The sequence below is a fragment of the Luedemannella helvata genome (assembly GCF_039528415.1).
Classification (GTDB): domain Bacteria; phylum Actinomycetota; class Actinomycetes; order Mycobacteriales; family Micromonosporaceae; genus Luedemannella; species Luedemannella helvata.
Window position 1 is genome coordinate 57,672 of sequence record NZ_BAAALS010000023.1, and the last position, 52,595, is coordinate 110,266.

The following is a 52,595-nucleotide window of genomic DNA, read 5'->3' on the forward strand; positions in this document are numbered from 1 at the left end:
GGTGAACCGGCCCGGTGCGGTCGGCGTGACCCGTGCGCGTACCTCGTCGTCGATCTCCAGGACTGCCGGCAACAGCACCGAGCTGTCGACGATCTCCACGCCCAGGCCATGCTCGAGGTAGAGCGCCCGGGCACCGGGCGTGTGCTCACGCAACCAGTCGAGGACGGCCTCCTCGACGAGGTACATGAAGTGTTTGAAGCCGATCCAGGTGCGGATGTTGGCGCCCTCGAACCGGGGCCGGCGCACCGACTCGGTGACCGGCAGGACGAGCGTAGTCATCGCAGGCTCCCCTTCACGCCGGGTTGCCGCGCCCCGACGAACTCGTGCAGGTGTCTGACCACGGCGTCCGGCCGGCGGATGTGGCAGAAGTGGTCGAAGGCGGGGTCCACGTGCAGGTCGGCATGTGGGATCCGGGCCACGAGCAGGCGGGCGGCGGCCTCCACCAGCGTCGGGTCGTTGCCGGCGCAGACCACCAGGACCCGCTGGGCGATGGCCTCCAGCTCCAGGTCGGCGCTGGCCACGAAGCTGTCGAAGACGGTGAGCAGCCCCGTCGGACCGACCCGGTCGACCGCCTTCGCCATCATTCCTTCGAGGACGTCGGCGGCGATGGTTGTCGCGCGTCCGCCCAGCCGGGCAAGCACACCGTCGCGGATGTGCGCCTCGAAGTTACGCCGGGACCGGTCGAGCATGTGCCAGGTCACGGGGGCCTTCGGTGGGCGGTAGAGCGGGCAGATGAGCACTGCCGCGTCGGCCGGCGCGAGTCTGCCCTCGGCCATCAGCTCCATCGTGGTTGTCGCTCCGAACGAGTGGCCCACCACGGCGTCGACCGGGTGATCCAGACCGGCCAGCCCGGCGGCCAGCCAGCCCGCCGCGCTGTCCCGCCGCCGCCAGCGGTAGTCGTTGCCGGCCCGCCACGGCAGGTCCAGGGCCACCGCCCGCCACCGCGGATCCAGCCGCTCCGCGATGGGACGCCAACTGGCCCAGCCGTCCTCTAGCCCGTGCACCAGCACCACCTGCGGGCCACCGGGCACACCCTCGCGCAGGATCTTCCCTGCTACCGGGGCCGTCATGATGCCCAGACCCGCGCGGTGCGGTAGCCGTCGTGCTCGTCGCCGCAGGACACCTCGACCCGGCCCGCCCGGCCGGCGGCGACCGCCCCGCTCGCCAGGGCCAGGGACACCACGCCCTGCGCGCCGTACGTATCGCCCCAGATCACGCCGGGGTCGAAGCCGTCCGCTCCCAGGACGAGGTCGGCCGGGCCCGGGACCGGCGTGGGCGCGACCGCGCGCTCCAGCACCACACACGCCCCGCCGGCACGCAGCGGCCGGTCGCCCGGACCGGCGTGCAGCGCCCTGGCGACCTCATCCCCCGGCTCGGCGCCGGCGAGCACCACCCGGCCCGCCCGGCCCGTGCGCAGCAGTCGCACCGCGATGTCCAGTCCGTCCAGACCGGCCAGCGCGCCGGAGCAGACCATGACGTTCGGTCCGGCCAGCCCGAACCACAGCGCGATGGTGCTGGCGAGCACGTTGCTCGACGCGTTGGGCGCGGCCAACGGGCTGACCTCCCGCACGCCGCCCGCACGCACCGCCCGGGCGACCGTCACCACGGTCTCGACGTTGCCGAAGTTGCCGCAGGCCACCACCGCCGTGTCGGGTTGCACCGGTCCGGGAGCGCGGGCGGGCGGCGCGACCGGGTCGTAGGTCGGCGTAGCGGCGCCGGGTGGCGGAGACGCGGCCAGTGCGGCGTGCACGGCGAGCAGTGCCAGGCGGGTGGCGGGCTCCTTGTAGAGCAGTCCTTTGCGGCCGAGCACGGAGCCGGCCTGCTCAGGCGGACACGCCGACCCGATCAGTCCCGCCAGCACCGACGGCACGTCCGCCGGTCGGGGGTCCGCGTCGGGCAGGTGCACCGCCCAGCCCACGACGCGGGCGGGCGCACCGGACCCGGGGCCGTGGACCAGCACAACCGTCACGGGGCGCCCACCAGGGTCACCGCGTTGACGCCGCCGAAGCCGAAAGCGTCGATCTGCACCAGCCCCGGCGGCAATGGGGCGGGCTCCTCGCGGACGAGGCGCAGCCCGGCCGCCTCCGCCAGCGGCACCCGCAGCCCGACCGTCGGCGGCACGCTGCCGGTGGCCAGACAGCGGAGCGCGACGTCGAGGTTGGCCAGCGCCGCAGTGCCCGACATGTGGCCGACCGCGCCCTTGACGCCGGTAACCAGCGGATCGGCGCCACCGGCCAGCAGGACCTCGCACAGCGCGGCGCACTCGGCCGGTTCGTTCAGCGCCGTACCCGTGCCGTGGGCGAGGACCAGGCCGACGTCGGCTGGTCGCGCGCCGGCACGGGTCAGGGCGTCGCGCATGGCCCGGACGATGCCCTCCGGGGAAGGTGCGGTCTCGTGGTGCGCGTCGCAGGACAACCCGGTGGCGAGCAGGCGGCCGAGAGCGGGCCGACCGTGGTCGGGCACCACCACCACCGCGGCGGCGCCCTCACCGAGCAGCACGCCGTGCCGGTCACGATCGAACGGGCGGACCCGCTCGGTCGGCTCGTCAACCACGCGGCCGATCATCGCGAGCATGGAGGTGGTCATGGCGTCCGTGCCGCACACCAGCACGGCGTCGGCGTCGCCCAGCTCCACCATGTCCTGGGCGAGGGCGAGCGCGTGCCCACTGGCGCTGCACGCGTTGGCGATCGTGACGACGTCGCCGACGCCGGGCACCGCCGCGCGTACCGCGTCGGCGAAGTGCAGCCGGTGCGCCGGTACCCCGGCCAGGTCCTCCCCTGCCGTGGCCTCGACCGTCGACAGCTCACGCAGTCCGGTGCCGACCAGGCAGGCGAGCCTGACGTTGCGCGTGTCGACACCGGCGGCCGCGACCGCGCGACGGGCACAGTCGGCGAGCCACCGGCTGGCCGCGTACGGTCCGGCCGGCCCGTCGACCTGGTACCCGTACGCCACCCGCAACTGCTGCGGGTAGCCCGGGCGCAGCGGGGATCGCCCGTCGCGTCCGGCGAGCAACGCCGCGAAGGTCTGTGGCCCGTCGCCGAGGCAGGTGCGCAGCACACTGCTGGCGATGAGCACGCTCACGGGACTCCTCGCAGCACGGCCGCGGCGGCCCCGCCGTCCGGTGTGCGCGCCGTGAGCACCGCCACCGCGGTCGGCTCGGCCCGCAACCGGTGCAGCAGCGCGGCCAAGCCGAGCGCACCCGTCGCCGCGTCGCATTCACCCAGCAGCTGCCCGACGGCCAGATGTTCCGGCGACCGGCCCAGCACGTCGACCGCCACGGCGTACTCGCTGTCCGGGCCGGAGCCCGCCGCGCTCGTGGCCACCAGGTCGACCATGGACGGTTCGACCTCGGCCGCCGCCAACGCCCGGCGCACGCAACCGGCCAGCGCCGCCGGGGCGGCCTCCCGCCACCCGAAACCCGAGGCGACGCCGAGCAGCGCCGCGACCGGGGGGCTCGCGTGCCGGGGCGCGTCGGCCCGTTCGACGACGAAGATCGCGGCGCCTTCGCCCACGTCGGTACCCGACCGGTACCCGTTCCAGGCGCGGTGCGGGCTGAATTCCTCGGCCGCGCCCACGAGCAGCACCTCGGTCGTGGACCGGGACAGCGCGTTGACCGCGTACCGCAGGGTCTGGTGCATCGCCAGTCGGCCGCCCGCGATGGTCGCGTTGACGCCGCGCAGACCGAGGCGGATCGCCGCCTGGCCGGCCGCGCAGTTCATCACGGTGTTCGGGAACAGCACCGGGTTGACCAGGTACGGCTTGTCCTGCACGAGGGTCTCGCGGCTGAAGTCACTGGTGGACTTGAAGCTGCCCACAGTGGTGCCGAGGACGACGCCCACGCGCGCGCTGCCGACCTCGTCGACCACGATCCCGCTGTCCCGGAGCGCGGCGGCGCACGCGACCACCGCGAGGGCGGTGGCGCGGTCGTAGAAGCTGGTGCCCTTGCGGCCCAGGTGGGCCCGGACGTCGAAGTCGACGAGCGCGGCCGCCCGGGCGGCGGGCAGCGGCTCGTCGAACAGCCCGGCCGCGTCAGCGGCCGGGTCCACCGGCGGGATCAGCTCGCTCCACCCCGTGATGACCAGACCGGTCATGCGGCGGCGCCGAACAACGTGATGGCGTTATTGCCACCGAAGGCGAACCCGTTGTTCTGCGCCACCCGCACCGTGGCCGGCCGGGCGACGTTGGGCACCGGATCGAGGCCGGGGAAGGCGGGATCGGCGTTGGCCCAGTTGATGGTCGGCGGCAGGAAGCCCTGATGGATCGCGAGGCTCGTCGCGATGGCGCCGAATCCGCTGGCCGCGCCCATGGTGTGCCCGATCATCGACTTGATCGAACTGACCGGTGGCGGCACGGCGCCGAAGACCTCCGCAATGGCCGCCGCCTCCATCGCGTCGTTGGCCGGGGTGCCCGTGCCGTGCGCACAGATGTAGTCCACATCGGACGGCTTGATGTCGGCGCTACGGTGGGCGATACGCATGCACTCCGCGATGCTGGGGCCGTCCGGTGCCACCGGATGCTTGGCGTCGCAGTTCAGGCCGTAGCCCAGCACCTCTGCGTAGATCAGGGCACCACGGGCCTGCGCCCGGCCCAGTTCCTCCAGCATCAGCACGGCCCCGCCCTCGCCGGTGAGAATGCCCGAGCGGTCCCGGTCGAACGGCGTGCACGCGCTGGCCGTGAGCGCACCGAGCCGGAAGAAGCCGGCGTGCGCCCACCGGCACACCGAGTCGGCGCCGCCGGCGAACATCACCTCCGCCTGACCGGTCGCGATCAGGTCGTAGGCGTACCCGAGGGCGTAGTTGCTGGCCGAGCAGGCGGTGGCCATGGTGACCGACTCACCGGCCAGCCCGAGCTCCGCGCTGACCGCGTGGGCGAGCCGGTGCGCCGGCAGCATCGCCAGCAGTGCCGGGTCCATGGTCGCGAAGCCGGCGTCGGTGATCTGGGCGGTCAACTGCTCCATGACGACGGACTCGCCGCTGGTAGTGCCGATCACGGCGCCCACGCGGTCCGGGTCGGGGGCGTCGGCGTCGAAGCCGCCGTCGGTCGCCGCCAGCCGCGCGGCCGCGGCGGCGAGCTGGCTGGACCTGCCCCACTCCGCCGGATCGAGGCGACGCAGCAGCGCCGCGGCGTCGAAGTCAGGCACCTCGCCGGCGTTGCGGTACGGAAAGCGGCTCGCGTCGAAGCTCGTGATCTCCGAGATGCCGCTGCGGCCTTCGCGCAACCCGGCGGAGAAGGCGGCCACGCCCGTGCCGATGCTCGACACCGGTCCGAGGCCGGTGACGGCCACCCGGCGCATCAGCGTCAGTCCTGCCAGCCTGCGTGGCGGGCAACCGCATCGTAAACAGCTTTGAGGTTACGCAGCTCGGGCAGCTCAGACTGGGGAATCTCGACCTGGTACTTCTTGTCCAGGCGGGCCAGGATCTCGATCGCCCGCAGCGAGTCCGCGTCGTACTCCTCCATGAAGTCGCCGGTGTCGGTGACCTCCTCGGGCTCCAACTCCAGCACCTCTGCGACGATCTCCCGCAGCTCTTCCAACCGCTGTTCCGCCACGGTCATCGGGTCACTCACACTGGCCTCCGGACCATAGGAGCCATGAGGGCAGCAGTGCGTCGCCCCGCGTCACACGGATAGTTTTACTCACATACGCGAATATCAGCAAGGCCCTCATCGAGGTTCCTCAGTGTGTGCCGAAATACCCAGCTCCCGCAATACATCGTCGGTATCCGCGCCAGCCAGCGGCGCCGCGTGGCGCACCCGCGTCGGGGTGCGGGAGAACTTCGCGGCTGGTCCGGCTAGCGGCGCGACCGTGCCGTCAGGCAGGGTGACCGGCTGCAGCATCTCCCGGGCGGCGAGGTGCTGATCGGCCGCCACCTCCGTCAGGTCGCGCACCGGCGCGGCGGGCACCTCGCACGCGTCGAGCACCTCCATTGCCCCGGCCACGGTGCGCCCGGCGCACCAGTCCGCGACCACCGCGTCGACCTCGACCCGGTTGGTCAGCCGGGCACCCGCCGTGGCGAACCCGTCGGCGCGGGCCAGCTCGGCGCGCCCCATCCCGGCCGCCAGAGCGCGCCACTGCCGGTTGAGCGCCACGGCCAGGTAGATGCTGCCGTCGCGGCACCGGTACGCGTTCGAGGGCACCACGAAGTCGGTCGCGTTGCCGTGCCGGCGCGGCGGCGCGCCGGCCGCGGCGAGCGTGAGCATGCCGCCCACACTGCCCGCGAGGAGGCTGTCGAGCATCGCCACGTCCACGTGCTGGCCCTCGCCCGTCACGTCGCGGTGGCGCAACGCGGCCAAGGCCCCGATGGCGCCATGCAGGCCGGCGAGCTCGTCGGCGAGAAAGACGGGGGCGCGGATGGGCGCCCCGTCGGGTTCGCCGTTGAGCGCCATGAATCCGCTGTAGGCCTGCAGCACCGGGTCATAGCCGGGGCGGTCGGCGCGCGGTCCGTACTGGCCGTACCCCGAGATCGACACGAGCACGATGTCGGACCGCGTCGCGCGGCAGTCCGGGTAGCCGACACCCCAGCGCTCCAACGTGCCCGGCCGGTAGTTCTCCACCACCACGTCGGACCGGCCAACCAGCGCCAGGAACGTCGCCCGGCCCGGCCCGGTCCGTAGGTCGAGCGCCACACTGCGCTTGTTGCGGTTGACCGTCTGACGGAACCACGAGTGACCGGTGCCGGGGATCCGCGGTGGCACCTCGCCGTCGACGCCGCCGGGAAGTTCTACCCTGATCACGTCGGCGCCCAGGTCCGCCAGGACCGCGCTGGCGAGCGGGCCGGACCACACCTTCGTCACGTCCAGCACCCGCACCCCGGCCAGCGGGCCCGCCAGGTCCGTGCGCGCGTCGCGGTAAAACCGCTCCCGGTCCACCGGCGCTCACATCCGCTGCAGCAGCGACGCTGTCCCCAGCGCCCCGCCGCAACACATGGTGATCAGGGCGAACTCGGCGTCGGCGCGCTCCAGTTCGTGCAACGCGCTCACGATCAGCCGGGCACCCGACGCGCCCAACGGGTGGCCGAGTGAGATCGCGCCACCGTTGACGTTGAGCCGGCTCTCGTCCGCGTCGAACGCGCGCTGCCAGGCGAGCACCACCGCGGCGAAGGCCTCGTTCACCTCGTACCGGTCGATGTCCGCGACACTCATCCCCGCACGGCGCAGCAGCTTGCGGGTTGCCACCAGCGGGCCGTCGAGCAGATAGTACGGATCGGAGCCGGTGACGACCTGGTGCGCGAGCCGCGCCCGTGGCCGCAGCCCGAGCTCCCGGACCCGCCGCGCCGACATCCACAGCACCGCCGCCGCCCCGTCCGAGATCTGCGACGTGGTCGCGGCGGTGTGCCGTCCGTCCTCGATGACCGGCCGTAGCTCGGCGAGGGTGGCCAGCGTCGTCGGCCGCAGGCCCTCATCGCGGCTCACCGGAGCCGTCCCGGCCGGCCCGACCGGCGTGATCTCCGCGGCGTAGGCGGCACGCTCCCAGGCCGCCGCCGCCCGCTGCTGCGAGCGCACGCCGTACGCGTCAAGGTCGGGCCGGGAGAACCCCTCCCGGGCCGCGATCCTTTCGGCGCCGCCGAACTGCGCGTGCGGGGGATCGTCCCACGGGTACTCCCGGGTCTTGTAGTGACCCGGGCCGTTGGTGAGGTTGACCCCGATCGGGACCCGGCTCATCGACTCGACGCCGCAGGCCAGCACGCATTCGGCCGCACCCGCGGCGATCAACGCGGCGGCGAGGTGGTTGGCCTGCTGCGACGAGCCGCACGAGACGTCCACCGTGGTGGCCGGCACCTCCACGGCCATGCCACTGTTGAGCCACGCGTTGCGGGTGACGTTGAGGCTCTGCTCGCCGGCCTGCGTGACACACCCGCCGATCACCTGATCCACTACGTCGGGCTCGATACCGGCGCGGGCGATCACCTCCCGCTGCACGTGGCGCAGCAGGGCGACGGCCTTGAGCCCAGCCAGGCCGCCACCGCGGCGGCCGATGGGGGTCCGGACCGCGGACACGATCACGGGCTGGTCCGCGTCATCGGGCACGGGGCGTCACCCGTCCACGACGTCGATAGCCAGTTTGGGACAGCGCTGCGCGGCGGCCGTTACCACCGGCCGCAGCCGGTCGGGAGGGTGTTCGTCGAGCACCCGGACCAGGTCGTCGTCACCCACCGCGAAGATCTCCGGTGCGGCGAGAGCGCACTGACCGTGGCTGTCACAGCGGTCAAGGTCCACCACAATTCGCACGTCGCCTCTCCCGCGTCGCCGACACGTCCACCATATCCAGCAATCGCTATGTCTCGCTAGACTCCGCCGCGACGGCGGTCGCCCACAGGACCCGGAGGCCGTCGGCGACGTCAGCCATCCGGGTCCGGTGGGGGCGCCGCTCGTGGACCTGAAAGACGACGCCGACGAGGCGACCTTCCGCTCCGCGTTACGCGACTGGCTCGTGGCCAACGCCGCCACCGACGACCGGCGGGCCTGGAGCCGCGCCCTGTACGACGCCGGCTACGCGGGCCTCACCTGGCCCACTGAGCACGGGGGAGCCGGGCTGCCCGCCCGCTACCAGGCCATCCTCGCCGAAGAATGCGCCAGGGCGGGCGCGTCCGACCATCACAACGTCATCGGGCTCAACATGGTGGGTCCGTCGCTCATCCGGTTCGGCACGCCCGCGCAGCAGGCCACCCACCTCCGCCGCATCCTCACCGGCGAGGATCTGTTCTGCCAGGGCTTCTCCGAGCCGGACGCCGGCTCCGACCTGGCTGCGGTGCGCACCCGCGCCGTGCCCGTGCCCGGCGGGTACATGATCACCGGCGAGAAGGTCTGGTCCTCCTACGCGCACCTGGCCGACTTCTGCCTGTTGCTGGCACGCACCGGCCCGGAGGCGTCCCGCCACGCGGGACTGACGTGCTTCCTACTGAACCTGCGCACCGCCGGGGTGACCGTGCGACCGCTGCGGATGATCACGGGGGACGCCGACTTCGGTCAGATCGTCCTCGACGACGTGCGGGTCGGCGATGACGCGGTGCTGGGCGAGCCGGGAGGCGGCTGGCGGGTCGCGATGACCACCCTCGCGCACGAACGTGGCACGTTCGGCATCACACTCACCGCGCGCCTGGTCCGCGCCTTCGACCGCCTGCTCACCACGGTGCGCGACGTCGGCGCAGAGCACGACCCCCTCGTCCGCCGCACCGTCGCCGAGTTGTACGTCGACGTACTGGCGCTGCGCCACACCGGCTACCGCGCGTTGTCCACTATGGAGCGCTCTGGCATGCCGGGGCCGGAGAGTTCGGTTCTCAAGCTGCACTGGTCACATACCCACCAGCGACTCGTCGCGTTCGCCGCGCGGCTGGCAGCCGCCTCCGGCGAGCCCACCTGGACGGCGTACTGGCAGCACGAACAGCTGCGCAGCCGCGGCAACACCCTGGAGGGCGGCACGTCAGAGGTCCTGCGCGGCGTCATCGCCGAGCATGTCGCGGGCCTGCCCCGATCGCGCTGAGGAGGCGACGATGGACTTCTCCCTCACCACCGAGCAGGAGAGCCTGCGCGAGGTGGCGCGCCGGTTCCTCGCCTCGGAGTACCCGACGCGTCGGATCATCGCCGGCGACGCCGGGCCGGCCGCGTTCGCCGACGCCGCGCGGCTCGGCTGGTTCGACCCCGAGGTGGGGATGGTCGAACGCGCGTTGCTGGCCGAGGAGGCCGGGTACGCGTTGCTGCCCGGCGCCTGGTGGATCACCCTCGCCCTGCCCGAGTCACTGCCCGCCCGGCCGGTCGCGTGGGCACGCGGCGACTTCACGGCGCGCGCCGCTGCCGGCGACTGGCTGCTCGACGGCCACGGGTACGTCGACCGGGTCAACGGCGGGGTTCTCGTGAGCACCGACGACGGGCTGTTCACGGTCGATGCCGACCAGCCCGGCGTGACGCGCACGGACATGGCCGGCATCGACACGCTGCGGCCAGGGGCCGAGCTGAGGTGTGCCGGCGCGGCCGCCGTCCGACTACTGGAGCCGGCCGCCGCCCGGTCCGTCGTGGCGGCTGCCCGGCTGCGCGAACGAGCACTGCTGGCCGCGGAGGCGGTGGGGGTGGCCCGGCACGCGTACGACGTGGCGGTCGCCCACGCGCGGACGCGCCAACAGTTCGGGCGTCCGATCGGCGCGTTCCAGGCGGTCGCCTTCGCCATCGCGGACAGCTATGTGCGCCTCGAACTGGCACGGTCACTGGCCTACCGGGCGGCATGGCTCGTCGGCGCCGCCGACCCCGGGGCCGATCTGGCCGTGGTGAGTGCGCTGATCTGCGCCCGCCAGGCCGCAGTCGCGGCGACCGAACAAGCCCTCCAATGCCTCGGCGGACTCGGCATGACGTGGGAACATCCCCTGCACCACTGGTACCGCCGGGCCCTGTGGCTGGACAACCGCGACAGGTCCACAGATGCGCATCTCGAAGCCATCGCGGCAGCGCTCTTTTGTCCGATAGATTTCGATTCCACGATGGAACCCGTACGAGAAACCTGACGCGGGAGATATCTCATGCGCAAGATCATTATGGGTGTCGCGGCCACGGTCGCCGCCGTACGCACCGGTGTCCTCACCACCGCCACGCCCGCACCAGCTACCTGCATCGTCAAGCCGTCCGCCGGTCAGTTCGGCTCCGGCTTCGTGTGCAGCGCCGCCATCCAGACCCAGTGACGGCACGGTCCACCGGCACCCCTCTGATGTCGTCCCTGCTCCCGGCACCTGTCACGGTGGTCGAGTGCTTCGACGACAGCATCCCGGCACCGCTGTTCCCCGCGGAGGAGCAGCGGGTGGCCGGCGCCGTCGCCAAGCGTCGACAGGAGTACGCCACCGCCCGGCGCTGTGCCCGCGCGGCACTCGCCGCGTACGGGTTCCCGTCCGGACCGCTGCTGGCGGGCGAACGGGGACAGCCGCTGTGGCCGGCCGGCATGGTCGGCAGCATCACGCACTGCCCGGGCTACCGGGCCGCCGCCGTGGGCCGCGCCACCGAGGTGGCGGGGATCGGGATAGACGCGGAGCCACACCTGCCCCTACGGGACGGGGTGCTCCGGCTGGTCGCGCTGGCCCCGGAGACGGCCCGGCTGACCGCGCTGGCGCACGACCATCCCTCGGTGTGCTGGGACCGGGTGCTGTTCAGCGCCAAGGAGTCGATCTACAAGGCCTGGTATCCGCTGACCCGGCGGTGGCTCGGCTGCCACGACGCGGACGTCGTGTTCGCACCGGCGACCGGCACGTTCAGCGCCACCATCCGCGCCGACGCGCCCGCCGGGCTCACGACGTTCACGGGTCGGTTCGCAACCTCCGACACCCTCGTGGTCACCGCCGCCACCGTGCCGTCGCGTCGCTGACCCATTCGGCCCGGGTCGTCAGGGAACGTCCGCTCCCAACGACGCCGCGGCCACGGCGAGACGTTCGAGGGTGTCCACCCGCGCCGCAGTGCCCCGATCGAACAGGCACGCCGCGAGCGTCGTGACGCCCGCTCGCGCGTAAGCGTCGAGGCCACGGGTGATCCGGGCCTGCGGGCCCAGCAGGGACGTCGCGTCGATCAGGTCGACGGGCACCGCGGCGGCGGCCTCCGTCCGCCGCCCAGCCAGGTAGAGGTCCTGCACCCGGTCGACCGCGGTACCGAAGCCCATCCGCGTCGCATGCCGGTGGTAGAAGTTGGTGGTGCGGCTGCCCATCCCGCCGAGGTACAGAGCGGCATAGCCGCGCACGGCGCGGGCGCACGCCTCCACATCGTCACCGATCACCACGGGTACGGTCGGGACGACGTCGAACCCCGCCAGGTCCCGTCCTGCGGTGCTACGTCCCGCCGCGACGTGCAACAGCGAGTCGCGCGTGTGCTCCGGCGAGCAGAAGGCGGCCAACCAGCCGTCGGCCAGCTCACCAGCGAGTTCGAGGCTGCGCGGCCCCACCGCGGCCAGATAGACGGGGACGTCAGCGCGGGGCGGATGCAACGACATGCGCAGCGGCTTGCCCTCGCCGCCCGGGCGCGGGAGCGGATAGTGCGGCCCGGGGTGGGCGAGCTTCTCCCGGCGCAGGGCCTGCCGGACGATGCCGACGTAGTCGCGTGTGCGGGCCATCGGCTGCCCGAATGCGGCACCGTGCCAGCCTTCCGACACCTGCGGGCCGGAAACACCCAGGCCGAGGTGGAACCGCCCGCCGGAGAGCAGATCGAGGGTCGCCGCGGTCATCGCGGTCATCGCGGGGGTCCGGGCCGGGATCTGCATGATCGCACTGCCCAGACCGATCCGATCGGTGTGGGCCGCGAGCCAGGCCAGCACGGTCGCGGCGTCCGAGCCGTACGCCTCAGCGACCCAGACCGAGACGTATCCGAGTCGCTCCGCCGCCTGCGCCAGCGCGCGGTGCTCCGCCGGATTGCCGGCTCCCGCATGGTGGCCGAGATTCAGCGCCAATCGCATCGCGATGCCCTCCGTGAGGCTCCTACAGTCATACTGTGCCGCTGCCCAGACGCTGGGCGAAGAACCGGGTTGAGCTGTCGATCTCGAACGGCGGGACGCGAAAGTGGCTGCTGGCCGCCACCGTGCCCGATCAGCACCAGTGGACGTGGACCGGAGGCCTCGGCGGGCGTCCAGCGCACCCCGGGGATGTCCCCGATGGTGAAGGCCCGTTCGCGGATGCCGTCAGCGACGGACTCTGAGGTCATGCCCACCACAGGATTAGACCAGCACCCGCAATCAGTATCGGGGTGGCGGCGCGGAGACCGCGCCGCCCGGCGGGATCAGCCGGTTGCAGCTCGCCGCCGCCACGTTGACCGTCGCGCCGCCTGCGTGTGGTTCGAGCACAACGACCCCCACCGGGCCGCGGCGATTACTCCGGCGGCCCGCTCACCCGTCCGGGGAGGGCCGACACGCGGACCGATCGGTGGTCCTCGCATAGACTTCGACCGTCGTCGAGTCGTTGCGGGAGGCAGCATGGGCGAGAAGACGGCCGGGGGCGAGGATCGGCTGGCCGACCGGATGCGGGAGATCTGTCTGGCGTTCCCGGGCGTGACGGAGCGGCCCAGCCACGGGGCGCCGACCGCGACGTCGACTGGGTCGAGATCGCCGAGCTGGGCGAGGACGGCTACCGCGCCGTCGCGTCGAAGCGGTTGCTGGCCGAACTCGAGGCGCGCCCCTCGGGCGGCTGATCCACGCGCGCACGGACTTGCTTGACGTCGAATTTCGTCGATACGATCGTGAACCGCCCGGGCATTACAGGGAGTTCTCGGGCGCCGCCGCGGGAAGCCGCCAGCGCCGCTGCCGCGCAGGCAGCCGTGAGGAGCCGATCGTCATGGCCACACTGATCACCGACCGCATCCTGCTCCTCAAAGCCTTGCGAGCGGCCGGTCCCACGCTCATCGTTGCGATCAGCGCGGTGCTGCTGATCGCGAGCCTTGTGCCCACCGCGACGGCCGTCGCAGTCGCCTACCTCGTCAGCAGCGTCGAGCACGCCTCGGCGTCGGCGCTGATCCTGCTGCCGTTGCTGGCCTTCGCGGTGATGACCGGCATCGGCCACCTCATGGACGCCGCCAAGGAGCCGCTGTTCTACCTCGCCCGGGTCCGCATCGACGGCGCCCACCGCTGGTCCCTGACCCGGCTGACCGGCTCCGGCCCCGGCATCGGCGCGCTGGAGAGCCCGCAGGTCCAGGGCCTGGTGCGGGAGGCGCGGGCGGACCCGGACAACTGGACGCAGCGCACCCCGGCCGACGGCGCGCTGGCCCAGCTGGACGCGATCACGGCCGTCGTCGGCATGGCGGCGGCCTGCCTGGTCCTGGCCCGCTACGCCTGGTGGCTGATACCGATCATTGTGGTACCGGCCTTCCTGTACCGCTCGCTGGAGCGCCGCCGCAACCTGGAGTGGTACCTGCAGTGGCAGCGCGGTATGCACGAGGGCCTGCGGTCGGAGAAGTGGGAGCCGGCGATCGTCTCCTCAGGCGAGGGCAAGGAGACCCGCATCTTCGGCCTCGCCGCCTGGGTCGTGCAGCGCATGCAGCACCACACGCGGGCCATGTTCGAGCCGGTCTGGGCCCTCGGCGGGCGGCAGCTGCGCCAGCAGTGGATTCAGCTGCCCGTCATCGTGCTGCCGCTGACCCTGGTCTACGCCGTCGTCTCCGACGGCGCCGCCGACGGGCGGGTCACCGCCGCCGTGGCCACCGCGGTGCTGACCGCGGCCTGGGCGGTCTTCCAGGTCTTCATCTACAACGACGTGCGCGACCCGGTCGGCGCGATCGCCTGCCTGCGCGCCACGGTCGAGCTGCGCAACGCGCTGGCCGACGGGGGGCCGGCGGCGCCCACCGCACCGGCCCCGGCCGCAGCGCAACCGCCCGGGACCGCGCCGGTGACCGCGGCCGCCGGGGCACCCGAGATCCGCTTCGACGAGGTGTCGTTCACCTATCCGCGCACCGAGCGGCTCATCCTCGACCGGCTCAGCCTCGACGTGCGCCCCGGCGAGCTGGTCGGCATCGTCGGCCTCAACGGCGTCGGCAAGTCGACCATCATCAAGCTGCTGGCCGGGCTGTACCAGCCCACCGGCGGGCGGGTGTGCGTCGACGGCGCCGACCTGCGGGAGCTGGACGTGACCGCCTGGCGGCGCCGGCTCGCGATCGTCTATCAGGACTTCATCCGGTACCACCTCTCGATCGCCGACAACATCACGCTCGGGCACCCGGGTGAGATCGACCGCGCGGCCCTGGAGGCGGCCGCGCGCGACGCCGGGCTCGAACCTGTCCTCGCCGAGCTGCCGCTGGGCTGGGACACGCCGCTGTCGCGCGACCGCACCGACGGCGTGGAGCTCTCCGGCGGGCAGTGGCAGCAGGTGGTGCTCGCCCGGGCGCTCTACGCGGTGCGGATGGGCGCGCGAGTGCTCGTGCTCGACGAGCCGACCGCGCACCTCGACGTACTGACTGAGTTCGATGTATTCCAGCGCCTGGTCGCGCACAAGGGCGACGCGACCGTCGTGCTGATCTCGCACCGGCTCTCGACCGTGCGCCAGGCGGACCGCATCGCGCTGATCGAGCACGGCAAGGTGACCGAGTCGGGCTCCCACGACGAGCTCATGGCCCTCGGCGGCGCCTACGAGCAGCTGTTCGCGATCCAGGCCCAGCGCTTCAGCCAGGGCTACGACGACCGTATCGAAGAGGGTGAGCTGCTGTGAAACGGTACCTCCGGTTCTGGCTGGAGCTCCTGTGGCTGTCGTGGAAGCGTTATCCCGGCCAGACCAGCGCGCTGATCGTCTGCAAGCTGCTCTCCGTGGTGCTGGTGGCGATCACGGCCCTCGCCCTGCGCGACGTGGTCAACGCCGTCATCGACCACGACCCGCGGACCGCCGTCGTGGCCGGGCTCGTCGCGGCGCTGGCCTACTGCGCGATGGCCCACCTCGAAGGCCTCGACACGGTCATCATCTTCGTGCTCGTCGAGCGGATCGGCCTGCTGGAGCTGCAGCCCCAGATCGACCACGACATCGCCGCCATCGAAGGGCTTGACCATCTCGAGCGGGCCGAGTTCCTCGACCGGGTCACCGTCGTGCGCGGCGCGGCGTGGGGGCTGGTGTTCGGCATGTGGGTGGCGGTCGACTCGGTGTTCAACATGTCGCGGCTGGCCGTGCTGCTGGTCGTCCTCGGCGCGGTCAACCCGTGGCTGCTGGTACTGCTGCTGTTCGCGGCGGCGCCGCTGTGGTTCGAGCAGCGGGCCCAGCGGATGGTCAACGCCGCCGAGACCGAGACCGCTGAGTCGTTCCGGCTGCAGCGACACCTGTTCAACCTCGCCACCGAGGCCGCGACGAGCAAGGAGATCCGCACCGCCGGCGCGGGGCCGGAGTGCGCACGCCGCCAGGCCGAGGCGTGGCAGGACGTCGCGAAGGTCCAGCTGCGGGCCCGTATCCGCGGCGCCCGCTGGCAGCTGGCCGGCTGGCTGCTGTTCACCGCCGCCTTCGGGGCCGGGCTCGCCGCCGTCGCCAACGGGGCCGTCAGCGGCGCGGGCACCGTCGGCGACGTGGTCCTGGCCATCACGGTGCTCATCAACCTGCGCCTCGCCGTGCAGATGACGGTCCACCGCACCGCGGAGACGGCCGGCGCCGGCCGGCTCATCGACCCGTACCTGTGGCTGCGGGACTACGTCGCGGCCGAGTCCGCTCGCCGCAAGGGCAGCCAGCCCGCGCCCGACACCCTGCGCGACGGCATCGAGCTCGACCATGTGAGCTTCACGTATCCGGGCACGACGCGGCCCGCGCTCGACGACGTCAGCGTCCGGCTCGCCGCGGGTTCCGTGGTCGCCGTGGTCGGGGAGTACGGCTCGGGCAAGACCACCCTCGTCAAGCTGCTCATGAAGTTCTACCAGCCGGACAGCGGCACGATCCTCGTCGACGGCATCGATCTGCAGGACCTCGACGCGAACGGCTGGCGCAGCCACGCCAGCGTGATCTTCCAGGACTTCGGCCGCTTCCAGACCACCTTCGGCGAGACCGTCGGCCTCGGCGACCTCGAGCACATCGACGACGTGGAGCGTATCGAGCAGGCGGTGCGCTGGGCCGACGCGCAGGACCTCGTGCGGCGCCTGCCCGACGGGCTCGACACCCAGCTCGGCCGCTCGCTCGGCGGGGTCGACCTCTCCGAGGGCCAGTGGCAGAAGGCCGCGCTGGCCCGGGCCTCGATGCGCCGGCGGCCCGTGCTCTTCGCGCTCGACGAGCCGACCGCGTCGCTGGACCCGCCGAGCGAGCATGCGATCTTCAAGCGGTACATGACCCGCGCGCGGAGCCTCGCCGAGGAGGCCGGCGCCATCGTCATCGTGGTCTCGCACCGGTTCTCCAGCGTCGCCGGCGCCGACCAGATCCTGGTCATGGACAAGGGACGGATCAGCGAGCGGGGCACGCACGACGAGCTCGTCGCCGCCGGCGGCCGCTACGCCGAGATGTACGGCATCCACGCGCGGGCGTACGCCATCGCGTGAAGGCCGATGGGAATCGCGTCAGGTGGCCGGCGTCGCGGACGGGGATCGCGGCGAGGCCCTCGGCCACCTCGCGCAGGACGGCGGCGCGCTGCGGTACCAGATAGAAGCTATCGCCCGGCAGCACTCGCAGCACGAAGCCGGCCGCGCCGGCAGCGCCAGCGCGCGCAGCACCGGGTTGTCCAGCGCCTCCCCGCCGGTGCCGCCCAGCCGGCCCATCTCGGCCCAGAGGCCGTCGTCATCGCCGAGGTCGACGCTGACGCGGCGGTGGTACCGCGCCGGCTGCCGCACGAAGATGAACAGCCGCTGCGGCCGACGCCCCGGCCGCGTCAGCTCCGCCCACGCCGGCAGGGCGGTCGCCCCCGGGCGGTAGAAGGCCGCGTTGCACCCGGCGTGGGGCAGGCACACGAGCCGGACGCGGGCGCCGAGGCGCCCGAGGTACGCGGTGAGCAGCTCCTGGGTGACCAGGCAGGCCAGCCACAGCCGCACCACCATGGACCCGCCCCGGCGTCGTCGGTCATGTGCCGGCGCCCGCCGGGTCGGCCGCGGCCGGGTCCGCGCCGGCCTCCGCGACCACCGATCGCAGGCGGGTGAGCCCGGTGTAGCCGGGGTCGTCCCACACCCGCCCGGCGAGCAGGTCGATGAAGTCGTCGCCGTGCTCGTACTGGATCAGCCCGAACGCGAAGGTGTGGAAGGTGAAGCCGTCGAGCACGGTCTGGCACACATCGAGGCCCGACTCGGCCCACAGCTCGAAGTCGTGGAAGGGCCGCGATGCGTCGGCCGCCTTGCCGTCGAAGAAGTCGCGGATGGCGAACGCGGCCTGCCGGCCCTCCTGCAGCGCGACGTTGACGCCGAAGCTGAACAGCGGATCGATGAAGCGGTGCGCGTCGCCGACACACAGCCAGCCGCGGCCCGAGAACCGCTCGATTCGGTAGGAGTAGTTCGCCGACGCCCGGACCTCGCCGTCGAGTTCGGCCGCGGCGGCCCGCCGGCTCAGCTCGGCGTTGAACTCGCGCAGCTCGCGCAGGAGGAAGTCGGCCCGCGACTCGCCGTGGCGGCGCAGATATTCGGCGGAGGCAACCAGGCCGATGCTCGTCACCTCGTCGTCGATCGGGATGAACCAGCTCCACAGCCCGGCCTCGCGAAAGAAGAGCAGGGTGTTGCCGGCCCCGTCGCCCGGGTCGCGCAGGACGTTCCTGAAGTGCCCGTAGACGGCCACCCGCCGGTCGTAGACGCCGCGGGTCTTCGGCGCGGCAACGCCCGTGCTGGACAGAAACGCCGCCTGCCCGGTCGCGTCGACGAGCACGTCCGAGGCCAGCTCGCGGGGCGCGCCGCCATCCTCGGGCACTACCCGCACGCCGCACACGGCGCCGTCGCGCACGATCGGATCGCTCGCCCGACCGCGGATGACCTCCGTGCCGAGCTCGCGGGCCCGGTCCAGCAGCATGGCGTCGAACGCGGAGCGCCGCACCTGCCACGTGAAGGTATCCTGCAGGCCCTCGCGGGGGTCGCGCCGCTTGACCGGAAACCAGAACCAGTCCCGGCCGGTCGGGCTGTAGATACGCACGCCGTGCTTGACCGGGTTGCCCATGGCGGCCATGGCGTCCTCGAGCCCCATCTCGCGCAGCAGGTTGCCCGACTCACCCGTCAGCGACTCTCCAATGTGGAACCGTGGGAACGCCTCCCGTTCCACGATGGTCGACGGGATGCCCAGCCGGGCGAGGTGGATGGCGCAGGCCGAACCGGCCGGTCCGCCACCGAGGATCGCGACCCGCGTGTTCATGGTTCCCCCACAGTGCGTCAGTGAGCCGGGCACGATAGGACATCGAGACACTACGATCGGTTGAGAGGTCGGCGCAACGGTGCCGAACAGCCCCGCACCGCACTAGACTCCGGCGGCGTGAGCATGTCTGAGGGTCCGGCCTCCGTCGGCCAGCGTCTGCTGTGGCTCATGGAGCACTACCGCGGCACCGGCGACGGGAGCTTCAACGAGGCGCTCGTGTGGCGGCTGCAGGGCGCGTTGCGGGTGGCCGACCTCGAACGCGCGTGCGCGCAGCTGTTCCGGCAGCAGGAGGCGCTGCGCACCACCCTCGCCAACCACGGCCGCCGCCTCACCCAGGTGGTGCACGAACCGCGCCCCGTGCCGCTCACGGCCGAGGACCTGCGCGGCGCCCCCGACCCCGAGCAGGCGCTGTACGAGGCGCTGTCAGCCGAGGTGGCCCGCCGCATCGACGTCTCCGCCTGGCCCGTGCGGCTGAGCCTGTTCCGCACCGGCGACGAGGTGCACGTGCTGTGCCTGACCATGCACCATCTCGTCACCGACTACCGCTCCCTCGAGATCATCTCGGAGTCGCTCGCCGCGGGCTACACAGCGCGGCCGTTGCCGGCCCCGGAGTGGTCGTACCTCGACTGGGTGAACTGGCAGGGCGAGGCGCTCGCGGGCGGGTCCCGGGGCGAGCTGGAGCGATACTGGCGGGACCGCCGCGCCGGCATGCGGCCGTTTCCGCTGCCCCGACACGCCGGGGACGAGGCCGACGTAACGGTCCTGGTCGACGAGGCCAAGTTAGTCGGCGAGCGCGCGCGCGACCTGCGGCGGCTGCTGGCCGACCGGTCGGTGTCGCTGATCGCCGGCACGCTCGCGCTGTTCTACGCGATGGTCCACGCCGCCACCGCGGCCGACGACATCACCATCGCATCGACCGTTGCCAACCGCCGCTCCGAGGTCGCCGACACCGTCGGCTTCTTCGAGAACATGGTGCTGCTGCGCGAGCAGGTCCGTCCCGACGAGCCGCTGCTGGAGCTGGCCCGGCGCGTGCACGGCACCGTGGAGGAGGCGGTGGCGCACCAGGGCCTGCCGTTCCACCTGCTGCCGCCGTCGGTCTCGGGCGGCGCCGGCGGCGTGCGGCCGGACGAGGTCGTCTTCAACGCCGTGCGGATGTGGCCGCCCCGCATCGATCTCGGTGACGTCACCGCGGAGAACGTGCTGCTGCCGCGCGAGCATCGCGCGGCCCGCTTCGGCCTGCGCATCGTGCTGATGCACAACGAGGAGTGGGTCATCATAATGATCGTCTACGACAACCAGGTCACCGGCTGGGTGCGCGGGCTCAGCCAGGGCTTCGAGCGACTCGTCGAGCACGTGCTGGCCGACCCGGCCATCACAGTCCGCGAGCTCGGCGAGCGATGGCAGTTCCGCCACCCGATCATGGAGGTCTGAGAGATATCCGAAGAACACGCCCTGCCGACCGTCGTGCCCATGCTCGCCTACGAGAACGGTCCCGCCGCGATGGACTGGCTCAGCAAGGCGTTCGGGTTCGTCGAGCGCACCCGCATGATCGACGACGACGGTGTGCTCGGCCACGGCGAGATGGCGCTCGGCGACGGCGTCGTCATGCTGGCCACACCGAGCCCGCACTACCAGAGCCCGAAGCACCACCGGCAGGTGTGCGAGGCGGCCGGCAAATGGCTGAGCACACCGTTCGTCATCGACGGCGTGCTGCTCGCCGTTGACGACCTCGACGGGCACTACGCCCAGGCGACCGCCGCCGGCGCCACCGTCCTGCAGGAGCCGACCGACCGTGGCGACGAAGCGTTCGCCGGCATAGCTGAAGCCGCCGGCGAACGCCGAGCCGTCCAGCACCAGGCCTGGCTCGACATGGTGGCGCACCGTCTCGCCGGCCGCCACGTGGCCGTGCCGGCGCCAGTCGCGGACCCGACGAGCATCAGCACGCTGCCGGCGCCCACCAGGTCGCCGTCGCGCGACAACCACAGCAGCGCCGCCGCCTGACCGAAGGCCTCGACCACCAGCGACGCCGGATAGCCCGACCGCCCGGGGGCCGAACCGCCGGAGCGCGCGAAGCACGGATCCGAGGAGCGCACGGCGGTCCTGGCCCACAGCACCCGTCCGGGATCGAGCCACTCGACCTCGTCGACCCGGGACGCTGGTTGGGGGCATGACCGAGCAGGAGATCCGCTCGGTCGTCCGCGAGATCGTGCTGGAGCTGGCGCCGGAGGGCGCCGCCGAGGCGCCCGAGGACGCCGGGCTGGTCGAGGATCTGGGCTTTCACTCGCTGGCCCTGCTGGAGCTGGCGTTCACGCTGGAGGACCGCTTCGACCTCGACCCGATCGAGCAGGAGCGGGCGCAGGCGATCCGGACCGTCGGCGACATCGCCGACCTCGTCATCGAGGAGCTGAAGGCGAAGCCTCCGGCGGGCTGACGGGCGCGTCGTCGAAGAGCACGACCGTGCGCCGGCCGATCCGCTTCGCCTCGGCGAGCACGGGCCCGCACCATCTGGGCCACAGGCCGCTCAGCCGGGATGTGACGAACACCAGGTCGGCGGCGCCGTCGGCGAGGCCGGTGTGCATGCCGATCGCGTGCACCGGCGTGTGGGGGGTGCCGGCGGCTGCCCGCTCCAGCAGGTCCGCGTCGAAGTCGACGAGGATCGAAGCGGGCCAGGACGCCGGCACCCCACCGCCGCAGCCGATGACCGCGATGGGGCCGGTGGCCCCGGCCACGTACGGGCGGGCGCGGGCGTAGTCGGCGGCGAGGTCCAGCCCGCGGGCCTGCTCCCGCCACTCGTGCAGCGCCACGTGCTGCCGGTTCACCACCCGGATCGGGAACTGGATCGACAGGCTCCCGAACAGCTCCACGTCGGGATCGCGCGCGATGGCGACGAAGAGGGCGATGTTGCGCTTCGCGTCGCGATGCTGCCTTTCCAGGTCGCGGGGGGCCGGCCACTCGATCGCCCAGGCCGCCCGCGAGCCCACGAACCGGACGCCGCGGCGGAACAGACGGTACCCCAGCTCAAGGTCCTCCACGCCCCAGCCGTGGAACCGCTCGTCGAACCCGCCGACGGCGGCGAAGTCCTCGGCACGCACCGATAGGCTGGCCGACCAGCACATCAGCCACGGCACGCGGAAGCGCTGCAGATCGCCGTCGGTCGTGGTGAAGTCCTTGTGGCGCATGTCCAGGCCCTTGGGGCCGGCACCGATCTGCGCGACGACGTCCTCGGGGGTGCCGGTGCGCAGCATGGTCTCCAGAGTCGCCAGCGGCCACAACCGGTGGTAGCCGAACACGTAGCCGACCACGACGCAGGTGGTGCCGGCCGCGGCCGCCCGCTCGTGCTCCGCGAGGTACGCGGTGAGCATGTCCGGGCCGGCGACCACGCCGGAGTCGAGCAGCACCAGGATCGGCGCGCTCGCCAGGGCGGCGCCGGCGTTGCGGACCCGGGGCACGCAGTACCCGTTGGCCGCGACGTCGGCCAGGTCGCGCTCCAGCCACCGGTACCGCAGCGGCAGCCGGTCCGCGAACTGCGCCACCAGTTCGCCGGTGCCGTCTGTCGAGCCGTCATCGACCACGATGACCTCGAAGTCCCCGGGTGCGATGCGCTGCGCGACGAGCGACTCCAGGGTGGCGCGCAGCATCTCGCGCCTGTCGAACGTCGGAATGACCACGGAAATCTTGTACACGGCGGCCTCCCTGACCGTCAGCCGGCGAGCCGGAGCGGCAACGCCTTCAGCCTGTTGACGAAGCTGGACTCGAGCCGCACCGGCGCGCCCCGCAACCGTAACGCCGGCCGCAGCGCCGCGAGCAGTGCCCGCGCCTCCAGCCGCACCAGGTGCGAGCCGAGGCAGAAGTGCGGCCCGATGCCGAAGGCCAGGTGCGGGTTGGCTTCGCGGGCCGCGTCGAGCACGTCGGGGTCGGTGAAGACGGCCGGGTCCCGGTTGGCCGCAGCGTAGTACAGCACCACCTTGTCCCCGGCGGCGATCGGCCGCCCGGCCAGCTCGGTGTCGCGGGTGGCGGTGCGCCGGAACTGCGTCACCGGGCTCACCCAGCGCAGCAGATCCTCCACCGCGGCCGGGTGCGTGGCGCCATCGTCGGCCAGCCGCCGCAGGGCGGGCCGCTCGGCCAGCGCCAGCAGCGAGTTGGCGATGAGGTGCCGGGTGGTCTCGTTGCCGGCCACCACGAGCAGCAGCCAGAAAGTTGCAGAACTCCCGGCCCGACGGGCACCGGCCATCGACCTCCGCGTTGGCCAGCACGCTCGCCAGGTCGTCCGCGGAATCGGCCCGGCGCCGGGCCGCCAGCGCCAGCGCGTGGGCGAAGGCCCCGGCGAAGGTGCGCCGGTAGCGCTCCACGTCCCCGCCGCTGTACTCGGGGTCGTCGAAGCCGACGAGCTGGTTGCTCCAGCCGAATAGCAGCGCCCGGTCCGAGCGCGGCAGGCCGAGCATGTCGGCAATGACGAGCAGCGGCAGCTCGGCGGCCATCACCGGACCACGACCTGCCGCACGTGCTCCTGCACCGAGCCGGCCTCGTCGAAGCCGCCGTCGTCCGCGGCCAGCCGGGCCGCCGCGGCGGCGAACAGGCTGGAGCGGCCCCACTCGGCCGGGTCGATCCGGCGGACCGAGGCATGCGGTTCGAAGCCCGGCACCTCGCCACCGTTACGGTGCGGCAAGCCGCTGACGTCGAAGCTGGTGACCTGCGAGATGCCGGAACGGCCGGCGCGCAGCGCGGTGGCGAACGCCTCCACGCCGATGCCGATGCCGATGCTGCTGACCGGGCCGAGACCGGTGACCGCCACGCGGCGCACGGGTCGCTCCTGCCAGCCCGCGTACCGCGCGACCGCGTCGTAGACCGCCTTGAGGTTGCGCAGGTCGGCCAGCTCGAACTGCGGGATCTCGACCTGGTACTTCATGTCCAGCCGCGCGACGATCTCGATCGCGCGCAAGGAGTCCGCGTCGTACTCCTCCACGAAGTCGCCGGTGTCGCCGACCTCCTCGGGCTCCGGCTCGAGCACCTCGGCAACGATCGCGCGGAGCTCCTCAAGTCGCGGTTGGGCTATGGTGCTCGACTCCATCAGGTCGGCCTCCGATTCGCGCTGCGAGGATTACGTCACCGACGCCAGTTTTACTTACGCGCATCGATGCCAGCAATGGCGTTGTTCAAGCATCGCCGCGCCCCCGCGGCCGGGGCAGACCCAGCTCCCGCAGCACCTCGTCGATGTCGGCGCCAGCGGGCGGCGCGGCCCGCCGCACCCGCGTCGGCGTGCGGGAGAACTTCGCCGCCGGGCCGGTCAGCGAGGCCTCTCAGTCACCCAGAAACAGTAGAGGGCATATCCGTCGATCGGATATGCCCTCTGAGCTGGTCGGGACGGCGGGATTTGAACCCAGGACCCCTTGACCCCCAGCAGTTGGGTGGCCCAGCGGCATGCTCACGCACGTTTGTCCAGGTCGCTAGAAGCATAAACGAGCCGAGTCAAGGGGTCATGCAGCGCGCATAGCCGCGGTGTCCTCATTCGGGTGTCCCTTCAGGACCAGCACGTAAGCGAGCCGCGCTGATGCGTCTTGGCGATGTTGTGGGACGCACCGCGCCTACAGCGCCGCCCTCGGCTGTCATCAGCGTAGATACGATGCATCAGACCCGCGCGAGCCCCACCCGTAACGGTTCGTACGGGTCCCGTGCGCCACGTCGTCACGCCCGACTGCGAGGGACCCTGCCTGATGCGCATAGCCGAACTGAGCCGCCGTAGCGGGACGAGCATCCCGTCCATCAAGTACTACCTGCGCGAGGGCCTGATCCCCGGCGGCCGGACGACCGGCCGCAACCAGGCCGACTACGACGAGGCGCACGTACGCCGGCTCCGTTTGATCCGGGCGCTGATCGACGTCGGCGGTCTGTCCATCGCCGCGGTCCGCGACGTGCTCGCCGCGGTCGACAACCCCGACCTGGCCGGGCACGACCTGCTCGGCGTCGCCCACCGCGCGGTGAGCCCTACGCCGGCCCGCCGCGACCCCGACGACCCGCGGTGGCGGGCCGCGCGGGAGGAGGTCGTCACGCTCGTCGGCGAACGCGGCTGGCTGGTCAGCCAGTGCTCGCCGGCGCTCGATGTGGCCGCCGACGCCATCGCGGCGATGCGCGCTCTCGACCAGGCGGACCTGCTCAGCTCCCTACCGACCTACGCCGAGGCGGTGGAACGGATGGCGGCCTGGGAGGTGGCGGCCGTGCTCGCCCGCGGCGAGCCGGCCCGCATGGTCGAAGGCCTCGTCACCGGCACCATCCTGGGCGAGATCCTGATAGGCGCGTTGCGCCGACTGGCGCAGGAGGCGGAGTCAGCCCGTCTGCAGGGGTTGACTCCGCCCGAGTAGAGATACTATCTGTTTATGAAGGAGCAGCGGGAGCGCCGCACGTACGGCCAGCAGTGCGGATTGGCGTACGCCCTCGACATCGTCGGGGAACGGTGGACGCTGCTGATCGTCCGCGAACTGCTCAACGGCCCGCGCCGGTACGGCGAACTGGTCGACGCGCTGCCGGGCATCGGCACCAACCTCCTCGCCGACCGGCTGGCGTTCATGACCGACGCCGGCATCATCCGCCCGCTGGACGAACGGCGCCGGACCGCCGGTTACGAACTCGCCGAACGGGGCGAACGGCTGCGCGAGTCGGTGCTCGCGCTGGCCCGGTTCGGGCTCAGCGTCATGGCCGACCGCCCGGACGCGTCACGGGCCACCATCACCAGGGCATCGTGGGCGGCCCTCGCGATCGAGGCGATGGTCGACCCGGCCCGGGCCCGGGCCGACGAGACCTACGAGTTCGACGTCGACGGCGAGGTCTTCCACGTCACGGCGCACGCGGGCAGTGTCGTCACCCGGCCCGGCCCGGCCGACGGACACACGCTGCGCATCGGCACCGATGCCCGGACGTTCTTCGACCTCGGAAGTGGGGCGCTCGACCCGATCGAGGCCATCTTGAGCGGCGCGGTCACCGCGTCCGGCCCGCCGGCGGCCGTACCCCGCTGTCTGTTCCTGCTCGGTCTTGGCGGGGATCCGCACGCCCGGTCGGGCACGCGGGTCCCCGTCGCCCACCACCGCGTCTGACCTCCTGGCGCGTATCGACGCCCTTGAACGCAGCTTTAAACTCAGTTAGCATTTGTATGTCGTTCTTGGCGATCGAGCCGGCCGACCCGATCTCGCCATCCGACCATTGCCACCCACTACTGCCACCCACCACGCAGGACCGCTCAGTTTCGCGTCACAGTGACAGTCCCATGTTCCTCGGCGCCGCGCGCTGGGGAACGCGCACCGCAGCACCGGCCACAGAGCCGGGGCGCTGTCGAAACCCGACCCGTTTTCTGGGGGCGATGCGTCATGGGCAATGCGGCGATGGACAACGCCATAGGCCAGGCGATCCTGGCGATGAGTGACAGACTACATGAGCCAGTAACGGTAAGCGAGCTAGCCAGAGTCGCGAGCTTCAGCAGATTCCACTTCAGCCGCCTGTTCCAACGCTCCACCGGCTTGCCACCCGGCCGGTTCCTCTCCGCGATGCGGCTGCAGGAGGCGAAGCGGCTGCTCGTCACCACGTCCATGCGCGTCGCCGATATCAGCTCGCGGGTGGGCTACGCCAGCGTCGGCACGTTCACTACGACCTTCACCTCCACCGTGGGCATCTCCCCGACCCGGTTCCGCGATCTCGGCGGCCACGTGCCCCTGGCGAGCCAGAGCGAGCCGGCACCGGCCGAGAGCACCCTGGTCGCCGTGGTCCGCCCGCCGGCTGAGGAGATCACCGGCATCACCTTCGTGGGGGTTTTCGCGGACGGCTGGCCGACGACCGGCCCTGTCTCGTCGACCATCTTGAACGCGCCCGGACCGTGCCGGTTCGTCGGCGTGCCCCACGGCGAGTGGTGGGTCGTGTGCGCGTTCACCACGGTTCTGCGCTGGCGCGGGCAGGCGGCTGGAGACCTGCTCGCGCGCACGAGCATGGTCGCTACCCACGGCCCGTACGAGGTAAACGCCCGGGCCAGGTTCGTCGTCGCCGATGTGAAGGCCGAGTCGATCCGGACCGCTGACGACGCCATCGTCAGTGCCCTGGCGCACGCGACCGGCGGTTAGTCCAGCCGGTGGAAGCCGCCCTGGTGAAAGAGCAGGGCGCCGGCTCCGTCGTCCAGTCTCGTCGCCGACATCAGGTTGCCGACCACGATGGAGTGATCACCACCGTCGTACATCCGCCAGAGCCGGCACTCGAACCAGGCCAGCGCACCGCGGATGAGCGGCACTCCGGTGTTCTCGCCGGGTAGCCAGCCCACCGGTTCGAACTGGGCGAACCCAGGCGGCCGATCGTGGTCGGCGAAGTAGCGGGCGAGTTCTTCCTGGTCCGACGCGAGGACCGAGACGCCGAAGACACCGGCGCGGTGCAGGCTCGCGTGCATGATGGCGGTCCGGTCCACGCAGACGAGGACAAGCGGCGGCTCCATCGACACCGAGGTGAACGAATTCGCCGTCATGCCCCGCGGGGTGGCACCGCCGACGGTGAGGACGGTGACGCCCGTGGCGAACGTCGCCAGCAACGACCGCAGTCCCTTCGGGTCGGGCAGGACGTCGGCCGTCACCCCGGCCGTCCGTGGCCTGTGGTCGACACATACGGGGAGAGGGCGGCGACCAGCTCGTCGGGGACCCGGGCCGGCACGGTGCGGGTGTTCGGCCCGCGCATGCACGCCACGCGCTGGCGGCCCCGCGCGACGAGGTCCTCGGCCGCCCCGGCGAGGCGGTGGTAGTCGAATCCGAACTCCAGCTGGGTCTGGCTCAACTCGATCAGCCGCATCCGCACCGACACGTCGTCGAGCGCGGTCAGCTCGGCGAAGAACTCGCAGTCCACCTTGAGGGTGAACAGTTTCAGGTCGTCGCGGAGCAGGCCCAGGACACCCGGCGCGCGCTCCTTGAGGAACATCTCCCGGCAGCGCCCCTGCCAGCTCAGGTAGTTCACGTAGTAGACGTTGCCGACCAGGTTGGTCTCCTCGAACCCGACGACGTGGCGGTACTCGTAGTAGTCGGCCACCTCTCAGCCCTCCTCCTGTCCCAGGATGGCGAAAACAAGCGGATGCGCGACGTCATGGACCGTGGCCACGAACGTGGACACCATCAGATCGCCGCTGCGCAGCAGAACCCAGCCGTCGGCCGCTGCCGTGGCGAGGACCAGCGGTCCGGCGGCGATCCCCGCCTTCCGGAGGCATTCGACGGCGCACCAGACCCGGGTGCCGGCGCTCGACGGCGACTCGCCCGTGGCGCCCGTTATCGCCTCGACCAGTGCGGCGGCGCCGCCCGGTAGGGCTCCGGCACCGAGAATCTCCGCCGGGTTCGTACCACGCACGAGCTCCAGATCACAGCTCACGGTGCGGGTCCCGCGCCGGGCGACGGCCAGGGTGAGACCGGCACAGTGGGCAGCCGAGACCTGGTGACCGGTGACCTCCGGCCGCCCGTCCGGCCGGTACGCCACGGTGGTCGGCGCGCCCAGCGCCCGGCCGATGGCCAGCGCCGTGGCCGCGCGCCGGTCCGCACCCGCGTCCGGCTCCACGGTCACCGCGATGGCCAGGCCCGTCCGGGCGCCGACGCTCCGCTCGAGATGCGGTCCGAGCAGCGGCGCGGGCCAGGCCTGCCGCCCGGCGCCGGACCGGACCGCGCGGAGTCGCAGACCGTGCCAACGCTCTATCACCTCGCCCGTGGCCGCACGGACGGTGACGTCGTAGACGTAGATATCGCCACGCTGTTCGCGCTCGGTCGCGGTGTAGGCGACCTCCACCTCGCCCTCGAGGCGGTCGCCGGCGGGTTCGATCCGGCCGACACCGACCGGCAGGAGGATGGCTCCCGGCACGCAGACCTGGTTGCCGTGCAGCAGCGCGTCGCGCACACCGGGGTCGCCGAGGAGCAGGTCGCCCGGCAGGAAGGGACTGAACCAGCCCGCCCGGTCCACGACGGCGAGGTCGGCGTCGACGTCGCGCGCCGCCGCGCGGCGGTAGCGCAGCAGGCGTTGGAACAGCTTGCCCTGGAAGAGCACGCCGCCGTACAACTCGGTCAGCGGATCCAGCCGGACCGGCGGCAGGCCGGCCGAGGGCGGGGCGGGGTCGGGCTCGGCGTCAACCGGTGCCGATGTCGAGACGGTCGCGGTGAAGTGGTCGGCCGCGTAGCCCGTCTCGACGGTACGGACCGCCACCGCGACCCGGTCGGGCGCCGTCACGGTGGCGGCGATCCGGATCGTCGTGCGACCGCCCTTCGGCACCACGATCGGCCGTGCGAACTCCACGTTCTCGAAGGCGACCCGCGCCGGCCCGGTCGGGTCCAGGCAGGCGAGCGCGACCTGCGCCATCGCCTCCAAGCCCAGCACCGCCGGGAACAATATGGTGTTGTCGAGCTCGTGGTCAGCCAGGTACGGGTCCGTGTCGGCGGCCAGGTCGACCTCGGTGACCAGCTCGACACGGGGGTAGTACACGAGGGTCCGCTCCAGGAACCGCAGCAGCGGCAGTTCGGGCCGCTCGATCCGGACCGTCTCCAGGTCGCCGGCACGGCCGGAGACGACCACGACGGTACTCGGCGGCGGGTCGACGAGCAGCGCCCGTAGCATCTCGACACCCCGGTCGGGCGTCACGGGCACGATCCCCTGCCGCAGCAGTGACTCCACGACCGCTAGCCGCTCGCCCATGCCGACGCCGGACCAGACCGACCATTCGACGCACAGGCACCGGCACCCGGGATGTTCGTCCGCGTACGCCTGGGTGCGGGCGGCGAGCCAGTCGTTCGCCACCGCGTAGTGCGCCTCGCCGTGCAGCCCGAACCGGCCGATGACACTGCCGAAGGTGATCAGGCTCCGCAGCTCGCCCCGGTCCACCGCGGCGAGGACCACGTCGAGACCGTCCACTTTGGGCGCGAGCGCCCCACGTACCGCGCCCTCGTCGAGGTTGGCCAGGGCGGCCGGTTCGTTGCGGGCGGCGCCGTGCAGCACCGCGGTGACCGGACCTAAGACGTCGCGGATCTCCGCGACCGCCGCGCGGACGGCCGCCGGGTCGGTGACATCGGCCCGGACGTAATGGACCCGCAGCCCCCGGTCGCGCATCCGGGTCAGGTTGGCCATCAGCTCGCGGTCGGCGTCGGGCGACGAGCGGCCCAGCACCGCGACTGCCGCGCCGGTCCCCTCGGTCAGCCCGAGCGCACACTCCGCCGTGATCCCCTTGCCGCCGCCGGTGACCAGCAGGACGTCGCCTTCGGTGAACGCGGCAACGGCATCGGGCCCGCCGACCGGCGCAGGTAGGGCACGCAGGGTCGGCACCCGGCGCCTGCCGGCCCGGTCGTAGTGCGCCTCGGTGAAGCCGGTCGTGGCCGCGACCTCGGCGACACAGGCGCGAACGAGCGCGTCCAGGCTCGGCCCGTCTATGCCGGCCGGCGTCGGCACCCGCAGGACGGTGGTCCGTACGTGCGGTGCCTCCAGGCGCAGCGTCCGGGCGAGCGCGGCAGCGCCGGCCTCATGCTGCACCAGCACAAATCGCCCTTGGCCGGCTGCGACGGCCGCCTGCGCCGCCGCGAACACAGGCAGCAGGTCATCGGCCGTACCGCCGTCGGGAAAACAGGCCAGCTGACCCGGACCGAGCCCGGACCGTCGCAGCGCCCCGGCGATCGGCTCCGCGAAGGGGTGCTGCGGGGTGAGCACCTGCCATGCGTCGTCCCCGTCGGCAGCGACGGTCACCGAGGGCGGCGGTGCCACCTCGACCAGGTCGACGGTGAAGGCGCGGACCCAGTCGGCCGCACCGGCCACGGGCACGGCCGCGACATCGGTGCCGCCGCCCGTCCGGGCGGTCTCGGCGAGCTGGGCCATCGCGTCGGCCAGTTCCCGCAGGGTGGCGGTGGCGAAGTTCGTCGGTGCCTGCAGGCCGGCGAGGCCGACCTGGCGCGCCGCCTCGTCGACGATGTGACCGACCGTGATCGAACTGAGGTGCAGGTCGTCCAGGAGCCGACTGTCCTCCCGCACCGACTCATACGGCAGTTCGGCGCGCTCGGCCACCAACTGGCGAAGGTGAGCGAGCAGGTCGGTGTCCGGATCCGCCGCGACCGGCACCGGCCCGGACACCGCCGGGGAGGCCGTACCGGAGGTGGTCGTGGCGACCACGTCGGCCACGGGTTCGACGCTCTCGCACGGGCTGGCGAAGAAGCGGAACTCCGTGCCGACGCGCAGTGGCCGGCTCACCCGACCGTCAACGAGCGCGCCAAGGCGCACCGGCGCGCCGAGCACGTACGTGGCGGCGGCGACCGCGAGCAGGTCGGCCAGCGATCCGCTGTCGGTCTCCATCGCCAGCGCCGGCACGTCGGTGACGTCCGGGACCATCCGCGTCAGCACGCGGCCCGGCCCGACCTCGATCAGGAGGTCGACCTGCGCGGCCGCGGCCGTCAGCGCCTGAGCGAAGCGGACCGGCATGGTGATCTGACGTCGCAGCAGCCCCACCACGTCGGTGTCCCCGTCGAGGTCGGCACCGGTGACGGTGGAGACGACCCGGCGGGTCAACGGTGCGAACGTGACGTCAGCGGCGCGCAACCGCGCGGCGAGACGGTCGGCCGACGGCGCCACCAGCGGCGAGTGGAAGGCATGCGAGACGGGGAGCATGGCCCAGGCCTCGCCCGTGCCGGCCACCCGCGCGCCGACCCGCTGGATCGCCTCGACCGGGCCGGCCACCACCGTCTGCCGGGGACCGTTGAAGCCGGCCACCACGACAGGCTCACCGAGCAGGAACCCTTCGACCCGCTCGGCGGGCAGGCCGACCCCGGCCATCGCACCGGGCGAGCTGTGCTCGGACATGGTCTCGCCACGGATCCTCGCCACCCGCAGCAACGTCGTCGCGTCCATGGCGCCGGCCCAGTGCAATGCGGACAGCTCGCCGAGGCTGTGGCCGACCGCGACGTCGGCGGACAGCCCCAGGATCCGCAGTACGGCGAGTCCGGCCAGCGAGCCCGCCACGATGCGCGGCTGGGCGACCGCCGTGGCTATGCCGTCCGATCCACGCGGATCGACCCTCGGCAGGGCAGCATCCCGGTATACCGCCTCCACCTGCGGAAACCGCCGACGCAGCGCGCCGCCGTCGGTGCCGCGTCCGGAGCCCTGGCCGGGGAACAACAGGCCGATGCGGGGGGCGACCTCGCCGGCGCGGCCGATGAAGACCCGCCGGCGCGGGTCCAGCACCGCCCTGGTGCCGCCGGCGAGACAGTCCAGCGCGTGGCGCAGCGCCGCCTCGGCCGCGTCAGCGGAGTCGACCACGACGGCCGCCCGCCACGGCCGGTCGGCGAGCTCACCGTGCAGTGTCACCGCCAGGTCGGTGAGCTGCGCGTACGACAGGACGGGGACGAACCGGGCCAGCTGCTCCACCTTCGTCGTGAGCTCGTCGACGGTGCCGGCGTCGAGCAGGAGCACCTCGGCGTCCTGCCGGGACGCCGTGATGGCGCGGGCGCGCCCGACCCGTGCCGGCTCCGCGGCGAGCGCCTCACCCGCCAGTACGACGTGGCTGTTGATCCCGCCGAAGCCCATCGCGGTGACGCCCGCCCGCACCGGTCGCCCGGCCGGCCACGCCTCGGCGCCGGCCAGCACGCGCAGCGACGGGTTCCGCTCCGTCAGGACCGGATGCGGGTCGACGCAGCCCACCGTCGGCGGCAGAATCCGCTCATGCACCGCCAGCGCCGCCTTGATGAGGCCGGCGACGCCGGCGGCCGCCTTCGTGTGACCGATCATGGCCTTGATGCTGCCGATCGCCGCCGGCGGGTCGCTCGCGGTCCGCCGCGACGACAGCGCCCGCAGTTCGTTCTCGTCGCCCACGGCCGTACCGGTGCCGTGTCCCTCGAACAGGGAGACCGCCTCGATCGGAAAGCCGGCCCGCCCGTAGGCCCGATCCAGTGCCAGCTGGTAGCCGCCGAGGGTCGGTCGGGTGATGCCGCCGTTGCCGTCGGAGGAGATCCCCCAACCGGCGACCGACGCGTAGACCCGCCGGTCCTGCGCCCGCGCGTCGGCCTCGCGCATGAGCACCACCATGCCGGCGCCCTCGCCCGGCCAGAATCCGTTGCAGTTGCGGTCGTAGACGCGCATCTCCCCGGTGGCCAGCGCGCCGGTCTTGGCGAACCCGATCATCTCGAACGGATCGATGGACAGGTCCACACCACCGGCGACGGCCACATCGAGCTCGCCGTCGGACAGCGCCCGACAGGCGGAGATCACCGACAGCAGCGACGATGAGCAGGCGCCGTCCACGGCGTACCCGCCGCCGCCGAGGTCGAAGTAGTTGCAGATCCGCCCGGCGATCGTGTTGGACAGGCCGCCGGCCAGCGTGTCCTCGTCGATGCCGGGAAACGGCTGCTTGTACCGCGCCTCGACCGTGTCCAGGAACCCGGCCAGCTTGTCATCGGCCCAACCCTCGCCGCGCAGCGCCGCGATGAGCGTACGGCGGACGTAGGGCCAGCGCAGGCGCATCGTGTTGGCCCGGGTGAACTCGCCGGTGAGGGTGTTGCCGACCACCACCCCGGTCCGTTGCCGGGGCAGCCCGGCCGCCATCGGGAAGCCGGCGTCCGCGAGGGCCTGCGCGGCCACGTCAAGGGCCAGCCAGTGGCTCAGGTCCGTCGACCGGTACGTGCTGCCCGCGATCCGATACCCGACGCGGTCGAATTCGTACCCCTCGATGACGGCCGCCATCCGGGCGTAGAACCGGTCAGGGCTGGCCGGATCGGGGTCCCAGTAGTCGGCCAGCCGCATCCGCACGTCGGGCAGCCGCCGGAACGCGCGCCGGCCGGCGAGCACGTTCTCCCACAGCTGCTGCGGCGAGTCCGCGTCGGGATAGCGGCACGCCATACCGACAATCGCGATGGCGGTCATGCCCTCACCTCCGCTTCGCTCGGTCATGCCGACCGGCCCGCGAACGCGGCGGCGATGCCCTGGCGCCACCGCTCGTACGACGGCCCGTCGGCGTGGTCGCCGTCGGGCAGTTCCGCGTTGGTCACCGCGGCGGCCTTCTCCGGGGTGACGCCGCAGAACACCTCGGTCGCCACGGCCGTGTGCGCGACGACGTTGCCGGCGCGTACGCGGGCCTGCGCGCCGAAGGCGCTACCCTGCGCCACGGCGCTGCGGTGCTCGCCGGCGTCGCGATGGAACCGCCGCAGTTCGTCCTCGTCAGCCCCGCCGGCGTAGGTCGCCGCGAGCCCGGCGCCGCTGTAGAGATCGCCGTGCCGGTGCGGCGCGAACGACCGGATGGTGGCCGTGATCCGGTCGGGGTCGGCCCCTTCGACAAACCAGAGCGCGCGACCGATGCCCTGGTCGATCACCCGCGACGGGTAGCCCTCGGGCGGCCAGTCCACGTCCCCGGGCGGGCGTTGGCGGTGGACGACCCGCTCGGTGTGGAAGTACGCCTCGTGGAACCCGTACCCGTCGAGGATCAGCCACCGCAGCAGCGGGTCCGGCGCCCACAGCCGTGACCACAGCACTCTCGGCAGCCGTGCCATGGCCCAGCCGACGCCGACGTAGGTCATGTAGACGTGGCCGGCGCCAGGGCCGGTGAGCAGCGCGGGGACCCGGTCCCGGCCGGGCGTCGGCAGTGCGTCGAGGATCGCGCACGCCATGGCCGCGCCCTCGTAGGCGAATCCGCGCAACGGCGGCGGTACCGCCTCGAGTTCGGGGTGAGCCTGCACCGGTCCGCGCGCCTGGGCCACGGCGGCGAAGCCCTCCAGGAAGGTGCGGCCGATCGATTCGAGCAGCTGGGTGGCGGCGTCGCTCTTCGCGTGGAATCCACGCACGTCGAGCCTGGTCGCCGACACGTTCGGGGTGAGGATACGTCGCCGCGCGCTCCGCCAGGTTCCAGCCACAGTTCCTCCACCATCGCCACCACTGACACGTGTCGGGTCGGGTACCGATCCACGTTGCAGCCTCGCTCCGGCACGCAGGCGATGTCTTCTCCGATCGTGCGGCATTCATCGATAGGTCGGTATACAGCACTCGATGAGAAGACGGCGTCGTCGGCGCGGCGGCAGGATGACTCGCGTTCGCCGAGCATGAGGGGGACCACATGCCGTCGCTGCCCTTCTCGTCAGAACTGACCCGCCGCCTGCCGGCCTGGATCCGCGCGGCCGTGCCCGCAGTCACCGTGATCCTCGTCGCGGCCGGGCTGTACGCGGTGGCCCGCCGACCCGAGGCCTCCGACGCCGCGCGCGGCGAGGTCGCCGCGCGGTTCGGCTTCACCGAACTGCCGATCGCGCTGCCACCGGGGTTGCCGGAACGTACCATCCGCGAGGTCAACCCCAGCTACGAGCACATCCGCGCCTGGATCTCTTCGGTGGGCGCCGGCATCGCCGTCAACGACCTGGACGGCAACGGCCGGCCCGACGATCTCTGCCTGGTCGACACCCGCAGCGACACCGTGGTGGTCACCCCGGCCCCCGGCACCACCCCGCCCCGCTACGCCCCGTTCGTCCTGGATCCGGCCCCGCTGCCGACCAACGCCGCCGTCGCGCCAATGGGCTGCGCGCCCGGGGAATTCAACGGCGACGGGCGCACCGACGTGCTCGTCTACTACTGGGGACGCACGCCGGTGGTGTTCCTGGGCCGTCAGGCCGCGGGCCCGCTGAGTCCGGCCGCGTTCCGCCCGACCGAGCTGGTGCCCACGGCGCCGGCGCCGGACGGCCGGTACGCGGGACAGTTGTGGAACACCAACGCGGTGTCCATCGCGGACTTCGACGGCGACGGCCATCCCGACATCGGGGTGTTCAACTACTTCCCCGACTCGCAGGTGCTCGACCCGCAGGGCCAGCCCAACGTACAGATGAACCACACCATGTCGCGGGCGACGAACGGCGGTGGCGCGCACCTCATGCGGTGGATCCCCACGCCGTCCTCGCCCGACGGGCCGACGGTGCGCTTCGTGGAGGACGTCGGCGCGATCGACCCGGCGGCGGCCACCGGATGGACGCTGGGCGCGGGCTCAGCCGACCTCGATGACGACCTGCTGCCCGAGCTCTACGTCGCCAACGACTTCGGGCAGGACCGCATGTTCCACAACGTGTCGCAGCCGGGTCGGATCCGGTTCCAGCTCCTCGCCGGCAAGCGGTACCCGTACACGCCGAAGTCGATGGTGCTCGGCAACGACTCGTTCAAGAGCATGTCGATCGACTTCGGGGACCTCGACAACAACGGCGCGTTCGACATGTTCGTCAGCAACATCACCACGCCGTGGGGGCTGCAGGAGAGCAACTTCGCCTGGGTCAACACCACCACCACCACGGCGGCCGCCCGGGACACGATGTCGCGCGGTGTGGCCCCCTTCGACAACCGAGCCTCCGACCTCAACGTGGCCTGGTCCGGTTGGGGCTGGGACGCGAAGATGGCCGACTTCGACAACAGCGGCGACCTGGCGATCGTGCAGACCACCGGGTTCGTCAAGGGCGAGATCAACCGCTGGTCGTGGCTGCAGGAACTCGCCATGTCCAACGACCTGATGCTGAAGAACCCGCAGATGTGGCCGGACGTGGGCCCGACCGACGACATCGCCGGCTCACACAGTCTGGTGTTCTGGGCCCGAGAGAACAATGGGCGGTTCGCGAACGTCAGCGCCGATCTCGGCCTGGCCGCGCGCGTGCCGACCCGGGGTATCGCGGTGGCCGACACCGACGGCGACGGGTGGCAGGACTTCGCGGTCGCCCGGCAGTGGGGCCCGCCGGCCTTCTACCGCAACGACCACCCCGCGTCCGGCAACTTCCTCGGCCTGCGACTGCACCGACCTGGCCAGGGCAGCGCCGTCCTCCCGGCCTACGGCGCGGTGGTAAAGATCACCGGCGCTGACGGGCGTACCCAGATCTCCCAGGTCGACGGCGGCAGCGGCCACTCCGGCAAGCGCAGCTTCGACGTGTTCTTCGGCCTCGGGCCGGCCACCGCGAACGTCACGGCCGAGCTCAGCTGGCGCGACACGACCGGCGCCGTGCACCGCAGCACGGTGACCCTGGCGCCCGGCTGGCACGACATCCTGCTCGACACCCAGGCAACGGAGGTGGCGCCGCGATGACCGAGCTGAAAACCGCGCCGATACGCGACATCGGGGCCCCGGCGCCCCCGACCGTCGCCGGCCCGGTCCCGAAACCGCTGCCCCCGGTTGCCCGGCTGGACGGACGGGACCCGCGCTACCTGGCCCTGCGCAACTTCGCCATCTCCATCTCGGTGCTCAACATCCTCGGCTACACCGTGCTCGGGTTCGAGCAGCCGTGGGCCTGGCCGATCCTTACGGTAATCACGGCGTACGCCGCCGAGTTCGGGTTCGAGACGGTCGCGGCGTGGGCCGAGCAACGACGGCCGGGCTTCACCGGGCACGGGATCTGGGGGGTGTACACCTTCCTGCTGCCCACGCATATCACCGCGCTCGCGGTCAACATGCTGCTCTACGCGAACGACATGTTCGGTGCTATCGCCTTCGGCGCCATCGTGGCCGTCGGGTCGAAGTACGTGCTGCGCGCTCCGATCAACGGCCGGATGCGGCACTTCATGAACCCGTCGAACTTCGGCATCACCATCACGCTGCTGGTGTTCAGCACCTGGGTCAGCATCGCGCCACCGTACGAGTTCACGGAGAACGTTCCCGACCTGTTCCGCCTGTTCATCCCGCTGGTCATCATCTCGGCGGGCACACTGCCCAACGCCGCGCTGACCAAGAAGATCCCGCTCATCGTCGGTTGGGTCGGCGGGTTCGTCATCCAGGCACTGGTACGCCACTACGTCTGGGACGCGCCGCTGTGGACGGGCCTGACCGTGATGACCGGGGTGGCGTTCGTGCTCTTCACCAACTACATGATCACCGACCCGGGAACCACCCCCACCAGCGGCCGCAACCAGTTCATGTTCGGTGGCTCGGTAGCCGCCGTCTACGGCGTCCTGATGCTGTTCAACGTGGTCTACACCCTGTTCTTCGCCGTCACGATCGTCTGCCTCGCCCGTGGCCTGTACTGGTGGGGCCTCGACTTCACCCGAAGGGAGCGCAACTCATGACCCAGGCGACCATCCCTCTGTCCAGTCGTCCGATCAGGTTCGCCGCGCTCAACAGCGCCCATCACCGGCTCGCGCTGAACATTTACATGGTGATCGTACTGGCGCACTGGGCCGAACACCTGGCCCAGGCGTTCCAGATCTGGGCCCTCGGCATGCCCCGCCCGAAGGCGTTGGGCGCGCTCGGCATGGCCTTTCCCTGGCTGATCCGCTCGGAGTGGTTGCACTACGGCTACGCCCTGGTGATGATCGCTGGACTGATCCTGCTCCGGCCCGGCTTCGTCGGGCGGGCCCGGACCTGGTGGACCGTGGCGCTGGTCATCCAGTTCTGGCACCACATCGAGCACCTGCTGCTGCTCCTACAGTGGCAGACGGGCACCTTCCTGTTCGGCGCCACCGCACCCACGAGCATCCTGCAGCTGGTGGTCCCGCGGGTGGAGCTGCACCTGTTCTACAACTCCATCGTGTTCATCCCCATGGTGATCGCGGTCTACCTGCACCTGCGGCCCAACGCGTCCGAGGCTGAGCGGATGTCGTGCGCCTGTGCCGGAGATCGGTCGGCCGCCCCGGCGAACCCATGACCATCACGGCCGTGCCCGGCGACGCCCCCGCCCGACCCGGCCGGGCGCGGGCGGTCGTGGTCGCCGCAGCGGCGGTCCTGGCGACGGTCGCCGCACTGGCCCTGGCCACGAAACCGGGCGCCCCGCCGCGACTGGTCAGCACCGAAGCGACGGCGGAGACCGGCCCGGCCGAGATCGTGTTGACCTTCAGTTCCCGACCCGACGCGGCGACGTCGCACGTGGCGGTGCGCGACGCCGATGGCATGGTCATCAACGCCGGCGAGCTGAGCGCCGACGGCGCCCGGCTGCGCCAGCCGGTCCGCGCGCCCGGGCCCGGAGGTTACACGGTCGCTTTCCACGTCACGTTCGACGACGGGGCCGAGTTGTCCGGCAGCACCGCGTCGGGCACGGTCGCGGCACCGGCGGCCGGCGAAGCGGTGGCCGGGGACCACTCCCACGGCGTTGATCCGGTCGGTGCGGTGCTGCTCCTGCTCGACGCCGCCACGGTGGCTGTCGTCGGCGTGCTGCTGATGCGCCGGCCCCGCAGGCCCCTGTCCGAAAAAGACACCGATGGGATCAAGCGATGACCCGAGTACGCGGCCAGGTCTGGTACGGGTTGATCCGGTGCTGCGTGGTCGTACCACTGTGGCTGCTCCTGGTGCCGGCGGCCATGGGCGGGCGCCGACTGCTCGTACGCCGGCACCGGGACGTGCCGGCCTGGGCGGCCGCGGTCGCCGTCCTGGCTGTCTGGCTCGGCCCGGCGTACGTGAAGGTCGCCCAGTTGGCGAGCACGCGCGCCGACGTCGTCCCGGTCGGCTGGTGCCGGGCGCTCGGTCGACTGCGCGAGGACGGCCGCCCCATCCGCGCAGGCTACGTCCGCCGGCAGTTGGCCGAGCACGGCTTCGGCCCGGACCCGCTGCGCATGCTCGGCGCGGGCAGCGTCGCGTGCGTGTACCTGGTCGCGGACCCGGGCGGCACCGCGCCGGTGGCGGTGAAGCTGCTGCGACCGGGTGTACGCACGGCGATCGCCCGTGACCTGGCCGTGCTCCGGTTCGGCGCCCGTGTCATGGTCCGCCTGCCCCGGGCGCGGCACCTGCCGATCCTCGACATGATCGGGCACATCTCGGACGCGATCGCCGGGCAGGTCGACCTCGTGCGCGAGCGGGAGAACCTGCGCGTCCTGCGGGAGCGGCTCGACCCGGCCAGGATCACCGTGCCCGCGCCGCGACCCGGCGGGTCGGTGGACGTACTCGTCATGGACTACCTCGCGGAGTTCAGCGATCCGCAGCGCCGCGAGGCCCCGCGGCAGCATCAGCGCCTTGCGGCGGAGTCCTTGACGGAGTGCGTGTTCCGGATGCTCTTCACGGTCGGCGTGGTGCACTGCGATATGCACCCGGGCAATCTCCGGGTGGCCAGGGACGGTCGGGTGTGCGTCGTCGACGCAGGCTTCGTGGTGACCCCCGACGACGTGCTGCGCCGCCAGTTCTGCGAGTTCTTCCTGGGGTTGAGCCTCGGCAACGGGGTGCGGTGCGCGCGCAGCATCGTGGACGCCGCCGTCACGATGCCGGCCTCGCTGGACCGCGACCTGTTCGACGCGGAGGTGACCGACATCGTGCGGCGCTACACCGGGCTGCCCGCGGGCGAGTTCAGCATCGCCTCGTTCGTCGATGAACTCTTCGCGCTGCAACGCCGCCACCGGATCTTCGTGTCGGCGGCGTTCGTGGTGCCGATCCTGACCCTGCTGGTGATCGAGGGCAGCGTCCGTGCCTGGCATCCGGACCTGGACTTCCAGGCGGTCGCTCAGCCGATCGTCCTGGCCGCGCTGGTCCGGTTGCCACACCCGGGGCGGATGCGCGCGCAGGCCGCCTGAATCAGTCGAACTGGACCATCTCGATGACGTTGCCGCTGGGGTCACGCACGGCGAAGTACGGCCCCACAGGCGAGTCCTGGAGCGTGTCGTGCACCAGGTCGGCGCCGGCCGCGCGGAACCGCTCCAGCGCGGCCGCGGCGTCGTCGGTGTCCACGTCGAGCGCGATCGTCGCACCCGCCGGATAGGTCGAGACCGCGGGCTGTTCGCACTGGGCGAGCAGCAGCGTCGGGCCCTCGCTCTCCAGCTCGACGAAGTGGGGTGCCATGCTCGCGTCGCGGACGTCGAAGCCGAGCATCTTGGTGTAGAAGGTGACCGCCGCGTCCATGTCGTGCACGCCGACGGTGATGACTCTGAGCGCCATTAGTGTCCTACCTCCGCGTTCGGGATTCGGTTTTCTGTGGTCAGACCGGGTCGGCCACGGACTGCGGGCGCGTGCGCAGGGTCCACGCGAGGGCCGCGCAGGCGATGCACAGCACGCCGCACACATACCACGTCGGGCCGACGCCGATCAGAGCGATGAGGCCGCCGCCCGCGGCCGTGCCGAGCACGCTGAGCGTGATGTCCACGCCGCCGAAGAGCGCGTACCCGTGCGCGACGTCCTTCTCCGGCAGCAGGACGGACACGTGGGCCGCGATGATCGGCATGGTCAGCGCCATCAGTGACCCTTCGACCAGCGTCAACGCCACGGCGAGCGGCATGTTCTGCACGCTGCCGTAGACGATGGCCATCGCGCCGAGCGACACGGATCCCAACGTGATCGCCGCCGTGCGCGGGACCCGGCCCCAGATGCGGCCGGCGCGCGGCGAGATCAGCACCATCGGCGCGCTGAACACCGCGAACGACCACGCGGTCACGGCCGGGTTGGCGCCCAGATCCTTCAGGTACAGGCCCCAGAGCACCACGTTGGCCCCGTACAGGAAGGAGGTGCCCACCGTGCAGAGCAACACCAGCCGCATGGTCCAGGCGAGCCGCCACGCCCGGGCGGTGCCGGAGTCGGACCCGCGCCGGTCGTCGGCGGCTTCGCCAGCCTCCTCGGCCGGGCGCGCGGCGGCGCGGGAACGCCAGGCCAGCACGACCCACAGCACCAGCACCGCCGCGCACAGCCCGCCCGCGAACCAGGGGGCGATGTCACTGCTGCCGATCACCAGTGAGCCCAGCAGGAGTGGGCCCACCAGGCCGCCGACCGTCTGCCAACTGCTGAGCTGGCCGAACCGGCGTTCGCCCTCGGCCTCGTCGTCAACCTGCGTGCCGGTCACGGTGCGCACCGTGGTGGCCAGCCCAGTGAAGCCCGCGCTGAGTACCACGTCCGCCGCTATGAGCGTCACCGGCACGGAGGCGAAACCGAGCATGGCGCACCCGACCGTGCCCAGCGTGGCGGCCACGATGCCGGCCAACGCCGGGCCCTGCCGGGTGATCAGCCGCGCCCAGCCCGCCTGCGACGCGGCAGAGGTCAGGCCGGCGGCCGCGAGCACGATGCCGATGGTGTCGGCGGAGAACCCCTGGTCGGACAGGTATCTGGCGATGATGGAGATGAGGGCGAAGTTGGCGGCTCTGGTCGCCGCGGCGGTGAACAGCAGGGAACGACGTCCATTTGCCCAGGTGATCGGGCCGAATCGGGATTGCGCGAGTGTCGTGGACATCATCCTACTTCCGTCGCTGGCGCACAGAATAGTGCGATCCCTGCTACTCCATCCATATCCACCACGGTGCCGACATCAGAATTTAACGACTACCGGACCTGGACGATCGTGGGACGCGCGGCGGCGCCGCCATGACGCAGCAGATCACCCAGACGCAGGAACATCGGCCCACACCAGAACGCGCTCCACAGCTGCTCGTGTTCGACCGGCAGATGCCGGTGCGACGCGACCAGCACGGTCTGCCGCTCGGCCGGCGCGATGCTGAAGATCACGGTGCTCGGCCCACCACCCGCGTGCGGCACGGCGAACTCGAGCTGGTCCATGGGCCGGGCACGCACGAGCGACAGCGGGCCCGGCGCGTCCGGCAGCAGGAGCGTCAGCCCTCCGCCGTCGCCCGGGGACATCACGTCGCACCAGCGCGCGGCGACGTCCGGATCGGTGAACGCCCGGTAGACGTCCTGCGACGCCGTTTCCTCGATCACGTACGAGACGACCAGCCGCCGGTCGCCGTTGGGTTCGGTGTACTTGAGCAGTGCATAGTTGCCGGATTCGCGCTCCGCGATCACGGTGACCCTCCTGGCTCGAAGACGGCCCGGAGGCCCTAGCAGACGCTGGGACCTCCGGGTTGGTACGTGTGTCAGTTGGCCCGCAGGCGACGGAACTCGGTCGCCTTGGTTTCCCACTCCTCCGGGGGCATGGACGCCATCGTGGCGCACGACGCCGACATGATGTCCAACCCCTCACCGAGGTTGAACGCCTTCTGGAAGTGCACGTGGTTGCGCGGCGGGATCTGCATGACGTCGGCGCCCACCGCGAGGCCCACGTACTGCGGATCCACCAGACGCTTGCCCAGGTACACGTCCATGATGGCGTTGTAGACGATGATCGCGGGGTAGTCCGAGCCGTGCTGCTGGGACACACAGACGCTCTTCGGCTGCGGGATGTTGGGCGAGAGCGTGATCTGCACCCAGTCGCCCAGCGTCTCGCAGAAGCCCGCGACCTCCCACTCCACGATGATGAACTCGAACTGGCGCACGCCGGCGGCGTTGAGCACCGGCGCGGAGCGCTGCATCTTCAGCAGCGACTCCATCCGGATGACCTCCTTGACCTCGCCGTCGACGACGAGCGGGAGGCTCAGCTCGGAGCGTTCGTGCTCGAGTTCGGGCTCCGGTGGGAAGGCCTCCATCGGCCTCTGCACCACGTCGGTTGCGATTGACATTTCCGTACCTCCTTCACAGGACTTGTTCGGATGGCGCTCCTTGCGTCCGGCGGGTCAGCCGCTGGCGCGGCGCCTGAACCGCGCGCGCATGGCCTCTTCCGCCGCTTTCTGTGGATCCGCCCGGTCGCCCAGCAGGTCGTCGAGCTGCCCGACGCGACCGGCCTCCACGTCGGCGCCGGTTACCGTGAGGCTGGTGCCACGGGGTAGCCGGGTCGCGTGGAACATGGCGTCGGTCAGCAGGTCCTCGAGGATGCGGCGCAGGGCACGTGCGCCCGTGCCCAGCGTCGCCGCCTGTGTGGCGATCCGGTCGATTGCGGCGTCGGTGAAACGCAGATCGATCCCGTCGAGCGCGAACAACGTGCGGTACTCCGGGACGAGGGCGTGCTCGACGTCGAGCAGCACCCGGCGCAGTTGCGGCACGTCGAGGGCCGCCAACCGGCTGACCACCGGGAACCGACCGAGGAACTCGGGGAGCATGCCGAACTCCACCAGGTCCTCGAACTCCGGGTCGACGCCCTCGTCGGCGACCACGAGGGGCGAGCCGAAGCCGAGCGGACTGCGCCGGACCCTGTCCCGGGTGATCTCCGCGAGGTCGGAGAACGCGCCGCTCGCGATGAACAGGACATCCGCCGTGGACATCTCGTGACTGCGCCCCTGCGGAGTGACCCCCACGCGGACCTGGGTGCCCTCGACCATCTTCAGCAGCGACTGTTGGACGGCCTCGCCGGAGACGTCGAGCGACCCGCGGGTGAGCCCGACGGAGCGGCGCGCCAGTTTGTCGATCTCGTCGAGCACCACGATGCCCCGCGCCGCGAGGGCCACGTCACCGTCGGCGGCGCGGAACAGCATCTCCGCGACGGAGTCCACGTCCTCGCCCGCGTAGCCCGCCTGGGTGAGGCCCGTGACGTCGGCGACCACGAACGGGACCTGCAGCGCCTCGGCGAGTGAGCGCGCGAGCAGCGTCTTGCCGCACCCCGTCGGGCCGATCAGAAGCACGTTGGACTTCTGCAGATTGTGGGCCGCCTTGTTGATTCTCTTATAGTGGTTGTGAACGGCCACCGACAGCACGCGCTTGGTCCGTTCCTGCCCGATGACCCACCGGTCGACGTGCGCGGCCAACGCCGTCGGGTCCGTCGTCGAGCCGCCGTAGCGGGCGAGTTCCGCGTCCGCGATGCTCTGCGCGGCCGAGGTCACGCACGTGCCGCAGATGTACGCCCCGGTTCCGGCGAGCAGCACGTCGGCCGTGAACTCGCTGGCGCCGCAGAACGAGCAGACGCAAAGGGGTTTCATCGGGCTCTCCTCCCACGAGGGGTCGACGTCCCGGATCAACACGCTATATGATTCTCAAGCGTCCTGCAACGCATCGGTCGTTCGAGATGTCTGTCGATACCGGAGGTCGTGCCGTGCCGTCACCACTGCTGTCCATCCTGGATCTGTCCATCGGCACGACCGGTCGCCCGTTGTCGGATGCCCTCGGTGACACCGTCCGCCTCGCCGAGATGGCCGACAGCCTGGGATTCGAGCGGTTCTGGGTCGGCGAGAACCACAACATCGGCAGCCTCGCGTCGAGTTCACCCGCCGTGCTGATGTCCACGATCGCGGCGCGCACCAGCCGGATCCGGGTCGGTGCCGGGTGCGTGCTGCTCAACAACCACGCGCCGCTCGCGATCGCCGAGACGTTCAAGGTCCTGCACACCCTCTACCCACGGCGGATCGACCTCGGCCTAGGCCGGGCACCCGGCGGCGACCCGCTCACCGCGCTCGCGCTGCGCCAGCAACGCACACTGGCTAGGCCGGACGAGTTCATCGACCGGCTCGCCGAACTGCTCGGCTTCGCCGATGGCCTGCCGAAGGAGCACCCCTACCACGGCGTGGTCGCCATGCCCGCCGACGCCACGCTGCCGGACCGGTGGGTGTTCGGCTCGAGCGTGCAGAGCGGACTCACGGCGGCCCTGGCCGGCGTCCGCTACGGCTTCGCCGCACACCTCGCACCGACGCTCGACGGCGCCCCGGACGCCATGGCCGCCTACCGCGCCGGGTTCGAACCGACCGGCTCCGCACCGTTCCCATGGACAGCGGTGTCGCTGCTCGTCTTCTGCGCCGACAGCGCGGCGCGCGCCGCGGACCTCGCCGACGCGTACGCACTCGCCTGGAGCAGGCACGGCAGCGCGCAGGCCGGGCTGATCCCGACCCTGGCGGAAGCCGGCGGCGCGGCCGACGACCCGGCGTTCGCCACCGCCCGGGAGCGGGTGCGCTCGATCGCCGTCATCGGAACGCCCGCCCAGGTCGTCGGCCGACTCCAGGAACTATCCGCCGACCTGCGCGCCGACGAATTGATCATTACCACCGGCATCCACGACCCGGCCGAGCGCGTGCGCTGCTTCGCGCTCATCCACGAGAACTGGACCGCGGTCGCAGTGCCACCGGTGACCGTGTAGGTCGCGTGCCACTCGCCGGCTCGGGCGCGTGCTCAACGTGGTGTGGGGGCGAACGTCGACGACGCACACCGAGCCGTCCGGGAAGAAGTACAAGCGGCGAACCGTCCGCCCAGTGCCAGCGCCGGCACCGGCCGGGCGCGCTCAGCGGGTGAACTCGATGAGTTCGACGACGTTGCCGCTCGGGTCCGCGACAGCGATGTACCGGCCAACGGGGCAGATCTGCGGCTTGTCGTGCAGCACGTCGGCGCCGATGGCCCGCAACCGCCCCAGTTCGGCCTCCACGTCGTCGATCGCGAGGTTCAGCAGCACGCACGCACCGTCAGGATAGTCGGCCTTGGCCGGGCGCTCGCACTGCTGCAACAGAAGCAACGGTCCTTGGCTCTCGAGTTCGACGTATGCCGGAGCGGCCGCGGCGTCGCGGACGCCGAACCCCAGATGCTCCGTGTAAAAGACGACCGCCTGATCCATGTCGTGGACGTTGACGGTGATGACGGCAAGCGTGGCCATATGTCTTCCCTCCGCCGGGAGAAGCTTGAGAAAATGGTATTGCTTTTCCTATCGTCGGAACAAGCCCAACATCTTCTCTCGATCAAATACGCTGGTAAACACCGCAGCCGAGAGTCCATTGACACCTTTGATGAAAAGTTACTACTCTTCTCTATACCAACTTTGGTTCGTTGAGGGGGGACGGTGGCTGGTCCCAAGCGGCGCCTACTGTTCTGCTCGTTCTGCGGAGTCAACGAATTCGGCGTCGACGCGCTCATCACCGGCACCGGCACCGCGATCTGTCCCGACTGCGCGCGCACCGGGCTCGCCGCACTCGCCGGGCGGGCCAACCGCCGCGACCGTGCCGGCACGTCGACGCCGACCGCGCTGGTGGCCGAACTCGACCAGCACGTGGTCGCCCAGGACGCCGCGAAACGCATGCTCAGCGTCGCGGTCTACAACCACTTCAAGCGCGTCGGCCGCACCGAGCCGGGCGGCGTGCGGCTCGCCAAGTCGAACATCCTGCTCATCGGCCCGTCCGGCACCGGCAAGACACTGCTCGCCGAGACGTTGGCCCGCACCCTCGCCGTGCCCTTCGTGGTCGCCGACGTCACGTCCATGACCCAGGCCGGCTACGCGGGCGAGGACATCGAGTCCATCTTCCGGCGGCTCGTCATCGCCGCCAACGGCGACATCACCGCCGCGCAGCGCGGCATCGTGTTCCTCGACGAGGTCGACAAGCTCGCCCGCCGCGAGGCGACCGCCGGGCTCGACGTGTCGGGCGAGGGCGTGCAACAGGGCCTGCTCAAGTCGCTGGAAGGCACCATGGTCTCGCTCGAGGGCCGCCAGACCGACCCGACGGGACGTGCCGGCGAAGTGCGCCGGTTCGACACGTCCGAGGTCCTGTTCATGGCCGGCGGCGCGTTCGTCGGCCTCGACGAGATCGTCGGTACGCGCAAGGCGTCCAACAGCTTCGGGTTCGACCCGCGACGCGAACCGGTGTCCCGGACCACCGACCGTGCCGCCGAACCCGAGCCCGGCGACCTCATCTCGTTCGGTCTGCTGCCGGAGTTCGTCGGGCGGTTCCCGGTGATCGTGCGGCTCGACCAGCTCGGCGCGGCCGAACTGCGCCGCGTGCTCACCGAACCCCGCGACTCGCTCGTCGCGCAGTACGAGGAGCTGTTCCGCCTCGACGGGCACGTGCTCGACCTCACCCCGGACGCGCTCACCGCCGTCGCCGAACGGGCGCACGCCCGGGCCACCGGTGCCCGAGGGCTGCGATCGGTGCTGGAGACGGCATTGGCCGACCTGATGTACCGCGCGCCCGACCTCGAACCGGGCCAGTCCCTGCGGGTCGACGCCGCGCGGATCGAGGCCGCGCTGGGCGGCGCCGTCGAACGCGATAGGACCGGCGGGCAACCGGACCAGGCCCCGCCGGCCGGCCGGAACGCATCTCCACAGCTGTCTCCGGCCGAGGAGCCGGGACAAGAAGGCGGCCACGCCGAACGGCGGGCAGGACGCACCCTCCGCGTTGCCAGCGGGGCGCTCATCCGCCGATCGACGTGACCCTGGTCCCACGATAGTGGGAGGCGAGGAGTAGACGTAATGACCTCACCACAGATCAGCCCGCTCGCGCCCCAGACCGAGTTCCCCCCGGTCCCGGGCATCGAGTACCAGCGCTCCGAGCTCAACATCCCGATCGTCGTCGACGGGGAGGTCAAGGAAGTCCTCAAGATGACCGCCGTCCTCGAACTCGACCGCGGCGCCCCCGTGACGAACGCCGGTGGGCACCGGCAGTTCGAGTTCCAGATCAACACGTGGGAGGTGGCGGGCTACTCGGAGCTCCTGTCCGAGTGGGTCACCATCACGCTGTCCGACGTCCAGCAGCCGCGTAGCCTCGCGATCGCCCAGTCCGCTTCGGCGGACTTCCCGGCGATCATCGTCTACAACGCGATCTTCGACGTGTACCTCGGCAAGCGCCAGGTCGCGGCCGAGGTCACCGGTCTCGGCGTCGGCGTCGAGGCGTACGAGGTGCCGCCGCAGGTCGGCATCCAGTTCCAGAAGGCGTTCCCCCTCGGCCCCGGCATCGAGGCCAGCGCGGGCGCCTGCGCCGAAGAGGCTTCGCTACGCGAGGAGCAGTTCATGGCGGTTGCCGAGGAGTTCCGCAACCTCCGCGCCTGAACCACCACCCGGGGCCGCGGTCGGCGACGGCCGCGGCCCCGACCGCTGAAGATCCCCGCGATGGGAGGCCCGCCGTGACCCTGACCTACCGTCCTGGCAGCAAGCAGGACCCGACCTTCCGCCACCCCGACGGCACGCACAACGTGCTGGTCAGCGACATCATCCAGAAGGGCACCCCACCCCAGGTGTACCGCGGGCTCACCAATCCCGCGGCCCTGCGCGACTGGACGGGCGACGACGCGGCGGAGACCGCCGATGGCGTGGGCTGGAAGCTGCCCGAACTCGGCGTGTCCGGAACGTCGATAGGCGAGGTCGAGGGCGAGTACGTCAAGGTCGTCCTGGACACACCGGCGTGGCCGACCACCCGCAGCGTCGCCACGGTCCGGCTGTGGCCGGTGCCGCGGGCGACGCTGGTGATGGTCAGCCACCGCGGCCTGACCGCGGACGACCTGGAACTGTCCCGCGCGCTGTGGGCGCCGGGCCTGCTCAACCGCCTCCGCTTCTGGGTGCAGGCGATGGCTCCGCACAGCCGCGCCGTCGGCATCGTGGACACCGGTGGCCGGGAATGAGCGCCGTTGAGGCATCGGTGCCGCTGGCGGTGGCGCCGCTGGCACGGGAGTCGATCTCGCCGCGCGGGGCGTACACGGTCACGTTCCTCGCGCGCGCCTCGCAGATGGGCACGATCGCGATCGTCGCGCCGTACCTGCTCGACCGCGGCGTGCCGGTCGGCTACATCGGCGTGGTGATGGTGTTCGCCGCGCTCGGCGCGACGGCAGCCGGGCTCGTCTCGGGCAAACTGGTCGACCGGTTCGGCGCCTGGCGCGCGCTCGTGTGCGGGCTGCTGGTGGCCGTGATCGGCGTGCTGGCGTTCATCTTCGTGCCGGTCTGGCCCCTGATGGGACCGGCATACCTGATCTCCACCGCCGGCACCTCGACGGCGAACACCGCACTCCGCACCACGATCGCCCTCGGCACCCCGAAGGAGGAGCACGAGCGCACGTTCGGCACGTTGAACAGCGTCGGTACGACCGGTGCGCTGATCGGCCCGCTGCTCGTCGGGTTCGTGGTGATCGACGGCACCGCGGCCGCGCCCTGGTTCGCGGCCGCGATGCTGAGTACGGCAACCGTGGTTGCCTTCCTGTTGCGGCGGCCGACGGTCGCCGAACCCGACGTACCGGCCGCCGGCGACGGCGCGACGGAGCGTGCCACCATGGCCTCGGTCGGACGGGCGATCGCGCCGATCGTCGCGCTGGTCACCACGAGCGCCACGATGTACGGCGTCTACGCCGTGCTGTGGGGCCTGTTCCTGCGCGGCCTGGGCGCCTCGAACCTGGTGATCGCGTGGTCCTTTGTGGCCACGATGCTCCCGGTGGTCCTCCTGTCGCGCTACGCCGACCGGGTGCTGCCCCGAACCAACCGGTGGTTGGTCAGCGGCGGCGCGACCATGCTGTTGGGCGCCCTCGCGTTCGCCTACGCGTACACCGGCACGGTGTGGCTCGCGATCGTGTTGTCCGTCGTCGAAGGCCTGTTGATGGCCGTGTCCGTGCCCGTGACGTACGCACTCATCGCCCGGCACGCGCCGGCCGGCGGCACCGGCCGCGCGTTCGGGATCGCGTCGGCGGCCGACTCGATCTCGTCCGGCGCCGGAACGCTCCTCGCCGGCCTCATCATCGCGACCGGCGGCGTCGCGTTCGCGTTCCAGTTGGCTGGGGCGTACTGCCTGATCGGCACCTTCGTCGGGCTGCTCTGGTGGGCGCGGCGGGCCCGCGCGGCCCGCGCCGTGCCGGTGTAGCGCCGTCCACTGTCGCCGCCGCCGGGTCCCCCACCGGTGGCGGCGCCCGTATGCGCCAGGAGACTCAGGCGGCGCGGACCAGCTGGTCGAGGCCGAGCAGTTGGGTGCACCGCTGCACCGCGTCGGGGTCGCCCTCGGCCGTGATCTTCCCGGTGAGCACCGCCTCGATCGGGCTGATCAGCTTCGCGCCGACCCGGATGAAGGTCTCGGCGTCGGCGCTGAGCACCAGTGCCGGATTCTCCGCCGGCCCGCGGTGGGCCGTGGCCGCGCCATCGTGGACGATGATAAAGAAGACCTCGTCGTCGACGCGGAACTCGTACTCCTCGTCGACCCCGGTCGGCTTGCCCACGTCGATCATCGTCTGCACGGCGAGAAATCCCCAGGCCGCGCGGCTGGCGGACCGGGTGGCATCCTCCTCGGTGAGAAAGTTCATGCCCCATCGGGCCAGCACATGGATGGCCGGGCGCAACTGCGCGCCCAGCGAGGTGAGCCGGTATAGCTTGCCGCGCGCGTCGCCAGGGACCTTGTCGACCTCGATGATCCCCTGCTCGGTGAGGAACCGCAGGCGGTCGGCCAGCATGTTGGGACTGACGCCGGGCAGGTTTTCGATCATGTCGCTGAACCGGCCCGGACCGATGAGCAGTTCCCGGACGATCAGGATGGTCCACCGCTCACCAATGATGTCCATGGCGGACGCGAGGCCGCAGAACTGCCCGTACTGCCGCCTCTCCGACACACTCAGCTCCCCCATGTTGATACGTAACAGTATATGGACCTACCCGAGGCGCCCGCTTCCGCTTGCGGCGGATGACGAACGGTGGTCCAGATAAGTACCGAAATCTTATCCGATCGCCGGTGATCCAATCCAACCGCTGCCAGCATCCGCATCCGCATCCGCGGTAACGGGTGCCAGATCTCCGGCAGTTTGGGAGCACCTCGTCGCGCTTCGCGTGGCTGACGTTCGTGACAACCGGCGCCACCTGTTGATCGTGGGTGTTCGTCGGCCCGGCTTCCGCTCAACTGCTTGCGTCGCTCTCCGTAGGAGCCGATGGTCAAGCTATCGCGACCGGATCTGCCGAGATGAGTGCGCTGCAAGTCGGTGGCTCAGTACCGAGCGATCACGCTACTGTTCGCCGATTAGCAACCTGCCTGGGGCTACGACGCGGTCGTTCGCGGGTTGCGATCTTCGGCATCGGACCCTTGACGGCCACTTTTTCAAGTTTTTGTGACTTCCGTGGCGCCGACCTGCGGGGTGCTTCGCTTCGAAGCACCCGTTTTGTCGGCTGCGATCTCACCAATGCCGACCTGCGTGACACCGACTTGTCCTATGCGAAGTTCAGTTACGTTCTGACGCACGATCTGGCGTACGGGCGAACGGCCGTCACTGGGGTTCGGTAGGAGAGAGCCAACCTCCGGGGAGTCGTCACCGAACGCGTTATCGGGTGGCCCGAGGAGTTCTGACGCGTCACGGCCTGCGATGCGGAGCGGGCAAGGCGCAGGTCGATGCCGCGGTGCCGTGCTCCGGATTTCGCTTCCCTTCGGTCAGGTGAGTGGCGGGCGGTTGAGGACCTCGACGTACATGATCGCGTCGTGGACTACATCAAGGATCAGGTAGCCCGGCTTGGATGGGCTCAAGCCGATGTTTCGGTGGCCGGGGCCGTATGCCCCGGTCGGCTTTGGGGCGGTATAGAAGCCTTGGCAGAAATCATCGCCACAGCCACACTGCTGTAGTACGTGGAGGGTGTCGACCTGGTCCGCCAAGTTGTACTCGCCTTCCTCACGGAGCGCGGTCACCAACTCAGCCGCGAGGTCCGGCCAGACGGCGCTTACCAGTGGTGGTTCGTCGTGCGTCATCGCCAGCGACGATAGCCGTCAGCCGGTCGCCCGTCTTCCCACTTGCCGCCGTGGGTGTGCGATCGGGCCGCCGATGTCTCGTTACGCAGGTCATTGCGACAGGCGTGCGGATCTGCCGCGATGGGCGCGGGCCGTTGGTGGCCGGGCATCCACGGTTACAGCGACGGTAGGCAGTCGCCGGCGGTCGGGCTGACGTGGTTGTCCAAGAAGTAGCTGTAGGCCTGCAAGTGGACTTTCAGGTCACCGTCGAGGTAGACCAGGTAGTCGGCGAGTCCGGTCGCTGCCTCTCGTTCGTCGATGCGGTCCGAGACGCTCCATCGCCGATGTTTCGCCGTGATCCATTCGCGCACGCGTTCGCGTTCGCGCCACCACTGGCGCACGAGGATCGGCGTCCAGTGGGCGTCACCGTCACACGCCCAGCCTGCCCACGGATCCTCCTGCGCGGCGACAATGACAGCACGCAGTTGCTCGAGGTTGCCCGGCTGGCGGTAAAGGAACTCCTGCTCGTAGTCGACGTCGTCGCCGTAGAGAACGTGTAGCGGCGCGTGCAGTCGGCCGACCCAGCAGTTGTCGGTCATAGCTCCGTAGAAGGGGCCAGGGACGTTGCGCCAGTTGCGCTCCTCCCACTTGCCGTGGAACGTCGCAGCTACATCGGGCCACAGGCCGTCCCGCGGCTGCGACGCGAAAACGGCCGGGACATGCGGCATCGGATCCCAGTACAGCAACGCTCGCGGCCCACTCATAAACACATCGTAGAAGCACCGTGAACCGCCCCGGTGCTGGTAGAGACCTCTTTTCTTGAGAGGATCTCCGTCATGC

At 71.4% G+C, this 52,595-nt stretch carries 53 protein-coding genes and 1 pseudogene (1 of these 54 only partly in view); 24 read left to right on the forward strand and 30 right to left on the reverse strand.

Going from position 1 to position 52,595, the window contains the following annotated elements; all coding sequences use genetic code 11:
• From ABD191_RS21250 to ABD191_RS21295, 10 genes are all read right to left on the reverse strand, one after another.
• Positions 1–279, reverse strand: partial view of a thioesterase family protein gene (locus ABD191_RS21250; RefSeq protein ID WP_344084840.1) — the 5' portion only. 615 nt of this gene lie to the left of the window's left edge; 279 of the gene's 894 nt are visible here — the first part of the coding sequence; the start codon lies at positions 277–279; its stop codon lies off the left edge, out of view.
• Entirely contained in the window at positions 276–1,070 is a 795-nt protein-coding gene (locus tag ABD191_RS21255; RefSeq protein WP_344084843.1) for an alpha/beta fold hydrolase, read from the reverse strand. The genes ABD191_RS21250 and ABD191_RS21255 overlap by 4 nt, the downstream gene beginning before the upstream one ends.
• A complete protein-coding gene (locus tag ABD191_RS21260; RefSeq protein ID WP_344084846.1) occupies positions 1,067–1,969 on the reverse strand; it encodes a beta-ketoacyl synthase N-terminal-like domain-containing protein in 903 nt (300 codons plus the stop codon). Before ABD191_RS21260 ends, ABD191_RS21255 begins: the two co-directional genes overlap by 4 nt.
• The gene (locus ABD191_RS21265) at positions 1,966–3,081 is read right to left on the reverse strand and encodes a beta-ketoacyl synthase N-terminal-like domain-containing protein (RefSeq protein ID WP_344084849.1); all 1,116 of its coding nucleotides are present in this window, start codon (positions 3,079–3,081) and stop codon (positions 1,966–1,968) included. Before ABD191_RS21265 ends, ABD191_RS21260 begins: the two co-directional genes overlap by 4 nt.
• Complete coding sequence (locus tag ABD191_RS21270) at positions 3,078–4,091, reverse strand: beta-ketoacyl synthase N-terminal-like domain-containing protein (RefSeq protein ID WP_344084851.1); 1,014 nt, start codon at positions 4,089–4,091, stop codon at positions 3,078–3,080. The genes ABD191_RS21265 and ABD191_RS21270 overlap by 4 nt, the downstream gene beginning before the upstream one ends.
• The gene (locus ABD191_RS21275) at positions 4,088–5,293 is read right to left on the reverse strand and encodes a beta-ketoacyl-[acyl-carrier-protein] synthase family protein (protein ID WP_344084854.1); all 1,206 of its coding nucleotides are present in this window, start codon (positions 5,291–5,293) and stop codon (positions 4,088–4,090) included. Before ABD191_RS21275 ends, ABD191_RS21270 begins: the two co-directional genes overlap by 4 nt.
• A gap of 5 nt (positions 5,294–5,298) precedes the next feature.
• On the reverse strand, positions 5,299–5,553 hold the full coding sequence (locus ABD191_RS21280) for an acyl carrier protein (RefSeq protein ID WP_344084967.1): 255 nt from the start codon (positions 5,551–5,553) through the stop codon (positions 5,299–5,301).
• Between the two features lie 108 nt (positions 5,554–5,661).
• Positions 5,662–6,867: a CaiB/BaiF CoA transferase family protein gene (locus ABD191_RS21285; protein WP_344084857.1), complete on the reverse strand. Its 1,206-nt coding sequence runs from the start codon at positions 6,865–6,867 to the stop codon at positions 5,662–5,664.
• A gap of 6 nt (positions 6,868–6,873) precedes the next feature.
• Positions 6,874–8,025 (reverse strand): steroid 3-ketoacyl-CoA thiolase, encoded by a 1,152-nt coding sequence (locus ABD191_RS21290; RefSeq protein ID WP_344084860.1) that lies wholly within the window; start codon positions 8,023–8,025, stop codon positions 6,874–6,876.
• Positions 8,026–8,031: 6 nt separating this feature from the next.
• Positions 8,032–8,226 (reverse strand): ferredoxin, encoded by a 195-nt coding sequence (locus ABD191_RS21295; RefSeq protein ID WP_344084863.1) that lies wholly within the window; start codon positions 8,224–8,226, stop codon positions 8,032–8,034.
• A gap of 142 nt (positions 8,227–8,368) precedes the next feature.
• Here ABD191_RS21295 and ABD191_RS21300 point away from each other — a divergent pair, with 142 nt between their 5' ends.
• Genes ABD191_RS21300 through ABD191_RS21315 form a run of 4 tightly spaced genes read left to right on the forward strand, consistent with a single transcriptional unit; the run spans position 8,369 to position 11,338 of the window.
• Positions 8,369–9,478 carry an acyl-CoA dehydrogenase family protein gene (locus tag ABD191_RS21300; RefSeq protein ID WP_344084866.1) on the forward strand — a complete coding sequence of 370 codons (1,110 nt, stop codon included), beginning with the start codon at positions 8,369–8,371 and terminating at the stop codon, positions 9,476–9,478.
• 10 nt (positions 9,479–9,488) lie between these two features.
• Entirely contained in the window at positions 9,489–10,490 is a 1,002-nt protein-coding gene (locus ABD191_RS21305) for an acyl-CoA dehydrogenase family protein (RefSeq protein ID WP_344084869.1), read from the forward strand.
• A 15-nt stretch (positions 10,491–10,505) separates the two neighbouring features.
• Complete coding sequence (locus ABD191_RS21310) at positions 10,506–10,664, forward strand: hypothetical protein (RefSeq protein WP_344084872.1); 159 nt, start codon at positions 10,506–10,508, stop codon at positions 10,662–10,664.
• A gap of 26 nt (positions 10,665–10,690) precedes the next feature.
• The gene (locus tag ABD191_RS21315; RefSeq protein ID WP_344084875.1) at positions 10,691–11,338 is read left to right on the forward strand and encodes a 4'-phosphopantetheinyl transferase family protein; all 648 of its coding nucleotides are present in this window, start codon (positions 10,691–10,693) and stop codon (positions 11,336–11,338) included.
• Between the two features lie 18 nt (positions 11,339–11,356).
• On the opposite strand, the gene ABD191_RS21320 is transcribed toward ABD191_RS21315, so the two are convergent.
• Entirely contained in the window at positions 11,357–12,412 is a 1,056-nt protein-coding gene (locus tag ABD191_RS21320) for an LLM class F420-dependent oxidoreductase (protein ID WP_344084878.1), read from the reverse strand.
• A gap of 35 nt (positions 12,413–12,447) precedes the next feature.
• Here ABD191_RS21320 and ABD191_RS21325 point away from each other — a divergent pair, with 35 nt between their 5' ends.
• The 3 genes from ABD191_RS21325 (at position 12,448) to ABD191_RS21335 (ending at position 16,936) form a co-directional block, all read left to right on the forward strand.
• Positions 12,448–12,651, forward strand: a complete 204-nt coding sequence (locus tag ABD191_RS21325; RefSeq protein WP_344084881.1) for a hypothetical protein — start codon at positions 12,448–12,450, stop codon at positions 12,649–12,651.
• 632 nt (positions 12,652–13,283) lie between these two features.
• Positions 13,284–15,146, forward strand: a complete 1,863-nt coding sequence (locus ABD191_RS21330; RefSeq protein WP_344084884.1) for an ATP-binding cassette domain-containing protein — start codon at positions 13,284–13,286, stop codon at positions 15,144–15,146.
• Positions 15,143–16,936 carry an ABC transporter ATP-binding protein gene (locus ABD191_RS21335; protein WP_344084887.1) on the forward strand — a complete coding sequence of 598 codons (1,794 nt, stop codon included), beginning with the start codon at positions 15,143–15,145 and terminating at the stop codon, positions 16,934–16,936. The genes ABD191_RS21330 and ABD191_RS21335 overlap by 4 nt, the downstream gene beginning before the upstream one ends.
• A gap of 18 nt (positions 16,937–16,954) precedes the next feature.
• On the opposite strand, the gene ABD191_RS21340 is transcribed toward ABD191_RS21335, so the two are convergent.
• Positions 16,955–17,428 (reverse strand): hypothetical protein, encoded by a 474-nt coding sequence (locus tag ABD191_RS21340; protein WP_344084890.1) that lies wholly within the window; start codon positions 17,426–17,428, stop codon positions 16,955–16,957.
• A gap of 22 nt (positions 17,429–17,450) precedes the next feature.
• A complete protein-coding gene (locus tag ABD191_RS21345; protein ID WP_344084893.1) occupies positions 17,451–18,716 on the reverse strand; it encodes an NAD(P)/FAD-dependent oxidoreductase in 1,266 nt (421 codons plus the stop codon).
• A gap of 123 nt (positions 18,717–18,839) precedes the next feature.
• On the opposite strand from ABD191_RS21345, the gene ABD191_RS21350 reads away from it, so the two are divergent.
• The 3 genes from ABD191_RS21350 (at position 18,840) to ABD191_RS21360 (ending at position 21,147) form a co-directional block, all read left to right on the forward strand.
• Positions 18,840–20,147 (forward strand): condensation domain-containing protein, encoded by a 1,308-nt coding sequence (locus ABD191_RS21350; RefSeq protein WP_344084968.1) that lies wholly within the window; start codon positions 18,840–18,842, stop codon positions 20,145–20,147.
• Positions 20,148–20,186: 39 nt separating this feature from the next.
• The gene (locus ABD191_RS21355) at positions 20,187–20,717 is read left to right on the forward strand and encodes a VOC family protein (RefSeq protein ID WP_344084896.1); all 531 of its coding nucleotides are present in this window, start codon (positions 20,187–20,189) and stop codon (positions 20,715–20,717) included.
• A 166-nt stretch (positions 20,718–20,883) separates the two neighbouring features.
• Positions 20,884–21,147, forward strand: coding sequence for an acyl carrier protein (locus ABD191_RS21360; protein WP_344084899.1), 264 nt, complete (start codon positions 20,884–20,886; stop codon positions 21,145–21,147).
• Here the strand turns inward: ABD191_RS21360 and ABD191_RS21365 are convergent.
• The 4 genes and pseudogenes from ABD191_RS21365 to ABD191_RS21380 form a co-directional block, all read right to left on the reverse strand.
• Positions 21,110–22,399 (reverse strand): glycosyltransferase, encoded by a 1,290-nt coding sequence (locus tag ABD191_RS21365; RefSeq protein ID WP_344084902.1) that lies wholly within the window; start codon positions 22,397–22,399, stop codon positions 21,110–21,112. The genes ABD191_RS21360 and ABD191_RS21365 overlap by 38 nt on opposite strands.
• A 17-nt stretch (positions 22,400–22,416) precedes the next feature.
• A complete protein-coding gene (locus tag ABD191_RS21370; RefSeq protein WP_344084905.1) occupies positions 22,417–22,947 on the reverse strand; it encodes a cytochrome P450 in 531 nt (176 codons plus the stop codon).
• A 246-nt stretch (positions 22,948–23,193) separates the two neighbouring features.
• The gene (locus ABD191_RS21375) at positions 23,194–23,517 is read right to left on the reverse strand and encodes a beta-ketoacyl synthase N-terminal-like domain-containing protein (protein ID WP_425560796.1); all 324 of its coding nucleotides are present in this window, start codon (positions 23,515–23,517) and stop codon (positions 23,194–23,196) included.
• Between the two features lie 18 nt (positions 23,518–23,535).
• Positions 23,536–23,784: pseudogene (locus ABD191_RS21380) on the reverse strand (acyl carrier protein); the annotation flags it as partial.
• Positions 23,785–24,427: 643 nt separating this feature from the next.
• Here ABD191_RS21380 and ABD191_RS21385 point away from each other — a divergent pair.
• From ABD191_RS21385 to ABD191_RS21395, 3 genes are all read left to right on the forward strand, one after another.
• A complete protein-coding gene (locus ABD191_RS21385; RefSeq protein WP_344084908.1) occupies positions 24,428–25,072 on the forward strand; it encodes a MerR family transcriptional regulator in 645 nt (214 codons plus the stop codon).
• Between the two features lie 15 nt (positions 25,073–25,087).
• Positions 25,088–25,801, forward strand: coding sequence for a winged helix-turn-helix transcriptional regulator (locus ABD191_RS21390; RefSeq protein ID WP_344084910.1), 714 nt, complete (start codon positions 25,088–25,090; stop codon positions 25,799–25,801).
• A gap of 318 nt (positions 25,802–26,119) precedes the next feature.
• Positions 26,120–26,815, forward strand: coding sequence for a helix-turn-helix domain-containing protein (locus ABD191_RS21395; RefSeq protein ID WP_344084913.1), 696 nt, complete (start codon positions 26,120–26,122; stop codon positions 26,813–26,815).
• Here the strand turns inward: ABD191_RS21395 and ABD191_RS21400 are convergent.
• Genes ABD191_RS21400 through ABD191_RS21415 form a run of 4 tightly spaced genes read right to left on the reverse strand, consistent with a single transcriptional unit; the run spans position 26,812 to position 34,528 of the window.
• A complete protein-coding gene (locus tag ABD191_RS21400; RefSeq protein ID WP_344084916.1) occupies positions 26,812–27,312 on the reverse strand; it encodes a flavin reductase family protein in 501 nt (166 codons plus the stop codon). The two genes, ABD191_RS21395 and ABD191_RS21400, sit on opposite strands and share 4 nt — an antisense overlap.
• The gene (locus ABD191_RS21405) at positions 27,309–27,758 is read right to left on the reverse strand and encodes an acyl-CoA thioesterase (RefSeq protein ID WP_344084919.1); all 450 of its coding nucleotides are present in this window, start codon (positions 27,756–27,758) and stop codon (positions 27,309–27,311) included. The genes ABD191_RS21400 and ABD191_RS21405 overlap by 4 nt, the downstream gene beginning before the upstream one ends.
• 3 nt (positions 27,759–27,761) lie before the next feature.
• The gene (locus ABD191_RS21410; protein ID WP_344084922.1) at positions 27,762–33,593 is read right to left on the reverse strand and encodes a type I polyketide synthase; all 5,832 of its coding nucleotides are present in this window, start codon (positions 33,591–33,593) and stop codon (positions 27,762–27,764) included.
• A 23-nt stretch (positions 33,594–33,616) separates the two neighbouring features.
• A complete protein-coding gene (locus tag ABD191_RS21415) occupies positions 33,617–34,528 on the reverse strand; it encodes a DUF1702 family protein (protein ID WP_425560792.1) in 912 nt (303 codons plus the stop codon).
• 248 nt (positions 34,529–34,776) lie between these two features.
• Here ABD191_RS21415 and ABD191_RS21420 point away from each other — a divergent pair, with 248 nt between their 5' ends.
• Genes ABD191_RS21420 through ABD191_RS21440 form a run of 5 tightly spaced genes read left to right on the forward strand, consistent with a single transcriptional unit; the run spans position 34,777 to position 40,166 of the window.
• Complete coding sequence (locus ABD191_RS21420; protein ID WP_344084929.1) at positions 34,777–36,765, forward strand: CRTAC1 family protein; 1,989 nt, start codon at positions 34,777–34,779, stop codon at positions 36,763–36,765.
• A complete protein-coding gene (locus tag ABD191_RS21425) occupies positions 36,762–37,739 on the forward strand; it encodes an enediyne biosynthesis protein (protein WP_344084932.1) in 978 nt (325 codons plus the stop codon). Before ABD191_RS21420 ends, ABD191_RS21425 begins: the two co-directional genes overlap by 4 nt.
• Positions 37,736–38,317 (forward strand): hypothetical protein, encoded by a 582-nt coding sequence (locus ABD191_RS21430; protein ID WP_344084935.1) that lies wholly within the window; start codon positions 37,736–37,738, stop codon positions 38,315–38,317. Before ABD191_RS21425 ends, ABD191_RS21430 begins: the two co-directional genes overlap by 4 nt.
• A complete protein-coding gene (locus ABD191_RS21435; protein WP_344084938.1) occupies positions 38,314–38,883 on the forward strand; it encodes a copper resistance CopC family protein in 570 nt (189 codons plus the stop codon). Before ABD191_RS21430 ends, ABD191_RS21435 begins: the two co-directional genes overlap by 4 nt.
• The gene (locus ABD191_RS21440) at positions 38,880–40,166 is read left to right on the forward strand and encodes an ABC1 kinase family protein (protein WP_344084941.1); all 1,287 of its coding nucleotides are present in this window, start codon (positions 38,880–38,882) and stop codon (positions 40,164–40,166) included. Before ABD191_RS21435 ends, ABD191_RS21440 begins: the two co-directional genes overlap by 4 nt.
• Position 40,167: 1 nt before the next feature.
• Here the strand turns inward: ABD191_RS21440 and ABD191_RS21445 are convergent, their stop codons facing one another.
• The 5 genes from ABD191_RS21445 to clpX (ABD191_RS21465) all read right to left on the reverse strand — a co-directional run bounded on the left by ABD191_RS21445 (position 40,168) and on the right by clpX (ABD191_RS21465) (position 44,315).
• Entirely contained in the window at positions 40,168–40,527 is a 360-nt protein-coding gene (locus ABD191_RS21445; RefSeq protein WP_344084943.1) for a VOC family protein, read from the reverse strand.
• Between the two features lie 40 nt (positions 40,528–40,567).
• On the reverse strand, positions 40,568–41,809 hold the full coding sequence (locus ABD191_RS21450) for an MFS transporter (protein ID WP_344084945.1): 1,242 nt from the start codon (positions 41,807–41,809) through the stop codon (positions 40,568–40,570).
• An 86-nt stretch (positions 41,810–41,895) separates the two neighbouring features.
• The gene (locus tag ABD191_RS21455) at positions 41,896–42,372 is read right to left on the reverse strand and encodes a hypothetical protein (protein ID WP_344084947.1); all 477 of its coding nucleotides are present in this window, start codon (positions 42,370–42,372) and stop codon (positions 41,896–41,898) included.
• Positions 42,373–42,443: 71 nt separating this feature from the next.
• Positions 42,444–43,025, reverse strand: coding sequence for a hypothetical protein (locus tag ABD191_RS21460; RefSeq protein ID WP_344084949.1), 582 nt, complete (start codon positions 43,023–43,025; stop codon positions 42,444–42,446).
• A gap of 54 nt (positions 43,026–43,079) precedes the next feature.
• Complete coding sequence (gene clpX, locus ABD191_RS21465) at positions 43,080–44,315, reverse strand: ATP-dependent Clp protease ATP-binding subunit ClpX (RefSeq protein WP_344084951.1); 1,236 nt, start codon at positions 44,313–44,315, stop codon at positions 43,080–43,082.
• 113 nt (positions 44,316–44,428) lie between these two features.
• Between clpX (ABD191_RS21465) and ABD191_RS21470 the strand changes: the two genes are divergently transcribed.
• Positions 44,429–45,463 (forward strand): MsnO8 family LLM class oxidoreductase, encoded by a 1,035-nt coding sequence (locus tag ABD191_RS21470; protein ID WP_344084953.1) that lies wholly within the window; start codon positions 44,429–44,431, stop codon positions 45,461–45,463.
• Positions 45,464–45,604: 141 nt separating this feature from the next.
• Here ABD191_RS21470 and ABD191_RS21475 read toward each other — a convergent pair whose 3' ends face one another.
• The gene (locus tag ABD191_RS21475; RefSeq protein WP_344084955.1) at positions 45,605–45,970 is read right to left on the reverse strand and encodes a VOC family protein; all 366 of its coding nucleotides are present in this window, start codon (positions 45,968–45,970) and stop codon (positions 45,605–45,607) included.
• A 183-nt stretch (positions 45,971–46,153) separates the two neighbouring features.
• Here ABD191_RS21475 and clpX (ABD191_RS21480) point away from each other — a divergent pair, with 183 nt between their 5' ends.
• From clpX (ABD191_RS21480) to ABD191_RS21495, 4 genes are all read left to right on the forward strand, one after another.
• A complete protein-coding gene (clpX, locus tag ABD191_RS21480) occupies positions 46,154–47,515 on the forward strand; it encodes an ATP-dependent Clp protease ATP-binding subunit ClpX (protein ID WP_344084957.1) in 1,362 nt (453 codons plus the stop codon).
• Between the two features lie 39 nt (positions 47,516–47,554).
• The gene (locus ABD191_RS21485) at positions 47,555–48,130 is read left to right on the forward strand and encodes a hypothetical protein (RefSeq protein ID WP_344084959.1); all 576 of its coding nucleotides are present in this window, start codon (positions 47,555–47,557) and stop codon (positions 48,128–48,130) included.
• 74 nt (positions 48,131–48,204) lie between these two features.
• A complete protein-coding gene (locus ABD191_RS21490; protein WP_344084961.1) occupies positions 48,205–48,699 on the forward strand; it encodes an SRPBCC family protein in 495 nt (164 codons plus the stop codon).
• Positions 48,696–49,922 carry an MFS transporter gene (locus tag ABD191_RS21495; protein ID WP_344084962.1) on the forward strand — a complete coding sequence of 409 codons (1,227 nt, stop codon included), beginning with the start codon at positions 48,696–48,698 and terminating at the stop codon, positions 49,920–49,922. Before ABD191_RS21490 ends, ABD191_RS21495 begins: the two co-directional genes overlap by 4 nt.
• Positions 49,923–49,986: 64 nt before the next feature.
• On the opposite strand, the gene ABD191_RS21500 is transcribed toward ABD191_RS21495, so the two are convergent.
• Positions 49,987–50,673: a winged helix-turn-helix transcriptional regulator gene (locus tag ABD191_RS21500; RefSeq protein WP_344084963.1), complete on the reverse strand. Its 687-nt coding sequence runs from the start codon at positions 50,671–50,673 to the stop codon at positions 49,987–49,989.
• A 329-nt stretch (positions 50,674–51,002) separates the two neighbouring features.
• Between ABD191_RS21500 and ABD191_RS29305 the strand changes: the two genes are divergently transcribed.
• Positions 51,003–51,320, forward strand: coding sequence for a pentapeptide repeat-containing protein (locus tag ABD191_RS29305; protein ID WP_425560793.1), 318 nt, complete (start codon positions 51,003–51,005; stop codon positions 51,318–51,320).
• A gap of 144 nt (positions 51,321–51,464) precedes the next feature.
• On the opposite strand, the gene ABD191_RS21505 is transcribed toward ABD191_RS29305, so the two are convergent.
• Together ABD191_RS21505 and ABD191_RS21510 are read right to left on the reverse strand one after the other, a co-directional pair.
• Positions 51,465–51,776 (reverse strand): hypothetical protein, encoded by a 312-nt coding sequence (locus ABD191_RS21505; RefSeq protein WP_344084964.1) that lies wholly within the window; start codon positions 51,774–51,776, stop codon positions 51,465–51,467.
• A 155-nt stretch (positions 51,777–51,931) separates the two neighbouring features.
• Positions 51,932–52,595, reverse strand: a 664-nt coding sequence (locus tag ABD191_RS21510) for a hypothetical protein (protein WP_344084965.1), incomplete at its 5' end; no start/stop codon positions are given.

Excerpts from the sequence above, each read along its gene's own strand:
- ABD191_RS21255 (WP_344084843.1), bottom strand. The coding sequence starts at position 1,070 with ATGACGGCCCCGGTAGCAGGGAAGATCCTGCGCGAGGGTGTGCCCGGT.
- ABD191_RS21270 (WP_344084851.1), bottom strand. The coding sequence starts at position 4,091 with ATGACCGGTCTGGTCATCACGGGGTGGAGCGAGCTGATCCCGCCGGTG.
- ABD191_RS21275 (WP_344084854.1), bottom strand. The coding sequence starts at position 5,293 with ATGCGCCGGGTGGCCGTCACCGGCCTCGGACCGGTGTCGAGCATCGGC.
- ABD191_RS21280 (WP_344084967.1), bottom strand. The coding sequence starts at position 5,553 with ATGACCGTGGCGGAACAGCGGTTGGAAGAGCTGCGGGAGATCGTCGCA.
- ABD191_RS21305 (WP_344084869.1), top strand. The coding sequence starts at position 9,489 with ATGGACTTCTCCCTCACCACCGAGCAGGAGAGCCTGCGCGAGGTGGCG.
- ABD191_RS21310 (WP_344084872.1), top strand. The coding sequence starts at position 10,506 with ATGCGCAAGATCATTATGGGTGTCGCGGCCACGGTCGCCGCCGTACGC.
- ABD191_RS21315 (WP_344084875.1), top strand. The coding sequence starts at position 10,691 with ATGTCGTCCCTGCTCCCGGCACCTGTCACGGTGGTCGAGTGCTTCGAC.
- ABD191_RS21320 (WP_344084878.1), bottom strand. The coding sequence starts at position 12,412 with ATGCGATTGGCGCTGAATCTCGGCCACCATGCGGGAGCCGGCAATCCG.
- ABD191_RS21330 (WP_344084884.1), top strand. The coding sequence starts at position 13,284 with ATGGCCACACTGATCACCGACCGCATCCTGCTCCTCAAAGCCTTGCGA.
- ABD191_RS21340 (WP_344084890.1), bottom strand. The coding sequence starts at position 17,428 with ATGGTGGTGCGGCTGTGGCTGGCCTGCCTGGTCACCCAGGAGCTGCTC.
- ABD191_RS21345 (WP_344084893.1), bottom strand. The coding sequence starts at position 18,716 with ATGAACACGCGGGTCGCGATCCTCGGTGGCGGACCGGCCGGTTCGGCC.
- ABD191_RS21350 (WP_344084968.1), top strand. The coding sequence starts at position 18,840 with ATGTCTGAGGGTCCGGCCTCCGTCGGCCAGCGTCTGCTGTGGCTCATG.
- ABD191_RS21355 (WP_344084896.1), top strand. The coding sequence starts at position 20,187 with ATGCTCGCCTACGAGAACGGTCCCGCCGCGATGGACTGGCTCAGCAAG.
- ABD191_RS21360 (WP_344084899.1), top strand. The coding sequence starts at position 20,884 with ATGACCGAGCAGGAGATCCGCTCGGTCGTCCGCGAGATCGTGCTGGAG.
- ABD191_RS21370 (WP_344084905.1), bottom strand. The coding sequence starts at position 22,947 with ATGGCCGGTGCCCGTCGGGCCGGGAGTTCTGCAACTTTCTGGCTGCTG.
- ABD191_RS21385 (WP_344084908.1), top strand. The coding sequence starts at position 24,428 with ATGCGCATAGCCGAACTGAGCCGCCGTAGCGGGACGAGCATCCCGTCC.
- ABD191_RS21390 (WP_344084910.1), top strand. The coding sequence starts at position 25,088 with ATGAAGGAGCAGCGGGAGCGCCGCACGTACGGCCAGCAGTGCGGATTG.
- ABD191_RS21395 (WP_344084913.1), top strand. The coding sequence starts at position 26,120 with ATGAGTGACAGACTACATGAGCCAGTAACGGTAAGCGAGCTAGCCAGA.
- ABD191_RS21410 (WP_344084922.1), bottom strand. The coding sequence starts at position 33,593 with ATGACCGCCATCGCGATTGTCGGTATGGCGTGCCGCTATCCCGACGCG.
- ABD191_RS21420 (WP_344084929.1), top strand. The coding sequence starts at position 34,777 with ATGCCGTCGCTGCCCTTCTCGTCAGAACTGACCCGCCGCCTGCCGGCC.
- ABD191_RS21425 (WP_344084932.1), top strand. The coding sequence starts at position 36,762 with ATGACCGAGCTGAAAACCGCGCCGATACGCGACATCGGGGCCCCGGCG.
- ABD191_RS21430 (WP_344084935.1), top strand. The coding sequence starts at position 37,736 with ATGACCCAGGCGACCATCCCTCTGTCCAGTCGTCCGATCAGGTTCGCC.
- ABD191_RS21435 (WP_344084938.1), top strand. The coding sequence starts at position 38,314 with ATGACCATCACGGCCGTGCCCGGCGACGCCCCCGCCCGACCCGGCCGG.
- ABD191_RS21440 (WP_344084941.1), top strand. The coding sequence starts at position 38,880 with ATGACCCGAGTACGCGGCCAGGTCTGGTACGGGTTGATCCGGTGCTGC.
- ABD191_RS21445 (WP_344084943.1), bottom strand. The coding sequence starts at position 40,527 with ATGGCGCTCAGAGTCATCACCGTCGGCGTGCACGACATGGACGCGGCG.
- ABD191_RS21450 (WP_344084945.1), bottom strand. The coding sequence starts at position 41,809 with ATGATGTCCACGACACTCGCGCAATCCCGATTCGGCCCGATCACCTGG.
- ABD191_RS21460 (WP_344084949.1), bottom strand. The coding sequence starts at position 43,025 with ATGTCAATCGCAACCGACGTGGTGCAGAGGCCGATGGAGGCCTTCCCA.
- clpX (WP_344084951.1), bottom strand. The coding sequence starts at position 44,315 with ATGAAACCCCTTTGCGTCTGCTCGTTCTGCGGCGCCAGCGAGTTCACG.
- ABD191_RS21475 (WP_344084955.1), bottom strand. The coding sequence starts at position 45,970 with ATGGCCACGCTTGCCGTCATCACCGTCAACGTCCACGACATGGATCAG.
- ABD191_RS21485 (WP_344084959.1), top strand. The coding sequence starts at position 47,555 with ATGACCTCACCACAGATCAGCCCGCTCGCGCCCCAGACCGAGTTCCCC.
- ABD191_RS21495 (WP_344084962.1), top strand. The coding sequence starts at position 48,696 with ATGAGCGCCGTTGAGGCATCGGTGCCGCTGGCGGTGGCGCCGCTGGCA.
- ABD191_RS21500 (WP_344084963.1), bottom strand. The coding sequence starts at position 50,673 with ATGGGGGAGCTGAGTGTGTCGGAGAGGCGGCAGTACGGGCAGTTCTGC.
- ABD191_RS29305 (WP_425560793.1), top strand. The coding sequence starts at position 51,003 with ATGAGTGCGCTGCAAGTCGGTGGCTCAGTACCGAGCGATCACGCTACT.
- ABD191_RS21505 (WP_344084964.1), bottom strand. The coding sequence starts at position 51,776 with ATGACGCACGACGAACCACCACTGGTAAGCGCCGTCTGGCCGGACCTC.